At 30.4% G+C, this 57,671-nt stretch carries 35 protein-coding genes, 2 tRNA genes and 2 rRNA genes (2 of these 39 cut by a window edge); 23 read left to right on the top strand and 16 right to left on the bottom strand.

Features of this window, described 5'->3' with window-relative positions:
* Positions 1 to 2,206: the 3' portion of a T9SS type A sorting domain-containing protein gene (locus H0I27_RS11610; protein WP_218730863.1), read on the top strand. Its footprint begins 1,562 nt before the window's first position; the window shows 2,206 of its 3,768 coding nt (coding positions 1,563-3,768); its start codon lies beyond the left edge, outside the window; its stop codon occupies positions 2,204 to 2,206.
* A gap of 40 nt (positions 2,207 to 2,246) precedes the next feature.
* Entirely contained in the window at positions 2,247 to 2,558 is a 312-nt protein-coding gene (locus tag H0I27_RS11605) for a DUF6787 family protein (protein WP_218730862.1), read from the top strand.
* Here the strand turns inward: H0I27_RS11605 and H0I27_RS11600 are convergent.
* On the bottom strand, positions 2,555 to 2,824 hold the full coding sequence (locus H0I27_RS11600; protein WP_218730861.1) for a hypothetical protein: 270 nt from the start codon (positions 2,822 to 2,824) through the stop codon (positions 2,555 to 2,557). The two genes, H0I27_RS11605 and H0I27_RS11600, sit on opposite strands and share 4 nt — an antisense overlap.
* Before the next feature lie 93 nt (positions 2,825 to 2,917).
* Here H0I27_RS11600 and H0I27_RS11595 point away from each other — a divergent pair, with 93 nt between their 5' ends.
* The 4 genes from H0I27_RS11595 to H0I27_RS11580 all read left to right on the top strand — a co-directional run bounded on the left by H0I27_RS11595 (position 2,918) and on the right by H0I27_RS11580 (position 6,709).
* Positions 2,918 to 3,544: a CoA pyrophosphatase gene (locus H0I27_RS11595; RefSeq protein WP_218730860.1), complete on the top strand. Its 627-nt coding sequence runs from the start codon at positions 2,918 to 2,920 to the stop codon at positions 3,542 to 3,544.
* A 54-nt stretch (positions 3,545 to 3,598) separates the two neighbouring features.
* On the top strand, positions 3,599 to 4,414 hold the full coding sequence (locus H0I27_RS11590) for a 1-acyl-sn-glycerol-3-phosphate acyltransferase (protein WP_218730859.1): 816 nt from the start codon (positions 3,599 to 3,601) through the stop codon (positions 4,412 to 4,414).
* A gap of 165 nt (positions 4,415 to 4,579) precedes the next feature.
* Positions 4,580 to 5,932, top strand: a complete 1,353-nt coding sequence (gene rimO, locus H0I27_RS11585; RefSeq protein WP_218730858.1) for a 30S ribosomal protein S12 methylthiotransferase RimO — start codon at positions 4,580 to 4,582, stop codon at positions 5,930 to 5,932.
* 51 nt (positions 5,933 to 5,983) lie between these two features.
* Positions 5,984 to 6,709: a diphthine--ammonia ligase gene (locus H0I27_RS11580; protein WP_218730857.1), complete on the top strand. Its 726-nt coding sequence runs from the start codon at positions 5,984 to 5,986 to the stop codon at positions 6,707 to 6,709.
* 85 nt (positions 6,710 to 6,794) lie between these two features.
* On the opposite strand, the gene H0I27_RS11575 is transcribed toward H0I27_RS11580, so the two are convergent.
* Entirely contained in the window at positions 6,795 to 9,272 is a 2,478-nt protein-coding gene (locus tag H0I27_RS11575; protein WP_218730856.1) for a M14 family metallopeptidase, read from the bottom strand.
* Between the two features lie 199 nt (positions 9,273 to 9,471).
* Here H0I27_RS11575 and bshC point away from each other — a divergent pair, with 199 nt between their 5' ends.
* Both bshC and rlmF read left to right on the top strand, forming a co-directional pair.
* Positions 9,472 to 11,064 carry a bacillithiol biosynthesis cysteine-adding enzyme BshC gene (gene bshC / locus H0I27_RS11570; RefSeq protein ID WP_218730855.1) on the top strand — a complete coding sequence of 531 codons (1,593 nt, stop codon included), beginning with the start codon at positions 9,472 to 9,474 and terminating at the stop codon, positions 11,062 to 11,064.
* A 186-nt stretch (positions 11,065 to 11,250) separates the two neighbouring features.
* Positions 11,251 to 12,105 carry a 23S rRNA (adenine(1618)-N(6))-methyltransferase RlmF gene (gene rlmF / locus H0I27_RS11565; RefSeq protein WP_218730854.1) on the top strand — a complete coding sequence of 285 codons (855 nt, stop codon included), beginning with the start codon at positions 11,251 to 11,253 and terminating at the stop codon, positions 12,103 to 12,105.
* Between the two features lie 287 nt (positions 12,106 to 12,392).
* Here rlmF and H0I27_RS11560 read toward each other — a convergent pair whose 3' ends face one another.
* A complete protein-coding gene (locus H0I27_RS11560; RefSeq protein WP_218730853.1) occupies positions 12,393 to 12,995 on the bottom strand; it encodes a hypothetical protein in 603 nt (200 codons plus the stop codon).
* 149 nt (positions 12,996 to 13,144) lie between these two features.
* Here H0I27_RS11560 and H0I27_RS11555 point away from each other — a divergent pair, with 149 nt between their 5' ends.
* Positions 13,145 to 14,629, top strand: a complete 1,485-nt coding sequence (locus H0I27_RS11555) for a hypothetical protein (protein ID WP_218730852.1) — start codon at positions 13,145 to 13,147, stop codon at positions 14,627 to 14,629.
* Between the two features lie 10 nt (positions 14,630 to 14,639).
* Here H0I27_RS11555 and H0I27_RS11550 read toward each other — a convergent pair whose 3' ends face one another.
* The 4 genes from H0I27_RS11550 to argS form a co-directional block, all read right to left on the bottom strand.
* Positions 14,640 to 14,918, bottom strand: a complete 279-nt coding sequence (locus H0I27_RS11550; protein WP_218730851.1) for a hypothetical protein — start codon at positions 14,916 to 14,918, stop codon at positions 14,640 to 14,642.
* Positions 14,919 to 15,053: 135 nt separating this feature from the next.
* A complete protein-coding gene (locus H0I27_RS11545) occupies positions 15,054 to 15,428 on the bottom strand; it encodes a LysM peptidoglycan-binding domain-containing protein (protein WP_218730850.1) in 375 nt (124 codons plus the stop codon).
* Positions 15,429 to 15,601: 173 nt separating this feature from the next.
* Complete coding sequence (gene lpdA, locus H0I27_RS11540) at positions 15,602 to 16,990, bottom strand: dihydrolipoyl dehydrogenase (protein ID WP_218730849.1); 1,389 nt, start codon at positions 16,988 to 16,990, stop codon at positions 15,602 to 15,604.
* Between the two features lie 194 nt (positions 16,991 to 17,184).
* Positions 17,185 to 18,960, bottom strand: coding sequence for an arginine--tRNA ligase (gene argS / locus H0I27_RS11535; protein ID WP_218730848.1), 1,776 nt, complete (start codon positions 18,958 to 18,960; stop codon positions 17,185 to 17,187).
* Positions 18,961 to 19,149: 189 nt separating this feature from the next.
* On the opposite strand from argS, the gene H0I27_RS11530 reads away from it, so the two are divergent.
* Positions 19,150 to 19,674, top strand: coding sequence for a YkgJ family cysteine cluster protein (locus H0I27_RS11530; protein WP_068448536.1), 525 nt, complete (start codon positions 19,150 to 19,152; stop codon positions 19,672 to 19,674).
* A 174-nt stretch (positions 19,675 to 19,848) separates the two neighbouring features.
* On the opposite strand, the gene H0I27_RS11525 is transcribed toward H0I27_RS11530, so the two are convergent.
* The gene (locus H0I27_RS11525; RefSeq protein ID WP_218730847.1) at positions 19,849 to 21,915 is read right to left on the bottom strand and encodes a thioredoxin domain-containing protein; all 2,067 of its coding nucleotides are present in this window, start codon (positions 21,913 to 21,915) and stop codon (positions 19,849 to 19,851) included.
* A 303-nt stretch (positions 21,916 to 22,218) separates the two neighbouring features.
* Here H0I27_RS11525 and H0I27_RS11520 point away from each other — a divergent pair, with 303 nt between their 5' ends.
* Both H0I27_RS11520 and H0I27_RS11515 read left to right on the top strand, forming a co-directional pair.
* The gene (locus H0I27_RS11520; RefSeq protein WP_254713084.1) at positions 22,219 to 24,435 is read left to right on the top strand and encodes a glycoside hydrolase family 3 protein; all 2,217 of its coding nucleotides are present in this window, start codon (positions 22,219 to 22,221) and stop codon (positions 24,433 to 24,435) included.
* A gap of 205 nt (positions 24,436 to 24,640) precedes the next feature.
* Positions 24,641 to 26,896 (top strand): glycoside hydrolase family 3 N-terminal domain-containing protein, encoded by a 2,256-nt coding sequence (locus H0I27_RS11515; RefSeq protein WP_254713083.1) that lies wholly within the window; start codon positions 24,641 to 24,643, stop codon positions 26,894 to 26,896.
* 161 nt (positions 26,897 to 27,057) lie between these two features.
* Here the strand turns inward: H0I27_RS11515 and H0I27_RS11510 are convergent, their stop codons facing one another.
* From H0I27_RS11510 to H0I27_RS11500, 3 genes are all read right to left on the bottom strand, one after another.
* Positions 27,058 to 28,932, bottom strand: coding sequence for a cytochrome-c peroxidase (locus H0I27_RS11510; RefSeq protein ID WP_218730844.1), 1,875 nt, complete (start codon positions 28,930 to 28,932; stop codon positions 27,058 to 27,060).
* Positions 28,933 to 29,017: 85 nt separating this feature from the next.
* Complete coding sequence (locus H0I27_RS11505) at positions 29,018 to 30,619, bottom strand: metallophosphoesterase (RefSeq protein ID WP_218730843.1); 1,602 nt, start codon at positions 30,617 to 30,619, stop codon at positions 29,018 to 29,020.
* Positions 30,620 to 30,624: 5 nt separating this feature from the next.
* Positions 30,625 to 31,491, bottom strand: a complete 867-nt coding sequence (locus tag H0I27_RS11500; RefSeq protein WP_218730842.1) for a hypothetical protein — start codon at positions 31,489 to 31,491, stop codon at positions 30,625 to 30,627.
* A gap of 508 nt (positions 31,492 to 31,999) precedes the next feature.
* On the opposite strand from H0I27_RS11500, the gene H0I27_RS11495 reads away from it, so the two are divergent.
* From H0I27_RS11495 to H0I27_RS11480, 4 genes are all read left to right on the top strand, one after another.
* Positions 32,000 to 32,578: an RNA polymerase sigma factor gene (locus H0I27_RS11495; RefSeq protein WP_218730841.1), complete on the top strand. Its 579-nt coding sequence runs from the start codon at positions 32,000 to 32,002 to the stop codon at positions 32,576 to 32,578.
* Between the two features lie 112 nt (positions 32,579 to 32,690).
* Positions 32,691 to 33,632, top strand: a complete 942-nt coding sequence (locus H0I27_RS11490; RefSeq protein ID WP_218730840.1) for a FecR family protein — start codon at positions 32,691 to 32,693, stop codon at positions 33,630 to 33,632.
* Between the two features lie 153 nt (positions 33,633 to 33,785).
* A complete protein-coding gene (locus tag H0I27_RS11485; protein WP_218730839.1) occupies positions 33,786 to 36,956 on the top strand; it encodes a TonB-dependent receptor in 3,171 nt (1,056 codons plus the stop codon).
* 28 nt (positions 36,957 to 36,984) lie between these two features.
* On the top strand, positions 36,985 to 38,535 hold the full coding sequence (locus H0I27_RS11480; protein ID WP_218730838.1) for a RagB/SusD family nutrient uptake outer membrane protein: 1,551 nt from the start codon (positions 36,985 to 36,987) through the stop codon (positions 38,533 to 38,535).
* Positions 38,536 to 38,782: 247 nt separating this feature from the next.
* Here H0I27_RS11480 and H0I27_RS11475 read toward each other — a convergent pair whose 3' ends face one another.
* From H0I27_RS11475 to H0I27_RS11460, 4 genes are all read right to left on the bottom strand, one after another.
* Positions 38,783 to 40,321 carry a RagB/SusD family nutrient uptake outer membrane protein gene (locus tag H0I27_RS11475; RefSeq protein WP_218730837.1) on the bottom strand — a complete coding sequence of 513 codons (1,539 nt, stop codon included), beginning with the start codon at positions 40,319 to 40,321 and terminating at the stop codon, positions 38,783 to 38,785.
* An 18-nt stretch (positions 40,322 to 40,339) separates the two neighbouring features.
* Complete coding sequence (locus H0I27_RS11470; protein WP_254713082.1) at positions 40,340 to 43,324, bottom strand: SusC/RagA family TonB-linked outer membrane protein; 2,985 nt, start codon at positions 43,322 to 43,324, stop codon at positions 40,340 to 40,342.
* 421 nt (positions 43,325 to 43,745) lie between these two features.
* Positions 43,746 to 47,897 carry a hybrid sensor histidine kinase/response regulator transcription factor gene (locus H0I27_RS11465; protein ID WP_218730835.1) on the bottom strand — a complete coding sequence of 1,384 codons (4,152 nt, stop codon included), beginning with the start codon at positions 47,895 to 47,897 and terminating at the stop codon, positions 43,746 to 43,748.
* 458 nt (positions 47,898 to 48,355) lie between these two features.
* On the bottom strand, positions 48,356 to 49,591 hold the full coding sequence (locus H0I27_RS11460) for an ABC transporter permease (protein WP_218733867.1): 1,236 nt from the start codon (positions 49,589 to 49,591) through the stop codon (positions 48,356 to 48,358).
* Between the two features lie 4 nt (positions 49,592 to 49,595).
* Here H0I27_RS11460 and H0I27_RS11455 point away from each other — a divergent pair, with 4 nt between their 5' ends.
* Positions 49,596 to 50,864, top strand: a complete 1,269-nt coding sequence (locus tag H0I27_RS11455) for an exo-beta-N-acetylmuramidase NamZ domain-containing protein (protein ID WP_218730834.1) — start codon at positions 49,596 to 49,598, stop codon at positions 50,862 to 50,864.
* An 87-nt stretch (positions 50,865 to 50,951) separates the two neighbouring features.
* Here H0I27_RS11455 and H0I27_RS11450 read toward each other — a convergent pair whose 3' ends face one another.
* Positions 50,952 to 51,845, bottom strand: a complete 894-nt coding sequence (locus H0I27_RS11450) for a transporter (protein WP_218730833.1) — start codon at positions 51,843 to 51,845, stop codon at positions 50,952 to 50,954.
* A 266-nt stretch (positions 51,846 to 52,111) separates the two neighbouring features.
* On the opposite strand from H0I27_RS11450, the gene H0I27_RS11445 reads away from it, so the two are divergent.
* The 6 genes from H0I27_RS11445 to H0I27_RS11420 form a co-directional block, all read left to right on the top strand.
* Positions 52,112 to 53,146, top strand: a complete 1,035-nt coding sequence (locus H0I27_RS11445) for a quinone-dependent dihydroorotate dehydrogenase (protein ID WP_218730832.1) — start codon at positions 52,112 to 52,114, stop codon at positions 53,144 to 53,146.
* Positions 53,147 to 53,201: 55 nt separating this feature from the next.
* A complete protein-coding gene (locus H0I27_RS11440) occupies positions 53,202 to 53,816 on the top strand; it encodes a LysE family translocator (RefSeq protein WP_218730831.1) in 615 nt (204 codons plus the stop codon).
* A 1,454-nt stretch (positions 53,817 to 55,270) separates the two neighbouring features.
* Positions 55,271 to 56,788 (top strand): 16S ribosomal RNA (locus tag H0I27_RS11435).
* A gap of 84 nt (positions 56,789 to 56,872) precedes the next feature.
* A tRNA-Ile gene (locus H0I27_RS11430) sits at positions 56,873 to 56,946 on the top strand.
* An 82-nt stretch (positions 56,947 to 57,028) separates the two neighbouring features.
* Positions 57,029 to 57,102, top strand: a tRNA-Ala gene (locus H0I27_RS11425).
* 175 nt (positions 57,103 to 57,277) lie between these two features.
* Positions 57,278 to 57,671 (top strand): 23S ribosomal RNA (locus tag H0I27_RS11420) (it continues 2,491 nt past the right edge of the window).
* The 16S and 23S rRNA genes sit together here with 2 tRNA genes alongside, the layout of an rRNA operon.

The following is a 57,671-nucleotide window of genomic DNA, read 5'->3' as shown; positions in this document are numbered from 1 at the left end:
AAATACAAATACCTTTTCTATAGCAGCTGAAGAAGGAACAATTACAGATATTGTTTTTAATGGAGATGGTTCTCGATTTTATATTACAGGTACTGGAGATGATGAAATTAACCAATATTATACCAAAGGATTTTTACCAGAAACACCAAATGATGGTACTATAGATGATACAACAACGCCTTTTATTATTACTTTAACAGGCGATACTTTTTTTGCTAGTTCAGGTGTTTTTACAGCTTTAGAAGTTACAATAGGGAATGTACCTCCTGGGTTAACCGCAGTATTAACACATAACTCATCAACAGAAGCACAATTAAGTTTTACAGGGAAAGCAATTAGTCACATAAATAGTGATGAAGCTGCAGCTAATTTAATTTTTACATTTACAGACGCGGCTTTTACAAGTTCTAATGCAGCAGATGTAAGTTTTGCAGTTGCACAAACAAACGTTTTAGGATTTGATTTTATAGAATGTGCTGATAATGAAATTGTATATAATGGAACTTGGACAGGGGGTAACAATTCTGGAACACCAGATGATAGTGGAACAGATTTAACCAAAGGAATTAGAACACAAGGAGATGTTACAATTACGGTAAATACAAATTGCGATTGTTTACATGTTGAAAGTGGACAAACGCTAACTGTTGCTGATGGAGTAGAGCTTACTGTAGCAAATGCTTTAGAATTAAATGGTGATATCCGTTTATTAGGTAGTGCTCAATTAAAGCAAACACATACAGGTGTTAAAAATGCTTCAGGTTCAGGAAACCTTTATAAAGATGTAAAAGGGAATTTATCTAACATTTATCAAACAAGTTATTGGTCATCACCAGTAACAACAGACGGAGAAACATACAATATAAAAGGAGTTTTAAAGGACGGTACAACTCCATTAGCAGCAACTGGTACACCTTTACATATTACTTTTACAGATAATTATAATGGAGATAATAATACTTCTCCTATAACATTAAGTAGGAGATGGTTGGCTAAGTTTGTAAATAATAATGATTGGACAAGGCAGATAGATGAGTCTACAACGTTATTAAATCCTGTAGAAGGTTTTACTAAAAAAAGTACAGGAAATGCAACAGGTCAAAATTATACATTTGTAGGTAGACCAAATGATGGAGACTACAACAGTGAAATAGCTGCTTATGGTTCTGGTACATGGAGTGTTTTAGGAAACCCATATCCAACACCAATAAATGCAGATACTTTTATAACCGATAATTCTGGAGTTATTGTTGGAACTCTTTATTTTTATGAGTCTGGTGATGATACATCTCATGTAAGAGGAGAGTATTTAGGAGGTTATGCAACGAGAACCTCAGGTATAGGAGCCCCAGCATCTGGTATTGGAGGAATAGGGACGAAGACTCCAAATCAGAATATAGATATAGGTCAAGGTTTCTTTGTAGAGGCATCAGCATCTGGAGGTACTGTCAGTTTTAATAATGCACAAAGAGTTTTTGATGTTTCTGGGGCTGCAACAGAAGTATTTCATAAAAATAAAGATGTTGCTAAGAAAACATCTTTCCCTATTTTAAGAATAGGTTTTGAATTTTTGTTAACAGACCAAACGTATCACAGACAAGTAAGTATAGGGTTTAGAGGACTTACGGCTGAGTATGAAGATGGGTTTGAAGCAGAAATGTGGGATTATAAATCTACGGATATGGCTTTAGAAATAGAAGGAAAAGATTTACCGTATGCTATTACAGGTATAGAAGATTTTAATCAATCTTTAGTAATACCTTTAAAAGTGCAAACCAATTTAAATAGGGATGTTACATTTAAAATAGATAACATGACAGATATAGATTCTGATGTTTATTTATATGATAGTGTAACTCAAGATTATTTCGATATTACTTCGAAGAATGCAATAGTAAACCTTGATGCAGGTGTTTATGATAATCGTTTTTTTATAACTTTTAATAAAACAACCCTTGGTTTAGAAATTAATGCAACAAATAAATTTACTGTTAAAAAACAGGATAAAGACCTTATTATTTCATCAAAAGAAATTTTAGATGAAGTTCAAATATATAATTTATTAGGACAAAATGTTGTTTCTAAAAAGAACACTTTAAAACAGTCTGAAATAAAAATGAATACCACTAATTTTAAAAAAGGAATTTACATCATTAGAGTAAGAAATTCCAATGGTAGTTTTAGTAAAAAAATTAGTGTCTACTAAATTTCCTTAATTGGTTTCCTAGTTGTAATTTCGCAAAAATATGGAGAAATTAAAACAACGTTGGGGAGTAAAAAATAATTGGTCTATTGTTGCAATTATTTTAGTGTTTTCTATAAACGGTTCTTTTGCTACTTGGGTAGCTAAACCTATAACTAGTTACATTGGGCTGTCTCAAGAAACAACAAATCCTTGGGTATTTTGGCCTTTAAGAATTTTATTAATTTTTCCTATTTACCAAGCTACACTTCCAATTGTAGGTTGGTTTTTTGGGCAATTTAAATTCTTTTGGGCTTTTGAAAAAAAGTTTTTAACTAGATTAGGGCTCGGTTTTTTATTTAAAAAAGAAGATTAAAGCGTTATAATTTCTTCTACTTCTTCCTTTTTAATTACATGGCTGTAAAACCACATTATTGTAAATGTTGGTATAATATCTAAAAAAGGGAGAGCTTCTTCAATAAAACTAATTACAGCAGCAATTTTTCCTTGTTTCCCTTTGTACATTTTAGTCATTAAATAACTAGATAATGGTGCCCATAGAACATCTAGAAAAGGTATTGGAATGATACCAATAAGATCTAGTACAATGCTTAAAATTAGTTTTTTGTGTTTTTTAGTCATAGTTGTATTTTAATAAGGTCTTTCAAAATTCTTGCCAAATACAGTTTGTTTAAAATAGAAATGAATAATTTTGTTAAAATAAAATTTTTATAAGTGAATTTTAATGATTTCAAAAATAAAATATCTCAACTTAAAACAACTGAGTTAGGAGGTTTAAATGCACAATTTAAATTAGCTCCAAAAATTAGATTAAAGTACGATGCCGATAAAATTACTGCAAATAATCCAAGAAAAGCAGCAGTATTGGCTTTGTTTTATCCAAATTTAAAAAATGAAACTTGTTTTTTGCTAACACAGAGAGCAAGTTATAAGGGCATACATTCTGCTCAGATAAGTTTTCCGGGAGGTAAGAAGGATATTGAAGATGAAAATCTTGAAAAAACAGCTTTAAGAGAAACATTTGAAGAAGTTGGTGTAACTGAGGCATCTATTGAAATAATTAGAGAATTAACAGATGTTTATATTCCTCCAAGTAATTTTTTAGCAACACCTTTTTTAGGATATGCGAATCAACAACCAAATTTTAATCTAAATTATGAAGTTGAGCAAACAATTGAAGTTTTATTAAGAGATTTGTTAAGTGAAACGAATTTAACGGCTATAAAAATGAACACTTCTTATATGGAGGATGTAGAAGTACCTTGCTTTAAATTAGATAGTTATATTGTTTGGGGAGCAACAGCTATGATGCTTTCTGAAATTAAAGAACTCTTTAAATAGCATCTTTCTTAATTGTTTTGTAAGTTTGTTAAACTAACTAAAAACGAATATAGAATGCCTTTATTTAAAAGGAATCCATTTGGCCATATTTTAGTCCTAAAAAAATGGCTTATAAGAATTTTCGGAATTGTATCTCACGGTAGATATCGTAAATTCAATAGTCTAAACATAGAAGGTTCAGAAAATCTTAAAAACTTACCAGATTCTGGAGTTTTATTTATTTCAAACCATCAAACTTATTTTGCAGATGTAGCTGCTATGTATCATGTTTTTAATGCTTCTTTAAGCGGTAGAGACGATTCTATAAAGAATATAGGTTATATATGGAAACCGAAGTTAAATGTATATTTTGTTGCGGCAGGAGAAACAATGAGATCAGGTATATTGCCTAAAATTTTTGCTTATATGGGCTCTGTGTCTATAGAAAGAACATGGAGAAGTGATGGTAAAGATGTAAAAAGACAAGTTAAAAATTCTGATATTTCTAATATAGGAAAAGCAATAAAAGATGGTTGGGTAATTACATTTCCGCAAGGTACAACAACCCCTTTTAGACCAATTAGAAGAGGTACAGCTCATATTATTAAAACCTACAAACCAGTCGTAGTGCCTATTGTAATTGATGGATTTAGAAGGTCTTTTGATAAAAAAGGCTTGAGTATTAAAAAACGTAATGTATTGCAGTCTATGGTTATTAAAGAACCATTAGATATAGATTATGAAAATGAAAGTGTAGCAGATATAGTAACTAAAATTGAGTTTGCTATAGAACAACACAAATCTTTTTTAAAGGTTTTGTCTGTTAATGAGTTAGAGGCATTGACTGAAGAAGAAGAAGAATTGAATAAGAAAAGAGAATTTTGGAGTTAACAATTCTAATCAGAAAATAATAAGTATTAAACCTCGAATTTTTTGAGGTTTTTTTATGGGAAAAAACAAGATTTTTGGTATTAAAAAATCGTAATTAATAACCATATAAAAACTATATAGATAAACCCTAATTAAGCTGTATATTTGCAGTCAGAAAAAAATGATATGCGTACAAAAACCATCAAAAAAAATAAGATTAACGTTGTTACTTTAGGTTGTTCTAAGAATATTTACGATTCAGAAGTATTAATGGGGCAATTAAAAGCCAATGGAAAAGAGGTTGTTCATGAAGATGAAAATGATGATGGAAATATTGTCGTAATCAATACTTGTGGATTTATAGGTAAAGCAAAAGAGGAGTCTATTGATACTATTTTGCATTATGCCAAAAGAAAAGAAGCTGGTGAAATTGATAAAGTTTTTGTTTCTGGTTGTTTAAGTGAACGTTATAAGCCAGATTTAGAAGCAGAAATTAAAAATGTAGATCAATATTTTGGTACGCACGATTTACCGAATCTTTTACAAGCTTTAGAAGCAGATTATAAACACGAATTAATAGGAGAACGTTTAACAACAACTCCTAAACATTATGCATATTTAAAAATTGCAGAAGGTTGTGATAGACCTTGTTCGTTTTGTGCAATTCCTTTAATGAGAGGAAAACACGTTTCTACGCCTATTGAAGATATTGTTACAGAAGCAACAAAATTAGCAGCAAAAGGAATTAAAGAAGTAATGTTAATCGCGCAAGATTTAACATATTACGGATTAGATATTTATAAAAAACGATCTTTAGCTCAGTTGTTAGAAGCTTTGGCTAAAGTAGATGGAATTGAATGGATTAGAATGCATTATGCTTTTCCTACAGGTTTCCCAATGGATGTTTTAGAGGTAATGAAACGTGAGCCTAAAGTGTGTAACTACTTAGATATTCCTTTACAACATATTAATACAGAGTTGTTAAAGTCTATGAAACGTGGTACAACCCATGAAAAAACTACAGCTTTAATTCATAAATTTAGAGAAAAAGTGCCAGAAATGGCCATTAGAACTACGTTAATTGTTGGATATCCTGGAGAAACAGAAGAAATGTTTCAAGAGTTGAAAGATTGGATTGAAGAAATGCGTTTTGAACGTATGGGCGCTTTTGAATATTCTCATGAAGAAAATACTGGAGCGTATGTTTTAGAAGATGACGTACCTGCAGAAGTAAAGTTTCAAAGAGTAAATGAAATTATGGAAATTCAATCTCAAATTTCTTGGGAATTGAATCAAGAGAAAATAGGAAAAACATTTAGATGTTTGTTTGATAGAAAAGACGGAGAGTTTTTCTATGGAAGAACAGAGTCTGATTCGCCAGATGTAGATAATGATGTTATTGTAGATGCAAAAGAACATTATATTAAAATTGGTGAGTTTATAGATATTAAAATTCATGAAGCTGGAGATTACGATTTATACGGAACACCAGTAACTAAAATTGAAAAACCAATTTCTTTAAATCAAAAAAGAAAATAGATAATCAAAAATCCTACTTTATGTAGGATTTTTTTTATGCAAATTGTTCTTATGAAAAAAACGTATTTTAATTGGAGTTCAGGTAAAGATTCTGCGTTGGCACTTTATAAAATTCTACAAGACCCTACGTACAATTTAGATTTATTAGTTACCACAATTAATAAAGATTTTAATAGAGTTTCTATGCATGGTCTTAGAAATGATTTATTATTTAAACAAGCCGCATCTATAGGAATCGATTTAAAAACAATAGAATTTCCTGTGGATGTAACGATGGATTTGTATGCAGAAATAATGAAAGAAGCAATGGATTCTTTAGTCGAAAAAAAATATTCTCATACTATTTTTGGTGATATTTTTCTGGAAGATTTAAAAGCATACAGAGATACCAAACTAGCTGAGGTAAATATTACAGGTGTGTACCCGCTTTGGAAAAAAGACACCAAAGAAGTTTTACAAGAATTTTTAGATTTAGGCTTTAAAGCAATTACTGTTTGTGTAAATGCAAAATTACTAGGCAAGGAGTTTGTTGGTAGAGTTATCGATGAGCAATTTATAAAAGACTTACCAGAAAATGTAGATGTTTGCGGAGAAAATGGAGAGTTTCACACTTTTGTTTTCGATGGACCTATCTTTAAAAATCCGATTGAGTTCTCTATAGGAGAGAAAGTGTTACGTTCTTACACATTGCATGATAATGATGACGATAACTGTCATCAACCTAAAAAAGAAAACTCAAATCACGATACGAGTTTTTGGTATTGTGATTTGAGTTAGAATTTTACTATTATCTGTTCGAGCGAAGTAGAGAACTATATGATTATTTAAATAGGTTTCTACTGCGTTCAACCTAACAAGTAACTTATTTTAAATTATCAGAATTTAATAAGAAAACAGCATTAGCAACAAAAAGCTTTCCGTTGTCCCAGAAAGATCTAAATAAAGGATTGTCTACCATATAAATAATACTTCCGCTACCCATTTTTTCTTCACCAAATAATAAAGATTCTGGTACATTTTTAACAGCTTTACTTCCTGCATAACCAGAAATATTTTTGGTTCCTTTTTCAAAATAAGCAACATTTCCACCATTCTCTAAATAGTTAAAAGTTGATCCACTTAATTTTAAAGAAAAATATTCTTCAGTATAACCAAAAGCTAAAGGGTGTGTAGCATCAACTTTACTCTTAAAAATTGCACCTGTAATTAAATTCCCTATACTTTTTCTTTCTTGATTTGCATATGGTGTTAAATTAGTTTCTGTAGTTTCTTCTTTAGATTTTTTTCGTTTCAATGAAAATCCTTTTTTATCAGCAAAACTATTTAAAGCTCCACCAATTGTAATTAAAGTTCCTCCAGAACGTGTAAAAGTTGATAATTTATCTAAAGTGTTTTGATTTAATACACTTCCGTAACGACCGTCAGGAAGTATAATAACATCGTAATTAGAAAAATCTGTTCTGCTAAAATAATCTGAGTTTATTACAGTTAAAGGGTATTTTAATTCTTGTTCAAAAAAGTACCAAACTTCTCCGAAACTTAAAGAAGAAGTTCCATCACCAGAAAGTAAAGCAACTCTTTGTTTTTTAATTGGTTTTACACTAGCAGAACCAAAATCTAAACCAGTGTCTACAAAACCGGTAGAAACTGCTTGAATTTTTCTGTTGTTATTATTAGCTATTTCAAGTAATTTATCATCAAAATTAGCCATTCTATTATCGTTTCTTAGAATAACTAAAGTTCCTTTTTCGTAAGAATTTCCTTCTAAAGAAAATGACTTTTCAGCAAAACGAGGAGTCATATTTTCTTTTAATATAGCAGCTAAAAAAGTAGCGTCTTCAATACTATTCCACTTAGCAATGTAAGCGTAAGCACTTTTATCAATAGAATTTGTAATACTTTGTGCAGTTGTATTAGTAGTAGAACTAACTTTTGTTTTAGAAGCAACAGCATTAAAACCGTAAGCATATGGTAAAGACCAAGCAGTAATATCATACGTTAAAGAATCTACTAATTTTGCCTTAGGTTCAAATAAAACCTGAACCATTGTTCCTTTTGGTTGATCTGTATGAATTATTAAATCTCCTTTAGAAGTTGTAAATTTTTCTTCTTTTTGAGTACTGTAATTATAACCTTTTACAGGTCCGCTGTTTGCAAATTCGTATTTAATTTCGTGTTTATCTAATAAGCTTTTTAAACGATCTGTTTTATCATCATTATCATTCTTTAAAACAAAACTTTTGTAATCAGAATTATTGTTTTTAAAGAATTTTTTAAACTCGGTATTTAATTTTTCTGCATTTTTTGATGAAATTTCTACAGTAGATAAACCGGTTGTCATGTGGTGAGTTGCTCTAGCTTTTAAAGTTAAAACTTCACCTTCATTTGTGTCTATTCCTAAACCAGCACGTCCGTGACCCGCTTGTTCATACGTCATACCAATTGCTCCCATATAAATAGGATATGTGTCTCCGTAACTTGGGTATAACAAATCGAAACTTTCTTTTGTAAAATATAACCAACCTTCTTTATCAAAATAACTAGCGTGATTTTTACCTACTTGTGTTTGAAACTCAGTTTGCCATTCTGTAATAACTTCGTGAAAAGGAGCTGCTGCAGGAGCAAAATAATAAGGACTATTAATACCTTGTTCATGGAAATCTACATGAACATGTGGCATCCATTTGTTATACATTTTTATTCTTTGCTGAGATTCTACTTGAGTTGCCCAAGCCCAATCTCTATTTAAATCAAATAAATAATGATTTGGTCTTCCTCCTGGCCAAGGTTCATGATGTTCTTTGGCATCTTGATCAACATCAAAAGGTGTACTTTTTACTTGGTTGTACCAATTTACATAACGATCTCTTCCATCAGGGTTTACACAAGGGTCCATGATGATAACGGTGTTTTTTAACCAGTCTTTTTTATTGGTTACCAATTCGTAAATTGTTAACATAGAGGATTCTGTACTAGAAGCTTCATTACCATGTACATTGTAACTTAACCAAACAATGGCTTTTTTATTAACCGAATTGCCATCAATAATACCTGTTTGAGATAGATTTGATTTTCTAATATTTTCTAAATCATCTATATTTTCTTGAGAAGAAATATAGCTTAAATACAACGGTCTGTGCTCGTTGGTTTCTCCGTATTTTTCTAATTTTACATTAGTTAAAGTATTGCTAACGTATTTAAAATAGTCTACAACTTTATGATGTCTGGTAAAACGAGAACCAATTTCATAGCCTAAAAATTCGGAAGGAGATTGTACTGTTTGTGAAAAAAGGCTTCCTATAGTTAAGAAAGCAATACTAAAAAAGATTTTAAATTTCATAAATAAGAGTTTGGAAACCAAAAGTAAGAATATATTTTTTTGTTTTTCAGAAGATTGATTCTTTATCTTGTTAAAACTTTGTTAGATTGGATTGGCTCTTACGACAAAGGAAAAATTATTCGTATTTTTATCAAAAATTAATCAAACTAAATGAATTCTACTTCAGAATCTGATTGTTGCCAAAAAAGTGTTATTTAAGATGAAAGTAACACAGATACCATTTCAAAAAACAGGATTTTTTTCTAAGATAATGCTAGATTATTTAGAAAAGAAAGAGTCTATACAACCATTTTATAATAATTTTCCTGATATTTCTGGTTTTCATAGTCAGATAGAGGAGAAGCAAAAATCATTTAGATTGCAATCTAGATTGGTGTTGGTTGATGCTTTAAAAAATCAATATCAAGGATTTAATGTTTCAAAAAAAACGGAAGAAAATATAGAGAGCTTAAAGTTGCAAAATACATTTACTGTAACTACAGGTCATCAATTAAATTTGTTTACAGGACCTTTATATTTCTTATATAAAATTCTTTCAACAATTAATTTGTGTGAAGAGTTATCAGAAAAATTTCCTGAACAAAATTTTGTTCCCATTTATTGGATGGCGACAGAAGATCATGATTTTGAAGAGATTAATTATTTTAATTTTGATGGAAAAAAAGTGCTTTGGAACCGAAAAGATGGTGGAGCAGTTGGACGATTTTCTACTGAAGGATTAGCTGCTGTTTTTGACGTTTTTTCGGAACACTTAGGGCATTCTAAAAATGCTGAATTTCTAAAAGAGTTATTTTCTGATGGATATTTAAAACATAATAACTTAGCGGATGCAACTCGTTATATTGCAAACGAATTATTTAGCGATTATGGTTTGATAATTATAGATGGAGATGACACTAGTCTAAAACAATTGTTTACCCCAATTGTAAAAGACGAACTTGAAAATGAAACTTCATTTAAAGCCGTTTCTAAAACAATTACAGATTTAGAAAAGAATTATAAAATTCAAGTAAACCCAAGAGAAATTAATTTATTTTATTTGGGTGATGATTTTAGAGAACGTATTATTTTAGAAAGAGGAGTTTACAAAGTAAACAATACCGATATTACTTTTTCTAAGGCTGAAATCTTAAAGGAAGTAGATGAAAATCCAAAATCATTTTCGCCAAACGTAATTATGAGACCTTTATACCAAGAGGTAATTTTACCAAATCTTTGTTATTTAGGAGGAGGAGGAGAGATGGCGTATTGGTTAGAATTAAAAGATTATTTTGAAGCAGTAGCCATTCCATTTCCTATTTTATTATTGCGTAATTCGGTACAAGTAGTATCAGAAAAACAAGCAAAAAAATTAGAGAAATTAAATATTTCTTTAGAAGAACTGTTTTTAAATCAACATGATTTATTATCTGAAAAAGTGAAAGAAAACTCTGATATAAAAGTAAACTTCGATGAAAAGATTCAGTTTTTAGAAAAGCAATTTTTAGAACTTAAAGAAGTAGCTAAACAAACAGATGTTTCTTTTGTGAATGCTGTAAATGCGCAAGAAAGAAAGCAAATTAAAGGTTTAGAAAATTTACAAAAGCGTTTGTTAAAAGCAGAGAAAAAAAGACAAAAAGATTTAGTAGAAAGAATTACATTATTACAAAATGAAATTTTACCAAATCATAGTTTAGAAGAACGTCAACGTAATTTTTCTGAATATTATTTAGAGTATGGTTCGTCATTTACAAAAGCATTAAAAATGGCATTAAAACCATTGCAATTAGAGTTTACAATTTTAGAGTTGTAATACTAGTAAAATGAGAGAAGCTACTGAGCTTCACTGATTTTTTTTAGCAATTGAGAAATCTCATAAAATTTTTTTTAATTTTTAAAACTTACATTATAAATTCAGCTTATATAGCCTACTTTTGACACGCTGTTATAATCAGTGAAATTTGTGTAAATTATTTACACAATAATTACATCAAATAGAATGAAAGACAAAGGATTACACCCAAAAAATAAATTCAACAAAGGCTATAACTTTGATGAATTAATTACCATAAACCCAGCATTAAAGCAATATGTTGCTAAAAATCAATTTGACACTGTTACTATAGATTTTTCGAACCCTGATGCAGTAAAAGAATTGAATAAAGCTTTATTATTTTCTTTAGATAAAATTTCTACTTGGAATTTTGGCGATAAAAATTTATGTCCACCAATACCTGGTCGTTTAGATTACATTCATCACTTAGCAGATTTGTTATCAGAAGAAAAAGATATTAAAATTTTAGATATCGGTACAGGTGCTACAGGTATTTATCCATTATTAGGAATTGCAGAATATGATTGGAGTTTTGTTGCTACAGATATCGATTTAGATTCTTTAGATACTGCCCAAGATATTATGGATGATAATAATTTTACAAATAAAATAGAATTACGTCAGCAATTAAATGAGGAGCAAATTTTAAAAGGAGTTTTAAAAGATACCGATTCATTTTCTGCAACAATGTGTAATCCGCCTTTTTACAAATCGGCAGAAGAAGCACAAGGAGCTAATGGAAGAAAATCTAGAAACTTAGGTAATAACGCTGTTAGAAACTTTGCCGGAAATAACAATGAACTTTGGTACGTAGGTGGAGAAAAAGCTTTTTTACATAATTATTTATATGAAAGTTCTTTGTTTCCTAAAAGTAGTAAATGGTTTACTAGTTTAGTTTCTAAGAAAGAAAACGTAAAGAGTTTAGAAAAGTCTTCTGCAAAATTAGGGGCTGTTGAATTCAAAATTATTCCGATGCACCAAGGAAATAAAGTAACCAGAATTGTTGCTTGGAGGTTTTAATTAAAGGTTCTTTAATTTTTTCAGAGGAAAAATATATTTTTAAAAAAGGTTCAATCAATTTATAAATTGATTGAACCTTTTTTTATGAGGTTTCTCACTTGCTAAAAAATCTAATTTTTAAATGATATTCGGTTTGTTGTTATTGGGAACCGGAATGTAGTTAGTCATTCCGAATGAGGAACGAAGTGGAATCTCATGATGGACTGAAGTGTTTTTTGTAAGATTTAATAATATTGGTGTTGTAATTTTTTATGAGATTTAGCTCATTTAGAAATGACAAAAAAGATTTAGTTAAAAACCACATCATTAATTTTATACTTTTTACAAATAAAATGTAAAAGAGTATAAACCAACATGTGTACAAAAACTAAACAGATAAGGGCATATAAAGGCACTCCAAAAAGTTGATATGGCCAATAATAGGTCCAAACACCTAAATAAATAGTAATCACTTCTCCAAAAGCAGGAAGAATTAAAGCCAGTAAAATGGCCAGAAAAACCTTGTTTTTTTGAGTTTTCTCTTTTAATAAAGGAATTAAAGTGCGTTCTAGTTTATACAAATAATGAAAAGCTAGCATCCAAGCAAAAGGCAACCATAAAGGCAATTCTCTTGTAACTTCATGATATTCCCAATAACCATTTGCAACGCCCCAAGTTTCACCAACAATACCACCAAAACCAGTTAATAGCATACCTATTAATAATAACCAGTTCTTGTTTTTTTTTGGCAGAATAATTTCCTTGTAAACGTTATGTATAATTTTTAGAACTAAAATACCTGCTATTATAGCGTCATATTCTTTTAAAACACCAATAAGAATTCCTGCAATTATTAATTTTAATAATGCTTTTAGCGTTTCTTTTAAGAATAGTTTTTTATTAGTAATCAATGTATTATTTCTTTTGTGACAAAAATAAGATTCTAAACTGAGTCAACTCTTCTTTTTTTATAAAATTGAATGGTATGAGTTCATTCTTTTGTGCATTGGAGTAAGAAAAAATAGATTAGTATGTTAAATTTGTTTTAAAGCAAACTCACATGAATAAAAAAACGTTTAAAATATTTTTACTAGTCGTATCTATTTTATCTATTTATAAAATTGTGGAGTATCGGGTTACAAAAAAAGTAGATGCTTATTTAAAAACACAACAATTAAGTTATGATGCTGTATCAGTAAATTTATTACTTGGTAATATTACTTTAAAGAATGTAGCAAGTGTAAAAGATAGTCTTCAATTTACAACAGAAAAATTAGAAATTGAAGATGTTTCTTATTATCAATATGTAAAAAAAAAATCAATTTCTGTGGGGAATTTAAAAGTGCTGAATTCTAAAATTACAGGGAAGCTAATAAGTAAAGAAACTAAAAAAGAGGAGAGTACTAGTACATCGAAAAAAGCTCCTTTAGATTTAAAAATAGACAATATTCAGTTTGAGAATATAGAAATTGATATCATTAAGAATGATAACTATCCTTTAATTGTACAAAACATTTCTTTTGAAATGAATGGTTTTGAGTTGGATGATACTCAAAATAAAACGATTCCTTTTTTATATGATGATATACAGATCTCAATGAGTAATTTTGAAACTCAGTATTCTAAAGTTCAGAAAGTTAAATTTTCTAAATTAAATTTTGAAAAAGACAATTTAACCTTAGATAGTTTAGAAATTAGGCCGTTAAAGTCGAGAGAAGAATATATCTATCATGTTTCTCAAGAAAAAGAATTAATGACTTTATTTAGTGAAAAAGTTGTTATTTCTGATATAAAAATAGTGGAAAAAGAAAAATTTCACGTCATTGTAAACCATATTTTATTTGATGAAGTTTTTTTTAATTTATATTTAGACGGAACTGTTTTAGAGCATCCAAATATAAGGAAGGATTTGTATAGTAAAAGTCTTAGAAATTTACCATTTAATATTGATGTAAAAAATGTAGATATTAAAAATTCTAAAATTGTTTATGAAGAATATATAATTGAAAACAACAAACCAGGTATTCTAATTTTCGACAAGTTACAGGCGCAAATAAGTAATATAAATAATAGTAGTGATAAAGCTACTAAGTTAACAACTGCAAAGATTCAATCTAATTTTATGGAATATTGTCCGTTGGATATTGAGTGGACATTTGATATTAATAATAAAAATGATAATTTTAGAATAACAGGAAGTTTGTTTGATGTGAATTCAAAAAACATGAGTTCTTTTTTATTACCTACCATGAATGTGAAAATGGATGGTTATATAGATAAAATGTATTTCGATTTTGAAGGAAATGATTTTACCTCTAATGGGAAGTTAAATTTAGATTTTAAAAACTTTAACATTAAAGTTTTAGACAAAGACAAAACCAAAAATAAAGTGCTAAGTTGGTTGGCAAATCTATTTATAAAAGATTCTTCTAAAAACGGAATTGTAAAGGTAGAAACTGAAAATGTAGAAAGAGATACCACAAAATCTTTCTGGAATTTTTTTTGGATAAATGTTGAAAAAGGACTACAAAATTCTTTGATTTAACAGCTTAAATCTATGATTGTTTTTTTAACTTTTTATATTTTTTTTCATAAATAGTAAAAGAAACATAATAAGATAGAAGGAAATAAACGCAAAAAATAGTAAGTACTTTAGAAACGAATTGCAGGGTTAAAAAACCTTGTACACTTTCTAGTAATTGAAAAACAATACCAAAAGGAATTGCAAAATAAAGACTTTGTAGCAGTGCGTATTTAACTCTATTATTTCTCTTTGCTTCCCAATACTCTATAAAGTTGTCTTTCTTAGATTTTGCAGATTTTTTAGAACTCATTTTTTGTTTTTATAATCTCAAAGATATATATAACCAAAGAAATTTAGTTTGTTTTTTAATACTGTTTTTTTATCAATTAATAAAAACAAAAAAACCGAAGCAACTTGCTTCGGTTTAAATATGATTCGTTTATGTCTAGATATTAGGAATCACTAATTCTTGACCTATTTGAATGGCATCAGGATTCGTTAAAATATTTGTGTTAGCTTCAAAAATAACATTGTATTTTCCAGACTTTCCGTAATATTTTTTAGATATTTTACTTAAAGTATCTCCACTTTTTACAGTATGAGATGCAAAAATAGAAGTATCAGCAACTTCAATATTTGCTTGTATATCTGTAGGGTTATCACCACCTACTTCTTTTATTTTATCCCAAAGAAGGTTTTTTTCATATTGGTTTTTTGCAGTACCTGTTAAGTGTAAAACACCATTTTCTTCTTTTACATCACCGTTTTCAATTGCTAATTGTTCTCCTAAATCTAATACACTTTGATATTTTGTTTTCATTTTATTTTTTAGTTATCGTTAATACTTTAAAGATACAAAAAAACCGAAGCAAGAAGCTTCGGTTTTCGATAAAAGTACTGTTTTTATCGTTAGAATTAAACTATCGTAAATAATATTACTTTTTTCTGTCAGATTCGTATTTCTAATGTGCTACAAATCTAATAATCTATATTTTATAAATGAATCACTTCATCATAAGCGTCAGCAACAGCTTCCATAACTGCTTCACTCATGGTTGGGTGAGGGTGAATTGTTTTTAAAACTTCATGACCAGTAGTTTCTAATTTACGTCCTAAAACTGCTTCAGCAATCATATCTGTAACACCAGCACCAATCATATGGCATCCTAACCATTCTCCGTATTTTGCATCAAAAATTACTTTTACAAAACCTTCTGTAGCTCCAGATGCAGTTGCTTTACCAGATGCAGAAAATGGAAATTTACCAACTTTTAAATCGTAACCAGCTTCTTTAGCTTTTGCTTCAGTCATACCAACAGATGCAATTTCTGGAGTAGCATACGTACAACCCGGTACGTTTCCGTAATCGATTGGCTCTGTATGTAAACCAGCTAATTTCTCTACACAAGTAATTCCTTCTGCAGAAGCAACGTGTGCTAAAGCTTGTCCAGGAACCACATCACCAATAGCATAATAACCAGGTATGTTTGTTTGGTAAAAATCGTTTACTAAGATTTTATCTCTGTCAACAATAATTCCAACATCTTCTAAACCAATGTTTTCAATGTTAGATTTAATTCCAACTGCAGATAATAAGATATCAGCCGTTAAAGTTTCCTCTCCTTTTTTAGTTTTTACAGTAGCAACAACACCTTCACCAGAAGTATCAACAGATTCTACAGAAGAATTTGTCATTACTTTAATACCTGCTTTTTTAATTGATTTTTCAAATTGTTTAGAAACATCAATATCTTCAACTGGTACTACATTAGGCATAAATTCTACAATAGTAACATCAGTTCCCATAGAATTATAAAAGTGAGCAAACTCAACACCAATTGCTCCAGAACCTACAACAATCATAGATTTTGGTTGCGTAGGTAAACTCATTGCTTGTCTATAACCAATTACTTTTTTACCATCTTGAGGTAAATTAGGTAATTCTCTAGAACGTGCGCCTGTAGCAATAATAATATTGTCTGCACTATATTCAGTTACGGTTCCATCCTCGGCAGTAACATCTACTTTTTTACCAGTTTTAATTTTACCAAAACCGTTAATAATATCAATTTTGTTTTTCTTCATTAAAAAAGCAACACCTTTGCTCATTCCTTCAGCAACACCACGACTTCTTTTAATTACAGCATCAAAATCTTTATCAATAGCTTCTGCTTTTAAACCATATTGGTCAACATGCTTTAAATAATCATAAACCTGTGCAGATTTTAACAATGCTTTTGTAGGTATACATCCCCAGTTTAGGCAAATTCCACCTAAGCTTTCTTTCTCTACAATGGCAACTTTAAAGCCTAATTGAGAAGCTCTAATACCTGTAACATAACCTCCAGGTCCACTTCCAATAATAATGATGTCGTATTTCATAATTGTATATTTAACTTTTTATTTTTATCTATGTTACTTCTAGTGATTTTTTTAAATCGTATCCAGAAGTTGGGCGTTTTAACAGGCTTTCCGTTGTATCTTTTGCTAAAAAAGCAAAAGGATGCCACTTCAATCCCTAACGCTTGCTAATTTACTAACTTTTGGTCTTACAGCCAATGTAAGATTCAACTAATTTACATTCTCTCCGGAACTTTAATTCCTAATAATAAAAATGCAGATTTTATAGTATCAGCTACTTTTTTAGACAATTGAACTCTAAAAGCTTTTTTATCTAAATCTTGTTCTCCTAAAATGTGTACATTCTGATAGAAAGAATTAAACTCTTTTACCAAATCGTATGTATAATTTGCAATAATTGCTGGCGAATAATTGGCAGCAGCTTGTTGTACCGTTTCAGGATACAATTCTAATTGTTTTAGTAATTCTTTTTCCTTTTCGTGTAATTCTGTCTTTACAGGTTGTGAGTAATCAAAATCTGCTTTTCTAATTATAGACTGAATTCTAGCATAGGTATACTGAATAAAAGGGCCTGTATTTCCCTGAAAATCTACAGAAGATTTTGGGTCGAACAAAATTCTCTTTTTAGGATCTACTTTTAAAATAAAGTATTTTAAAGCACCTAAACCAATGGTTTCGTATAATTCGTTTTTCTCTTCATCAGAATAACCGTCTAGTTTTCCTAATTCTTCAGAAATTTCTTTGGCAGTTGCCGTCATTTCATCCATTAAATCATCTGCATCTACAACAGTTCCTTCTCTAGATTTCATTTTACCAGAAGGTAAATCTACCATTCCGTAACTTAAATGATGCAATTGTTTTGCCCAATCAAATCCTAATTTCTTTAAAATTAAGAACAATACTTGAAAATGATAATCTTGCTCGTTTCCAACCGTATACACCATTCCACCAACATCTGCATAATCTTTTACACGTTGTATAGCGGTACCAATATCTTGCGTCATATAAACAGCTGTTCCATCAGAACGCAAAACGATTTTCTCGTCTAATCCATCTTCGGTTAAATCACACCAAACAGAACCGTCTTCTTTTTTGTAGAAAACACCTTTTTCTAAACCTTGTGCAACTACATCCTTTCCTAATAAGTAGGTGTTACTTTCATAATATAAAGTGTCAAAATTTACCCCCATACTTTTATAAGTAACCTCAAAACCAGCATATACCCAAGAGTTCATTTCTTTCCAAAGAGCAACAACTTCTTCATCTCCAGCTTCCCATTTCAACAACATTTGTTGTGCTTCTACAAATAAAGGAGCTTCTTTTTTAGCTTCGTCTTCTGTTTTACCTTCCGCAATTAATTGCGCAATTTCTTTCTTATATTCTTGGTCGAATTTTACGTAGTAATTACCAACCAATTTATCACCTTTTAAACCTGAAGATTCAGGAGTTTCTCCGTGCCCAAACTTTTCCCAGGCCAACATAGATTTACATATATGAATACCTCTGTCGTTAATAATCTGTGTTTTATAGACTTTTTTACCGGCAGCTTTTATAATTTCTGCAACAGAATATCCTAATAAATTGTTACGAACGTGCCCTAAGTGTAAAGGTTTGTTGGTATTTGGAGAAGAGTATTCTACCATCACCGCTTTTTCATCCGCCTTTGGCGAAACCATACCGTAACTAGAATCAGGATAAATAGAATTGAAAAAGTTAGTATAAAAACTATCGTCAATTACTAGATTTAAGAAACCTTTTACTACGTTGTAATTGGTTATTTCGGCAACATTTTCTACTATATATTTACCTAAATCCTCACCAATTTGTACAGGATTTCCTTTTTTGTATCGCAATAAAGGGAATACTACTACTGTAATATCTCCTTCAAATTCTTTTCTTGTTGCCTGAAATTCTACTGTTGGAATCTCTATATTGTATAGTGCTAAAAACCCTTCTTTTACTTTGGTTTCTATAATGTTTTGAATGCTCATTTAGTATCGAAAATTGAAATGCAAAATTACGTTAAAAGATTAAAAGATTCAAGCCTTCACAATTAAAGATTTACAAGTTTAAATTAGATGAATTTTAAGTGATAAAATAGAAGTAATTGATGTGTAAGATAATTATGAAACCTTTTTTTAGAAATCTTGTTTTAAACTATTAAATTGTATTTTTGCACAATGGAAAAACGTCTAGAACAATTACCAAAATTAGCAGAAGAAGCTAAAAAGGAAAGTCTAAAGTACTTTGCGACGCTTAAGAAAAGAACGCCCAAAAATTTAGATTACGTTGTACAAGAATTGCATGATGCAGAATTTAAAAAAACAGATTGTTTAACCTGCGGAAATTGTTGTAAAACTACAAGTCCTATTTTTACGGATAAAGATGTAGAACGTATTTCTAAGCATTTAAAAATGAAAGTTGCCGGTTTTACAGAGCAATATTTAGAAAGAGATGAAGATGATTTTATGGTGTTAAAAACAGCACCTTGTTCTTTCTTTGATGAATCTGATAATACTTGTTTTATTTATGATGTTCGCCCAAAAGCTTGTTCAGAATATCCGCATACAAATAGAAAGAAGTTTATAAATATATCTGATTTAACGGTTGCAAATACAGCTATTTGTCCTGCTGCTTATTCTATTGTAGAAGCATTAAAAAAAGCAGTACCTATGGTTTCTAAAGTGAAAAAAAGAAGGAGTTAATTAGGGGAATTGTTAAATATATCTAAAAATAAAATTCAAATATTTTTTGGCACAGAAGTTGGTTATATTAAAATGAAGGCAACGTAGTAAACTGTTTTCATTGTGTAAATTATTTGAATTAGTTAGCATAACAAAAAACCATCTTAAACGAGATGGTTTTTTTAGTTTTGTATATTATTTCTGTATGAGCTCAATGGCCTTATTAGTTTCTTTTTGAGGTAATTTACAAGTACCTAAATTACAGACGTAAATGTAAGTTTCATCTTCTACAAATTTATCTTTTAATAGAGGAACACTTTCATTTTCATTTGCAGAACCTACAATTATAATATTTGGTATATAATGATCTAATAACTCATTTTTAATATTTTGTGCTTCATTTCCTACAATTGCAACTTCATAAAATGGTTTGGTATAATTGGTCATTAAATTTAACCAATTACTAAAACCCGTAGGACTTTCTAAAATGTGATTGTGCATATTATGAAGCATTTGTTTTGCCATTTTAGTGTAATTTGTATCGTAATAATAAAGGCTCAACTTAAACAAACAGTTAGCTAAAATAGAATTAGGAGAAGCAATTACATTATCATCAACTTTTACTTTTCTAGATATTAATTTTTTACTTTTATTAGAAGCAAAATAAAACATATTGTTTTCTGTATTTTTATAATTGGCTAAAGTAAAGTCCATTAATTTTTTAGATGTTGTTAACCATTTTTCATCAAGAGTTACTTCATATAAATTGATAAAGGCATCTATTAACGTAGCATAATCTTCGGAATATGCATTAATAGTATTTTTTCCATTTTTGTAATTTCGATGCAGATTTCCGTCTTTTTGCAATTGATTGTTTAAAATAAAATTTGCATTTTTAAGTGCGGCTTTTAAATAATCTTCGTTTTTTATAGCTTTATAAGCATCTAGGTACGCTTTTATCATTAAGGCATTCCAAGAGGTTAAAACTTTATCGTCTAAATTTGGTTTTACTTTTTGTTTTCTTGCTTTTTTAAGAATTGTTTTCCAGTTTTTAATTTTAATTGAAAGTGCGTCCGTTCTTATTTTATGTTTGTTTGCAAAAGCTACATTGGTAGAATTTCTGATTAAAACATATCTGTCTTTTTCCCATAGACCAAAATCATTTATATTATAATAATCTTCAAACAGAGCGTAATCATCAGTAATTAAATCTTGCAATTCTTGTTTTGTAAAATAATAATAAGCACCTTCTTCTAATTCATTCTCTATGTTTTTACTATCGGCATCTAAAGAAGAAAAGAACGTTCCATTTTTATCTGTTAATTCTTGATTTACAAAATCTAAAGTTTCTTCAATCGTCGTCTTGTATAACTCCTTTTTATCATTTTGATAAGCTTTGGCATACAAACTAACAAGTTGAGCATTGTCATAAAGCATTTTTTCAAAATGTGGAATGTGCCATTTCTTATCCGTAGAATATCTAGAGAAACCACCATTTATGTGGTCATAAATTCCACCAAAAGCCATTTTTGTTAAGGTAGTTTCTATATGTTTTTTTACACCTTCATCTTCAAATTGATAACCGTACCTTAATAAGAACTCATAAGAATTTGGCATTGGGAATTTAATATCACTTTTTTCACCACCATAAATAGTGTCAAAGTCTTGTTGCCATTTTAAAACTGCTTTTTTTAGTTCTGTATCTGTAAACTCGGCTTTGTCTTCTTTTAATGTAATTAATTCTGATTGTTGTAAACCTTCTGTAAGTTTTGCTGCAAATTCTATAGCTTTTTCTGGAGTTTCTTTATACAGTTTAGAGATGTTTAATAAAATTTCTTGCCATTGTTCTTTTGTAAAATAAGTTCCTCCAAAAATGGGTCTTCCATCTGGTAATGCTATACAGTTAAGTGGCCAGCCACCACTACCAGTCATTAATTGTACGGCATTTAAATACACATTATCTACATCTGGTCTTTCTTCTCTATCAACTTTAATATTAATAAAGTTTTCGTTCATTATTTGGGCAATAGAATCATTTTCAAAACTCTCTTCTTCCATAACATGACACCAATGGCAAGCAGAATAGCCAATAGAAATAATAATTAGCTTATTCTCGTCTTTGGCAAGTTGTAAAGTTTTATCATTCCAAGCTTTCCAATTTACAGGATTGTTTACGTGCTGTAACAAATAAGGACTCGTTTCATTGGCTAATTCATTTTGACTAGCTGTTTTTCTGTCTTTGTTACAACTTAAACAGAGCATTATACATAAATAGGATAAGGTTTTAGTAATGAGTCTCAAGCTTTTATTTTTATTAAAAATTAAATTAAAATATCAATAGAACTAAAGTATTATAAAACTCTAATTTAAAAAACTCTTTTGATGCAAAATCTAAAGCATCAAGTAACTCATATGTGTTATTGCCTTATAAAATGGGGTGTTAAGGTAGTAATTGCAACAAATGTTTTAATCTTAGTTCAAATAGTTTTATTCATATATTTAGTTAAATAGTAGTTTTATCAAAAATAGTAAACAATTAAATAAACTTTAAATATGAGACTAGCGTTGAAAAAAAATATTTCTGTATTCGTTTTTGTTTTGTGCTTACAGATTTCATATACGAAAGCACAAGATAAAATACCACAAATTCAATTAGAGAAAAATGAAGTTTCTACTGCGTTTATAGAAGCCAAAATAGATAGTATTATTGCTGTTTTAACTTTAGAAGAAAAAGTAGCAATGACACATGCGCAGTCTAAATTTAGTACTAAAGGAGTTGCAAGATTAGGAATTCCAGAAGTTTGGATGTCTGATGGACCACATGGAGTTAGAGAAGAAATTAGTTGGGATGCTTGGGAGAATGCAGGGTGGACCAATGATGCTATTACTGCTTTTCCGGCACTTACATGTTTGGCGGCAACTTTTAATCCAGAATTAGCAGAGAATTATGGTTTTAGTTTAGGTGAAGAAGCAAAATATAGAGAAAAAGAGGTTTTATTAGGTCCTGGTGTAAATATTTATAGAACGCCCATGAATGGTAGAAATTTTGAATATTTAGGTGAAGATCCTTTTTTAGCTTCTATGATGGTAGTTCCTTATATTAAAGGGGTTCAAGACAATGGTATTGCCGCTTGTGTAAAACATTTTGCTCTAAATAATCAAGAGTATTTAAGAGATAAAATTAATGTAGAAGTAGGTGATAGAGCATTGCATGAGATTTATTTACCAGCATTTAAAGCAGCGGTGCAAAAAGGAAATGTTTGGGCATTAATGGGCGCTTATAATAAATTTAGAGGTCAGTACACTACCCATAATAAAATTTTACATAAAATTTTAAAAACAGATTGGGGCTTTGATGGAGTTGTAATTAGCGATTGGAGTTCTGTACATTCTACCAAAGAAGCAGCTTTATATGGTGTAGATATGGAAATGGGGACAGGAACAGACGGTTTGGGAACTACAACCAATAATCATTATCAACATTATTATTTAGCAAATCCGTTTTTAAAAGCGATAAAAAATGGGGAGTTAAGTGAAGATTTGGTAGACAATAAAGTACGTAGAATATTAAGGTTGATGTATCGTACAAACTTAAACCCGAATAGAACTTTAGGGAAATTGAATACAGATAAGCATCTAGAAGTTGCTAGAAAGGTAGCAACAGAAGGAATTGTTTTGTTAAAAAATGAAGATAATTTCTTTCCTATTCAGGATAAAAAAGGAATTACAATTGCTGTTATTGGAGAAAATGCAACAAGAGATATGACACAAGGTGGAGGATCTTCTCAATTAAAACCGCTTTTTGAAATTTCTCCTTTGCAAGGGATAAAAGAACGATACAAAAATGCAACGATTATTCATACAATGGGCTATGAGTCTGGTGCCTCTGTTTATGATAAAATTTTACCAGCTAATTTAGACCAAGATTCTTTGTATGTAAAAGCAATTGAAGTTGCAAAAAAAGCTGACATCGTTCTTTTTGTGGGCGGTTTAAATAAAAGTCATCACCAAGATAGTGAGGGAGATGATAGAAAAGTTTTTGATTTGCCTTACGGACAAGAAAAATTAATAAATGGAATTCAAAAAGTTAATGAAAACTTAGGTTTGTTATTGGTTACAGGAAATGCGGTAAAAATGCCTTGGATTTCTAAAACAAAAGGAATTTTACAAACTTGGTATTTGGGTAGTATGGCTGGTCATGCAATAGCAGATGTTGTTAGTGGAGATATAAACCCTTCCGGGAAACTTCCTTTTTCTTTTCCAAAAGAATTAAATGACAATGCAGCACATGCTTTCGGACAAATATCCTACCCAGGAGATGGCGTTAATCAAAATTATAGCGAAGGTATTTTAGTCGGATATAGATGGTTTGATACCCGAAAAATAAAACCTCAATATGCTTTCGGATTTGGTTTATCTTATACTGATCTTAAAATTTCTGATGTAAAAATCGATCAAATAAAATATGCTAAGAATGATCAAATAAAAATAACTTTTGATGTTGCAAACACCGGAGATAGAGCAGGAGCAGAAGTTGTACAAGTATATGTTGGTAAACATAAATCTAAAGTAGAAAGAGCTTTAAAAGAATTAAAAGGATTTTCGAAAATTTATTTAGATAAAGGAACTAAAAAAACGAGTACAATTACTATTGATGCATCCACATTAGCCTATTATAATCCAGAAATTTCAGATTGGACTGTAGAGGAAGGAACTTATTATTTATACGTAGGTAACGCATCCAATAATATTGTGAAAAAGATAAAATTTGATTTGTTTTAATTTGAGTTGATTAAAGTGGAAAAGCAGTATGAATTTAATTTTGTACTGCTTTTTTTTAGTAAAAAATGAGTCACTCTTTATATAATTACTAAAAATGTAGACATAACTAAAGAGAAAGTAAGAAGTAGCCTTTGTAATTTTTATGAATTAAAGACGCAAAAAATACTTTTTTCATAGAAAATAAACCAACAAAATGAATAATATTATGAAAAAAACATTCCTTTTATTACTGTTATTGGTAACAACTATAAGTTGTAAAGAAAACAAGAAGTTGTCTTCTGCAGAAGACACAACGCATGAAGCAAAGATTGAAGTATTACTCTCTAAAATGTCTTTAGAAGAAAAAATAGGGCAAACCAATTTAAGAGGTATGCACAGTACAGAAAATGAACTTCCAGAAAAATTAATAACAGCTGTTAAAAAAGGAGAAGTTGGTGCTTTTTTAAACATTATGAATTTAGACTATGTAGATGAATTACAGAGAATCGCGGTTGAAGAGAGTCCAAACGGAATTCCATTAATTTTTGGTAGAGACGTAATTCATGGTTTTAAAACTATTTTTCCAATTCCATTGGGATTAGCTGCTACTTGGAATACACAAATAGTAGAAAAATCTTCTGAAATAGCTGCTTTTGAGGCTACGTCATCAGGTATACGATGGACGTTTGCCCCAATGTTAGACATTGCAAGAGATAGCCGATGGGGAAGAATTGCAGAGTCTCCAGGAGAAGATCCTTATTTAGCAACCGTTTTAGGTGCTGCTTATATTAAAGGTTTTCAAGGAAATAATTTAAGCAACCCCTACAGAATTGCGGCTTCTGCAAAACATTATATTGCCTATGGAGCTGCCATTGGAGGTAGAGATTATAACACGGTTAATTTAAGTGAACCTCTTTTAAGAAACATTTATTTACCACCATTTAAAGCAGCTATAAATGCTGGTGCTGCAACTGTAATGAGTTCTTTTAATGAAATAAACGGAATTCCAGCAACAGGACATGAGTTTCTATTAAAGGATGTTTTAAGAGGAGAATTACAATTTGATGGCTTTGTAGTAAGTGATTGGGATTCGGTTACAGAAATGATTGCTCATGGTTTTGCAAGTGATGAAAAACATGCTGCAGAATTAGCTGCGAAAGCAGGGTTGGACATGGAAATGAATAGTGAAGCTTACGAAAACCATTTAAAAGAATTGATTGAAGAAGAAAAGGTAACTATAGAAGAATTAGATGAATTTGTACGTAATATTCTACGAATTAAATTTAGACTTGGTCTTTTTGAAAATCCGCATAGAAACAAAGAACATACGGGTAACTTGTATGCAGAAAGTCATCTAGAAGAGGCTAAAAAAGCAGCGATTGAAAGTGCGGTGTTGTTAAAAAACAAGAATTCTATTTTACCTCTTTCGGAGAAAACAAATATTGCAATTATTGGACCTTTGGCAAATGCACCACACGAACAATTAGGAACTTGGGCTTTTGATGGTAAAAAAGAACACACCAATACACCTTTAGATACATACAAAGAAGCGAATACAAATTTTACGTTCGCAAAAGGATTAGGGCATAGTAGAGATGTCTCTACAGAAGGGTTTAAAGAAGCTATAAATAACGCAGAAAAATCTGATGTTATTTTATTTTTTGGAGGAGAAGAAGCAATTTTATCTGGTGAAGCACATAGTAGAGCAAACATTAATTTACCAGGAGCTCAAGAAGAATTAATTAACGAATTGGCTAAAACAGGAAAACCTATTGTTTTAGTAATTATGGCAGGTAGACCCATTACCATTACAAATATTATAGATAAAATAGATGCTGTTTTAATGGCATGGCACCCCGGAACAATGGGAGGTGAGGCTTTGTATGAAATTGTACATGGAATAAAATCTCCTGAAGGAAGATTGCCTGTTTCTTGGCCAAAAACAGCTGGTCAACTCCCGTATTTTTACAATCATAAAAATACAGGAAGACCTGCGGATAGCATTAATTTTATTCCGATGGATAAAATCCCTATTGCTGCATGGCAAAGTTCACTGGGTAATGATTCTCATTATTTAGATGTCGGTTTTACACCTCATTTTCCTTTTGGTTATGGCTTAACCTACACAACTTTTAAATATGCGGATATTTCTATATCTAAAGAGATCATTAACTTTAATGAAGATTTAGAGATTAAGGTATCCATTACAAATACAGGTGAAAATGACGGTAAAGAAATAGCACAACTCTATATACAAGATGTTGTTGGCAGCATTACTAGACCTGTTAAAGAGTTAAAAAGATTTGAGCATGTATTCTTAAAAAGTGGAGAAACAAAAGAAGTTACTTTTAAAATTTCGGCTAAAGATTTAGAGTTTGTCAATCATAAAATGATAAAAGCAGCAGAAGAAGGAGTGTTTAATATTTGGGTTGGACCAAATGCATCAGAAGGTTTAAAAACATCATTTTCTCTTAAAAAGTAAATATTAAAAGTTAGGTTCAATGGTTCTTTGTGGTAGCAAAAGAGATATTTAATATATTATTTCCCTAGCTTCTGTTTAGGGAAATATTTATACCAGATTAAGAGTCGTAAAATTATAATGTATTAAAATAAAAGACACATAATTATTTTAAAATGGAGTCTTTAACTCTTATTGGTTGTAAAGTCAGATGTATCTGAAAGCGTTTTTATGAAAGCGATAATATCATTAATTTCTTGTTTCGATAAATTTAAATGTGCGTTAGAAAGTGTTTGATTTTTTACTTTTATTCCCATTCCTTCTCCACCGCCTAAGTTATAAAACTCTAAAACATCTTCTAAAGTATAAAATAAACCATTGTGCATGTAGGGGGCTGTTAAATCTGCATTTCTAATAGAAACCGTTTTAAAAGAATTTTTAAAATAAGGTTGTTTATCGCCTATAAGGCCATTATTATAACGCCCTAAGTCTGTGTCTAATTTAGGGTTTATAGAATCAAAACCCTGTGTAATACCTAAAACTTCAGACTCTGATTCTAAATAAAAGGGAGGTGTAGTTCCGTTAAAAATTGGAGCAAAATGGCACGTAGCACAAGTTCCTTTTCCCATGAATAAATTAAAACCTCGTTTTGCATTTTCAGGATATTTTGTTGTTTCATTTCTTACATACCTATCAAATGGACTCTTAAAGGATTTTAAAGAATTTACATAAGCTGCAATAGCGTTACTTATAGAACGTTGGTTGATATTTTGTTTGGTAATTCCTTTGTAAGCATCTTTAAACAACGCTAGATATTTGGGATCTTTATTTAGTTTTTTAATTATAGCGTTAAAAGTAGTGTTAAACTCTAAGGGGTTATCAATAACATGAGCCACTTGAGTTTCTAAATTAGAAGCGCGCATGTCTAAAAAGTAACCCGTGGAATAACCTGCGTTTAATATGGTTGGAGCATTTCTAGCTCCAAAGCCCCCTTTTTTATTAGATATACTTTTAGGTAGACCATCTGCAAACCCTTTATTTGGATCATGGCAAGTTAAACAAGACATTTTACCACTATTAGAAAGTTGTGGATCATTAAACAATAACTTACCTAATTTAATTGTTTTTTTATTATCTAAAGGTAAGTAAACTAATTCAGAGTAAAAATCACTGTTTATAAAATTAGCATCAAATATATTTTTTACTTTATAATTTTGAGCATGCTTTTTATAAGGTTCAAGCGTGATGTTATTCAGGTTTTGAAACTCTAATAAGTTACCGTATAATGGATTTACGACTTCTTTTAAAAAGAGCATTCTATCAAATTCATTAAAATTATTTTCTAATTTTAATGAATTTTCTCCTTTTTCAAAAAGTCTTTTAATATGGTGAAATTTAATAATTGCATTAGGATTTATTCCTTCCTTGTAGTGCAAAAAAGCGGTTTTCATACTTTGCAAACTCACTAAACTTTCCTCTAGACCATTTACAGAACCAGGCGTGTCGTAGCCTGTAATTCCTAGAGTGAAAATTCTAACCATTCCAGAGCGAATAGACTCTATAATTTGACTAGATTTTAACTGAATTGGTAAGTGGCTTTTTAGAAGGAAATCTACACGTTCTTTTAATTTATTAGCTAATTTTTTAATATGTTGTTTGTTTTCTAAAGAATTTTCTTCAAAAATAGCCTCATCTAATGCTTGTAAACCATTTGGTTTTATAACTTTAGTAGCTTCAAAATATTCACTTATTTTTGGTAACGGAGCTCCGTTTATATAAGTAGTATTGTAAAATGTTTGGTAATAATCAAAAATAAATTCAATTTTCTTATAAGCTAATCTTGTATTTCTTACTTGGCTTTTTATATCTTTAAAGGGAGCATTTTTATTTGTAAGATCATCTAATAAGTTTACTTCCTTTTGAAACTTGTAAAAATTTTTTGTATGATCAAAAACTATATTTTTTAAAATGGAATCTGTTTTATAAACGGTTGTTTTTTTACCCGACAAGATAAAAAAGCAACTAAAAAGCAATATACATAAAATGCTTATTTTTTTCATTTAGTACAAGTTTTATCAACTATTAAGGCTTTTTTATCAGAATAAAAAAGCCTTAATAGTAATTTATTAAAATGAGAATTTAAAATTATTTTAAAATAACAGATTTATAAAACGTTCCCTTATCCGTTGTTATTTCTACAACATATGTACCTAATTCCATTTTTTTAACGTCGATAACTTTGTCATTACTTTCTTTAACCAACTGACCAATATTATTATAAAATTGAACTTTTTTTAGTTTTTCTTTAGGCTTTAAGTTGATGGTAAGTACACCGTTAATGGGTGATATAAACGATTCATTATCTTTTATAATTTCTTTTTTGATAGAAGAAGATTTAATAGTGATGTTAGGTTTATTGATGGTGAAATAATCATCAATTTCATTAGTATCTCGTATAAATTTAACAGTTAAATTTTGTCCACCTTTACCATCATCATCAACCTCCATAACACAAGAACCCAGTTTATTTAAAGAAATATACATTGCTTTATGGTTTAATTCTCCGCCAGATATTTGTCCTGCAGACCCTGTTGTTATATAAACAGCTCCTTTAGTATCTTCTTTTGTTTTTATGTAAGCACCATTACCATCTATTTTTCCATCTCCAGTTCCATTTTTGCCAACAATGTTACCTCCTTTAGTTGTTTGTTTAGGATTAAAACTATTAGAAAAACCTTGATGCCCGTTTAAAAAATAAGAACGTTCATAAGAATGACTATGACCGTTTAAAACAAGGTCTATACCATTGGCTTCTAACATAGGCATAAAGTTTTCTCGCATTTCAATAAGTCTATCTTCTACATCAGAATCATGAGAACCTTTAGAGTATGCAGGGTGATGGAATAAAGTTACAATCCAATCTTGTTTTGTATTTTGAATATCTGTTAAAGCCCAATTGTACATTGCATCACCAACAGCTCTACTAGAGTGGTGAGAATCTAATATTATAAAATGAATATTAGCATAATTAAAAGAATAATAAGCTTCAGTACCAGAAGCTATTCCGCCTGCTTCTGCTTCTTTAGGAAAAGAAAAAATATCATAATAAGGACCAGATTGCGTGTCTGAATCAGCAGTGTAACCATCGTGATTCCCTAAACAAGACCAAGCAACAGATTTTTTTAGCATCTCGTTATAAACATCAAAAAAAGCAAGTTTGTACTCTATATCCGTCCCGCTACTATAGGCATTATCGCCTAAAAATAACATCATATCTGTTTTACCTGTGTTTATAGAATCTGTATCAACATACTTATAATAGGCATCTCTTACATTTCTTTGACTTTTATTATCTGTACCAGGATCACCTAAAATCCAAGCACGAACAAATTGATCTGTACCAACTTTTGGAGCAGTTATTACATACATATCACCAGAAATACTTTCGGCTAAAACTTCCTCTTGATTACCAATATTAAAATAGTATTTTGTGTTTGGTTGTAAATTAGATAAAGCAACTTGGTGTTCTGTTGTTTTATTTTTATTGATTTTATTGTTAGATAAAGAATCTAATCTAGTTCCGTAATTAACAACAGATGCTGTTGCTATATCTGTTCGCCATTTTACAATAACGCTTGTAGGTGTACCGCTTTGTAAATAAGGACCTCTTTTTACAATGACAGAAGTTTGAGAAAATAAAGACACAGAAATTAATGTCAATAGTAAAAATATGCTTTTTTTAATCATAATATTTAGTTGTTAATAGCGTTTTCTAAAGTTTTAATTTGTTGTTTTAACTTAATTGTAGAGTTCATTTTTTTTAATTTAGCATCTAATTTTTCTATATTAATAGAAGCTAATTGTATGGCTATATTTGCTTGTTGATGTTGGTGTAAACTTGCTAAATACTTAGCTTTTTTATAATACCAAAACTCTTTTCTGTTGTATTCTATAATAAAATAATTGTATTGTGTAATTACTTTTTCTGTTTGATTAGATTCTTTTAAATAATCTAACTTTTTAAGTTGAAGAGATAATGTATTTGTACCCAATTTTTCTAAACCTACTTCTATTACTTGTAAAGCATCTTTATAATTTTTATTATTTTCTGCAAGTATTATTTTTGCATATTCTAAAATATTTTCTGGGCGAATATCTTGTAGATTATCAATAACATATTTATATGCTGTTACCGATTTTTTATAGGCTTTTAAATGGAATAATATTTGGGCTTCTAGCTTTTTAGCTTTGGTATTTAATTTCTCTTTTTTTAAATAAGAAGTTATCGCTTTTAAAGCTTCATTATATTCTTCTGATAAATAATTTACCTCAGCAATTCTATATTCTAAAGCATTATTTTTATTTCCTAAAGTTTTAGATTTTTTATAATCGATTAATGATTTATTATATTCTGTATGTTGTTGGTATAGTAAACCTCTTTGAAAATAAAGGTTAAAATTATTTGGGTCTTTTTTAATTTCTAGAGTCTTTTTTTCTATTTGAATAGATAAATCTCCGTGTGCAAATACTTGTACAGATAAGAATAAAAAGGAAACAATAAAAAGTATTCTTATAAAAAGAGGATTCCCAAAGTTTAGGGGATATGATTTTTTAACCATGGAATAGGAAGGTTTTTTAAAGGGCAAATGTATATAATCTGTTTGCAAATGATTTTTCGAAAAATTAAAAACAAGAACTACTAAACATGTTGACAATAGAGGGCGTAACGAATATTTAATTTAAATCTAATTAATTTAACTTATTGGTAGTTAGTGCTTTATTTTTTTTTGTTATGTTTAGATTAACAATTAGTTAAGTAAATGTTTATTCTGAAGTTGTTTATTAAAACTATAATTATAGATGCTTCGGATATTCATTTATAACTAAAATAGGAACAAAACCTATTTTAAGTACTCTTATTTAGAACTTTAAAAGAGTCTGATTTTTTTATTAGAGAGGAATTTTAAGATATTACTTTTTGTTGTATTAGTGTTCTTGTAAGTGTTTAAAAAGCTTAATAACAAGTGTTTTTTATTGTCTAAAATTTTTAATTTATGATTTAACGGAATGATAATATATACTTGTTAGTAGTTGCGGTTAAATGCTTTTTTTTTGTAAAATATAAAGATGATAACAATTAAACTTATGGGTAAGAAGCAAGACTACAATAAGGCCTACAATGAGTATTGGTATCAATTATTTGGGTATGCGAATAATATTTTACGTTCTAGTGAAGATGCAGAAGATGTTACGCAAGAAGTTTTTTTAGATTTATGGAATCGCTTAGACAATTTATCAATAGAACATTATAAAGCCTATTTATTTAAAGCTGTAAAATTTCAATGTGCAAAAAGACTTCGTAATAAACCTTTTACAGAAGTTTTGTTAGAAAAAATGGAAGCTATTTTAAATTTTGATGATACAGCAGAAAGTGAAAAAATAGAAGAAAATAAAGTATTACTGATAAAAAAAATAGATGTTTTAGCCGACGACTTGTTGCCCGAAAGATGTCTTCAGATTTTTAAACTTCGGTTTAAAGAGAGTTTAAGTTACAAAGAAATTGCTTCTGTATTAAATATTTCTACAAGTACAGTTGATAACCAAATAAGCAAAGCCTTAAAAATTTTACGAGAGTCAGGAGTTTATAATTCAGAAATGATGTTACTTCAATTTGTGTTAATAGGCATTGTATCTGCACAATGTTAATTAAGTGTTATCTAGGTTAACAAAACTTTAATTTCAAATAAAAACATAGGGGACATTTAAAATCTCGGTACTTAACAGTAGAGGAATCTATTTTCCCATATATAAGTACACTATGACAGAACAGAGTTTTAAAATTATTTTAAAAAAATACGAAGAAGGAACCGCTACTCAAAAAGAAATTGAAAGTGTAGAATCTTTTTTCGATGAAATGCAAAAAGGCGGAAAAAATCCTGCGGATTTTAAATACAATCTTTCCCTTAAAAACAAAATTTACAAAAGAATAGAGAAAAATAAAAAGCCAAAAATAATTTGGCGTTGGGCAATTGCAGCTTCTATTGTTTTTCTATTAGGTTTTAACTTTTATTCTCTAAGTAATAATAAAGGAATTTTATTTTTCGGAAATCAGAATAAAACAGCACAAGTTTTAAAAGTAACTCATTTAAACGAGCAGGTAAAAGTTTATTTACCAGATGGTTCTTTAGTTGTTTTAAATGGAGGTAGTTCTATAGAATATCCTAAAAATTTTAATGATACAATTAGGTTAGTAAAGCTAAAAGGGGAAGCTTTTTTTGATGTAACTAAAAATCCGAAGAAACCATTTGTTATTGAATCTGGTAAAATTACAACCAAAGTTTTAGGTACTTCTTTTAATATAAGAGAAACCAAAAATACTACAGCAGTAGTAGTTAATACAGGTTTGGTAAAGGTAACATCTAAACAAGAATCTGTATTTATAAAACCTAACCAAAAAGTGACTTATAATAATAAAACAAGCAAGCTTTATAAGAAAGAGGTAAATGCAGAAGTAACAAATCTTTGGAGGAAAGAAGAAGTGGTTTTAGAAAAAATAAAAATTGAAGAGTTAGTAGTAGAGCTTCAAAAGTTATATAAAATTCCATTTGTTTTTAAAACAGATAACCTTAAAGAGGAGTATTTCTATTCATTAAAATTATCTAAAAATGAAACATTAGATAATTTATTAGAGCGTATCAATTTTATCAACGAAGTAAAACTAATCAAAAATAATAATATGGTTGAAATAGTGAAAAAATAGAGATAATAATTAAATAAAAATCATAAGAATTACATTAAAACAAAGTAAAAACTAAGACTTAATTAAATGAGGGAAAATCACAGTAAAACAGTACAAGTATTACTATTTGTATGTTTTTTTAGTACGATTCAGATGTTTGGAGCATCTAAAAATATGAATACAATAAATTTAACTCTAAATGAAAAAGGAGCTACGCTTGTAAAAATTTTAAACAAAATAGCTAATGTAACTCATTATAATATTACTTATGGCGATTTTATTGCCAAGAATAACAATCAATACAGTGCTGTTTATAAAAATAAATCATTGACTTTAATTTTAGAAGACTTAGGTAAACGTGCTCAGTTTGATTTTAAAGTAAATGGAGATGAAATTTTAATTGGTAAAATAAAAGAACCTAAACAACCACTACAAAAAGTGGTAATTACGGGAAATATTGTAGATGAAATGGGAGAACCTTTACCTGGAGCTACTATTCTCGAAAAAGGAACAAATAATGGAGTTACAACAGATTTTAATGGGTTATTTTCATTAAAAGTTTCTACTAATAATGCTGTAATTGTAGTTTCATATTTAGGTTTTGTAACACAAGAAGTTCCGTTAAACGGAAAAAAAGAAATTTCTGTTCGTTTAATAATGGATTCATCTAGTTTAGATGAGGTTGTAATTGTAGGATATGGAAGTGTTAAAAAAAGTGATTTAACAGGTTCTGTTTCTTCTATCGACTCAGAAGATTTGGTTGCTTTTCCAGTAATGGATGCAACACAAGCATTACAAGGAAGAGCTGCAGGTGTAACGGTACAATCTACAAACGGTGCGCCAGGTTCTGATTATAGCATTCAAATTAGAGGAAATACTTCTATAAATGCGGGTAATGATCCTTTAATTGTTGTGGATGGTTTTATTGGTGGGGTTATGCCTCCTGCGGAAGATATAGAAGCGATGGAAATTCTTAAAGATGCTTCTTCTACAGCAATTTATGGTGCAAGAGGTGCAAACGGAGTGGTAATAATAAGTACAAGAAGAGGAGCAAAGGGAAAAACACATTTTAGTTTTTCTTCTTCTTACTCAACGCATGAAGAGATCAATCGCTTAGATTTATTAAACGCAGATCAGTTTACAACTTTTATTAAAGAATTAGACCCTAGCTTTGTGGCCGAATTTACAGGAGAAGGAGTAGATTGGCAAGACAAAATCTATAGAACCGGCGGAGTTCAAAATTATCAACTATCTGCTTCTGGAGGAACTGAAAAAGTAAACTATTATTTATCGGGTTCTATTTTTGATCAAAAAGGAATTGTAGAAAATTCAGATTTTAATAGATACTCTATAACCTCTAATTTAGACTTAAAGGTATCAGAATCTGTAAAATTAGGTTCAAGTATTTTTGTTCGTAGAACTAATAAAAACGGAGTTAAAAGTCAAGAAGGAGGAGATGCAGCACAAACAGGTGTAATTTCTGGAGCTTATAAATTTTCGCCAACACAAGGAGTTACAGATGAAAATGGAGACAATTCTTTAAGTATCATTGGTTACCCTATTGATAATCCGTATGCTCTAGCAAAAGAGTATGAAAATGAGGTAATTACAGATTTGTTTCAGGGGAATGTATATGCAGAAGTTGGACTTTTTAAAGATTTAAAATTTAAATCGACTTTAGGTGTTAGTATCAATCAATCTAGAACCGGACGTTATTACCCAACAACTTTAGATAGGGGGAATAGTGTAGGTGGTGAAGCTACTTTTAGCACAAGAAAGAGTACAAGTTTTATCAACGAAAATTATTTAACGTACAATAAAACTATCGGTAAAAAGCATGATTTTTCTATTATGGCTGGTTATTCTTTACAAAAAGATAGATCAGAATCATCTAATATAATTGCTTCTGGTTTTATTTCTGATTCTTTTTCTTTTTGGAATTTAGGAGGAGGAACAAACCCTGCTTCTGTAGATTCAGAATTATCAGAAACTGCTTTTGAAGCTTTCTTTGGTAGAATTAATTATACTTTAGACAATAAATATTTATTTACGTTTACTGGGCGTCAAGAAGGAGCTTCTGTATTTGCAGCAAATAATAAGTATGGTTTTTTTCCATCAGCAGCTTTTGGTTGGAAAATTTCTGAAGAACAATTTTTATCAGAATCAAACGTCATCAACTTATTAAAACTACGTATGAGTTATGGTCAAGTTGGTAACCAGGCAATTAGTCCTTATCAATCTTTAGCATCATTTACAGATGTTTTTTCTACAGTACAAGGTAGTGCAGTTACAGCTATAAGACCGTCTACAATTTCTAATAACGATTTAACTTGGGAAACCACTACACAAACTAATATTGGGTTAGATCTTCAGGTTTTAAGAAATCGATTTGGTGTTACTTTAGATTATTATAATATGAGGACCAATGATCTTTTATTTGATGTACCAACACCAAATTATACAGGTTTTTTAACGCAGTTACAAAACATTGGTACCGTAGAAAATAAAGGATTTGAATTTGCTGTAAATGCAACTATTCTACAAGGAGATTTAAAATGGAAAACGTACGCTAACATTTCATTCAATAAAAACAAAATAATAAAACTAGTTGATAATGATACTGATGGGAATGATATATTTTATTCATCATCACCGTTGTCTGGAGCAGGAACTACACAGTTATTAAGAGAAGGTTTATCTGTTGGTCAATTTTGGGGATATCTTTATGATGGTGTTGTACAAACTACAGATGATGTACTTGTTGGTGGAGAAGAAATTGGAGGTGAAAAGTTTAAAGACCTTAACGGAGATGGCGCTTTAACAGATGATGATAGAGCAGTTATTGGAGATCCGCATCAAGATTTTAGTTGGGGTTGGAATAATGATTTTAGTTATAAAAACTTCAGTCTTAATGTATTTGTCCAAGGTTCTAAAGGTGGAGAAATATTAAATTATACTTTAATGGAATTAGGTGCTTTAAACGGTAGAACAAATGTTACTACAGAAGCACTTAATCGTTGGTCGCCTACAAATACAGATACAGATATTCCAGAAGCAAGAGTTAGTAGAAGCTTTGTTACTTCAGACAGATGGGTAGATGATGCAAGTTATATTAGATTAAAAAATATTTCTTTAGGATATAATTTCTCAGAAGCATTGTTATCTAAAATTAATCTGTCTTCTGCTAGATTATATTTAAGTGGACAAAATTTATTTACAATTACAGATTATAAAGGGATAGATCCAGAAGTATCTTATAGTAATTCTAGTAGTAATATAGGATTAGATTATGGTAGTTACCCAAGCGTTAAATCTTACACTTTAGGGTTAAACATAGAATTTTAGTATTTAATAAAAATTTGAAATTATAATTATGAATAATATAATAAAATTATCTGCCTTAGCTGTTTTAACTTTTATGGTTAGTTGTGTAGATTTAGATGAAACACCAGAAGGCTCTTTAACTCCTGAAGGATTTTTTAATACAGTAGAAGATGTATACCCAATGATAGATGGTACATATGGCTTAATGGCTTCTTCTAGTTATTACGGAGCCGGACTTACAGTTCCGTTACAATTAATGAGTGACATGGTAGATAACGGATATGAATTTGGTGATTATGCCGAGTTTAGTCCATTTTTAGTAACGCCAACAAACTCTTATGTAAACGATGTTTGGGCATCTTCATATCAAACAATTGCAACAGCCAATACAGCAATAAAAGGAATTGGTCTTTTAAATGATACAAATGAAGAAGAGAAAATTCTAGCAGAAGGAGAAGCAAGGTTTGTTCGTGCATTTTTGTATTATCATTTGGTAAGACTTTATGGTAACATTCCTTATATCGATAATCCAGATATTGCAGATCCTTTAAGTATAAAACAAGCTACTAAAGAAGAAGTGTATGCTAAAATTATAGAAGATATGACGTTTGCTTTTAATCATTTAGAGATAACTTCAAGAGGAAGTGTAAAATCTAGACCGTCTAAAGGTACAGCTGCTACTTATTTATCGTCTATATATTTGACGCTAGGTAATTGGGAGAAATCTTATGAAAATGCGAAATGGGTAATTGATAATGCTGGTCAATTAAACTATGCTTTACAAGATGATTATCAAAATATATTTAGAAATAGTGAACAGTGGGTTTCTACAGAAGATATTTTTACAATAGATTTTACGAATAATCAAACTGGGCAAAATCCTAATCCGGTTACTTATGAAAACGATAATAAAGTTGGACCATTTAATGGAGTAGAAGGTGGAGTGAAACCTATAAGAGGATGGAGTATGTTAGTACCTCACATTAATGTTTATAATAATTGGGATGTTAGAGATTACAGATTAAAAGTAAGTTTAGCAGATTCTCTAATCTTAGATGATGGTACTGATGTTGTAAGACCTTATACCGATTTTGAAATAGCAAGACCACATATAGCAAAGTTTAATAGATTTCCAGGAGAAGGGAGAACTACTGCAGGATGGAGATCTGATTTAGATTTTGTTGCTTTTAGATATGCAGAAGTTTTATTGATTGCTGCAGAATCTGCTAACGAATTAGGTTTAACTACCGAAGCTGTTGGATATTTAAATCAAATTAGAAAACGTGCAAGAAATGCAGGTGCTATTAATTTTGAAGGAAGTGGCTATGGTGTTTATATGGCTTCAAGCTATCCAGAAGATGTTGATGCTAGTATCAATAAAGAAAATTTAAGAACAACCATTATAGAAGAAAGACGTGTAGAGCTTGCTTTTGAATTTAAAAGATGGTACGATATTGTTCGTTTAGATTTAGGAAACGAAGTTTTTAATATTGATGGATTAGAACCTCAATCTAATTTTAATGAGTTTAGATACTTGTTACCAATTCCTCAAGATGAAATGAATAAAAATGAAAATTTTGTACAAAATTCAGGGTATTAAAAACCATAAAAAGATTTATTATAATATTACCTCTCTTTAAAGTTATTTTAGGTAGAGGTATATTATATTTCTAAAATAAGGTTTGTTCTCTATTATTTTTGATTGAATAATATGAAGTTGATACGATAATTCAGAAGAAAAAGGATCTTGAAGTTTTGTTTTTTTAATAAATAAAGCAGCATAAAATGAGTTTTTATGCTGCCTTATTCTTCTTAGAATAAAATTGGGGGACTAAAATTGTTAATTGTTAATATCCTGGGTTCTGATCTGCAATTGTTAATTCTGAGTTTTTATCTATTTCTGTAATAGGAATAGGGAATAGGTCGTTTTTAGAAGTGTAGCCTGTGCCAGACAATTCTGTTGCTGCTTTTCCCCATCTCACTAAATCCCAAAAACGCTGACCTTCATGTGCTAATTCTAAAAATTTTTCATTGACAATAGCATCAAATAAATCGGTACCACTAGTGTTGCTATTAATATTACTTAAACCAGCTCTATTTCTAACTTTATCTAATTCTGTTCTTGCTTTAGAGTCTTGCCCGTCTTTATTATATGCTTCAGCAGCTAATAATAAAACTTCTGCATATCTAAATAACCTAAAATTAGTGCTGTAATTTAATTCTTTAATACCGTCTTCACTTGTGTCTTCAGATTTTGTTGCGTATTTTATTCTTATAGCTCCTTCATAATCCCAAATTACTCCTCCTGTAGCTAGTGAAGCATTTACACTTCCGCCTGCATCAATTAATTCAGCTTCTGTCATAATAGTTGCTGCTTTTCTGTCTGTGTCTCCTGCATCTTCAAAAGCATTTATTAATTTTTCTGACGGTAAGTTAAATCCCCATCCATTAATAAGGTCTGTACCTGTAAGGTCAAAGATTCCGTCTCCTCTTGGTCCCATTAATTGAATGTGTAGATTACTTTCATTTCTACCTCCCCAAGCAAAGTTACCCCAATCTCTTGCAGTTGTAGAAATATATCCTATTTCGAATAATGATTCTTTTCCAAATTCATGATTAATGCTCCAAACATCTGCGGGGTTTGCTTCTAAATCGATAGCAGGATTATTAATTACAGATTCAAAATATGGAATTGATTCGCTATACTTTTCTTGAAAAACGAGCGCTTTACCCATTAATGCTTCTGCAGTTTCTTTAGTTGCTCTAAAACTATCTGACGCTCCTTTTCCGGGTAAATCAGCAATAGCAGCTGTTAAATCTAGTTCAATTTGGGTATATATGTCTGCTCTTGATGATTTTACGATTCCAAAATCTTCAGCTTTTTCTGGTACTGTTAATCTTAAAGGAACTTCACCAAACATGGTTGTCAATTCAAAATAACACCAAGCTCTCATAAACTTAGCTTCAGCTAAAGCTCTGTCTTTGTTACTTAAATCACTATCTGCAATGTTGTTTATGACTAGGTTTGATAATGAGATAGTTCTGTAAAAAAGATCCCAAATACTAGTTATCGAAGCATTAGAAGAAGATACATCTACATAATCATCTATAGCTTGCAGTTGAGATTGATCGTCTGCATTACCTCCAGCAGCATTTGCATCGTCTCCAGGAAGTAGTTTTACTAAAAAGACACTACTCCAGTCTACAGCATAATTAAATTGCATTAAATCATAGATGCCTATAACAGCAGATTCTACATTTTCCTCTTCAAGAAAAAAGGTGTCTAAATCATCAACATTTATTCTTGGGTTTTCTGTAAATTCTTCGCTACAAGATATAATCCCTAGAAAAAGAACTCCAATAATTGTTAAAATTGTTTTTTTCATAATATGTATGTGTTTTTATTAAAAGTCTAGAGAGAGTCCGAATACTACTTTTGCTGCCGTAGGGTAAAAACCTCTATCTACACCAATAGAATTATAGTTGAAATTTCCAATTTCTGGATCTAAGCCTTTGTAACCTGTAAAGGTGAAAAAGTCATCTAAAGAAACGTAAAACCTTAAGTTGTTAATATGCATTCTTTCAATAGTATTTTCTGGCAAAGAATAACCAAATTGAATTTGTTTAATTCTCATAAAAGAGCCATCTTCTACCATTAAATCTGTGTCATATGAAGCAATTACATTTGCGGCTCCTGGGTAGGAAGCTACGTCACCTGGTTGTGTCCATCTTTCATTAAAGAAATGTACTGGTTTGTTGGTAATTGGTCTAGACGGTTGATGATACGTTGAAATAATATCATTACCCAATGTTCCTTGAAATTGTAGGTTAAAATCAAACGCTTTATACGCTAAACTGATGTTTCCTCCAAATAGAACATCTGGATGCGGTGATCCTATATTTGTTTTATCAGCATTTGTAATACTTCCATCTTTATTGGTGTCTACTTTTATAACTTCACCAGTTGCAGTATCAATTCCATTCGTTTCGTATCCATAGAAATACCATGAAGGCTGCCCTTCTGTAAACCTTGTAATTCCGTCTGGGTTTTGAGGAGCACCTGCACCTGCAAGAGAAGTCCCTTCTGGTACAAATAGAATCTCTGTTACTTTGTTTTGTAGAGTAGATAAATTTGCATTAATATTGTAGCTAAGTCCACTTTGTGTAGTATCTCCATAGCCTAACTCAAATTCGAAACCTTTATTTTCTATGGTACCAGAATTAAATTCATTAGAAAGAAACCCTGCCGAACCAGGTGTAATTAAAGAACCGTCGTTAATAATAGCATCTCTAGTTGTTTTCTTGTAATAATCTGCGGCGAAAGTTAGCTTGTTATCTAGCGCTCTTAAATCTACTCCCAAATCTAACTGTTCTGAAGTTTCCCACACTAAGTTAAGGTTTGAGTATCCTGTAATTTGAGCACCTATATTTCCTAAATAATCAATATTTTGTCCGTTAATTATTGAGGTAATATATGTTTTATCTGAGTTACCATTTAAGTTACTTCTACTTCCATTTTGCCCCCAACTTGCTCTTAACTTTAAATAATCTATTTTAGATTCTCTATTCCAGAAATCTTCATTTGAAGCTACCCAACCTGCGGAAAATGCAGGAAAAGTACCCGCTTTATTTGCTATTGGAAATTTATCTGATTTATCTCTTCTAATAGAAGCTTCAAATAAATACTTTCCTAAATAATCATAAGAAAGTCTACCGAATATAGATACCATATTATCTGGAGATGGATCTATTTGATTTACTTGAGTGTTAAATTCTGGTAAGTCAAAATTAAAGCCAATAAAATCTACAATAGAAGCAGATCCACTTCTAGAAGTTGGTGTTGTTACTCTTGTTTCTTCTGCAGAATACCCTGCTAATAAAACAAAATTATGATTTCCCAAGGCTTTCTCATAAGAAGCAAAATTTTCCCATAACCATCTTTTAGATTCAACAACGTTTTGAGAACCAGAATACGTTGTGTTAGATGCTTCTGAAGAAACATAATATGGATTGATCATATTCCTTGTGTCCCATTGATTTTTGTCATATCCTAATCTTGTTGTAAAAGAAAAGCCTTCAAAAGGTTTAAATTTTAAATAAGCAGAGGTTAAAAATTGATAAGCATCTACAGTAGTTTTGTTAATGTTATTTGCATAGGCAACAGGATTTACAACCTCTCCAGTAGAGTAACTTGGGTATCCATAAACGTTACCATTTGCATCTTTTAATACCGGAACACCATTTGTGTTAGAACGGTCTATAACAGATTGTGGTACGGAACCGTTAGCATAAGTGACAGGTGTTAATGGGTCTAAAATAAGCATATTTTGAATTACACCTCTAGTATCACTATTTTCTTGAATCCCACTCTTATCTGAAGATGAATAGGTAGAGTTAACACCTACTTCTAACCATTTAGCAACATCACCTTTTAAGTTTACTCTAAAAGTAGATCTTTTAAAAGAAGAGTTTCCATTGCCAACAATACCATCTTGATCTAAATGAGAGGCAGAAGTAAAATAAGAAAATTTTTCTGTGGCTCCAGATAGGTTAATGTCATTTCTGTGCATAAGGGCAGGAGAGAAGGTTTCTTCAATCCAATCTGTATCATATCCATTGTCTGTTACACTTGTTAATCCAGCTTCATTCATGTACTGAACAAATTGTGAAGCATTCATTAACTCCATATCTGTTTTTAAAAATTGAACACCTATTTGAGAATTAAAAGACACTTGTAACCCTCCTTTTCGTCCTCTTTTAGTTGTTATAATAACCACACCGTTAGCACCCTCTGTACCATATATAGCAGCAGAAGCAGCATCTTTTAGTATTTCGATATTTGCAATATCTGATGGAGCAATATCTGCAATAGATGATGCTTTCATACCATCTACTATAAATAAAGGCTCTGAATTACCACTAGAACCCGCACCACGAATTCTTATTTTTGCTCCAGAACCTGGTGAACCAGAAGAAGACGATACCGTAACACCAGATGTTCTACCTTGTAATACAGACTCTACTCTTTGATTAGAAGAACTTTTAATTTGTTTAGAATCGATACTAGAAATTGCTCCAGTAACTAAACTTTTTTTCTTACTACCATACCCAACAACTACAATTTCGTCTAAAGACTCTAGGTTGTCTTGTAAAATTACATCTATTTTTGTACTGGTTCCAACAAGAATTGTTTGAGAATTCATCCCTAAATAAGAAAAAACTAACTCATTGTCTGGAGAAACATCGGCTATTGAGTAATTTCCCTCAAAATCTGCATTTGTACCTTTAATAGTTCCCTTAATTACAACTGATACTCCTGGTAAAGTGTTTCCTGCGGAATCCGTTACCTGACCAGTAATTGTCTTGCTTTGCGAAAAAACATTCTGCATACATAACATTAGGCATGCAATAATCGTGACTTTAAATTTTATCATCATTCATATTAATTGGTTAATTAAAATACTTGTTTTGATAAACAATGTAGCAACTAAAAAATAGTGTTATAAATTAAGTAATACTACCAATAGTAATAACATAATAATTATTAATAGTACCTCGTAAAATATTTTATTTTTAAACTTTTTCTGTTCCATAAACATTGTCGTACTCTTCAAATTTATAAGAACAAATCAATATTTTGTACCACAAAAAAAACAGCTTTTAAAACAATTGTAGCTATTTAACCTTTATTTAACACGTATGCTACATTTAATTCATTTGACGCAACAATTGTTTTATAGCACTATTTTATTGAGAAATAAAGTACACTTAAAAATGATCTTTTTAAAGATGTAAAGTGTTTTAATAGTGTTAATTAGTTTCTTTTTTAATTTCTATTTCAGAAGGTAAGATACCAAAATGAGCCTTAAAGCATTTAGAAAAATAAGAGGGAGAAGAAAAGCCAACACTAAAACAAGCTTCACTAATATTACCTCTACCAGAGTCTAAAATTTGTTTGGCTCTTTCTAATCTTATTTTTCTAATAAACTCATTTACAGTCTGACCTGTTATAGCTTTTATTTTTCGGTATAATTGACTCCTGCTTAGTTTTAATTGTGATGCCAACTCCTCTACACTTAAGTTAGAATCTGAAATATTGTTATTTATATATTCTAATAGTTTTTGTATAAATTCTTTATCAATTGAGTTAGAGTTTATTTTTTCATCAGCACCACTTATTGCTCCAAAAAATTTATCGAAAATTAATTGTCTACTTGTTATTAATTGTGATAAACGAAGTTTTAATAATTTTAAATCGAATGGTTTTATCATGTAAGCATCAGCACCATTTTCTATACCTTCAATTCTATTCTCTATGGTTGTTCTTGCAGTTAACATCATTACAGGAATATGGCTTGTAGAGGCATCTGTTTTTATTGTTTTACAAAATTCAAACCCATCCATTTCTGGCATTACAACATCTGTAATAATTGCGTCTGGTAAGGTTTCTTTTGCCATTTTAACGCCTTCTTTACCATTACCAGCAACAAAAACCTTGTATTCTTTACTTAATTCTACTTTTAAATAATCTAGTAATTCTATATTATCTTCAACAATTAAAATGGTCTTAGTTTTAGTTAGTTTAGATGCTTCTGTAGTTGGAATTTCTGTGTCTTCTGGGGTAATTAATAAGAATTGTTCTTTTATATTTACTTTCTTCTCATTTTCATATATAATTTGATCTTCTGTATAATGAGCATTACCTGTTGGTAATAGTATTTTGAATGTGGTGCCAGAACCTACTTTACTTTCTACATTGATATCTCCTTTATGAAGGTACACAAAACTCTTTACTACTTCTAAACCAATTCCGGTTCCACCGATATAGGTTTTGTTTTGATCTTCTACTTGATAAAAGCGTTCAAATATTTTTTCAACTTCTTGTTCGTTTAACCCTGTTCCAGTATCAGAAATTACTATTTCAATTACTTCCACCGGTTGCTTTTTATCAATTAAAGGTAAAAGATATCGTTTGTGATTAGAAAATAAATCAATATTTATAGCACCTCCTTTGGGAGTTGCCTTTATGGCATTAGATAAGAGGTTGAATATGATTTTTTCTAACATCTTTTCATCAGCCCAAACACTTAAATCTGGTACATCAGAATCTACACTCAATAAAATGTTTTTATTGGTTGTTTCTTCTTGAAAATAGTTCGCAATGTTATTAGAAAACTCGATTAAATTAATTTTAGAGGCTCTAATTTTCATCTTATTATGCTCTAATTTTCTAATATCCATTAACTCATTTATCAATCTGTAAAGTCTGTTTGTGTTTTTGTAGATGATTGCATGTTTATTTTTAACACTTTGTGGTAGGTCTAATTCTTTGTTGCTAATAATGTCTTTAATAGGGTTTATAATTAGTGTTAACGGTGTTCTAAATTCATGAGAAATATTTGTAAAAAATTGAAGTTTCTTTTGATTCAATTCGTCATTTTGAGTTTGTGCTAAACGTTCATTTTTTAATATTTCTTTTTCTTTTATTCTTTGTTGAGTTAAGCTGTTTAGTAAATAAATGCATAATAAAAACAGTATAATATAACCTAATATTGCCCAATTGGTTTTCCACCAAGGTGGAAGAATGGTAATATTTAATTCTAATGGAATGTTACTCCAAATACCGTCATTATTAGAGGCTTTGAGTTTAAAAATATAATCTCCATGATCTAAATTTGTATAGGTCGCATTTCGTTTATGTCCAACGTAATTCCAAGTATTTTCATAACCTTCTAAATAATAAGCATAATTATTTTTTTCTGGTCTTGTATAGTTCAAGCCAGTATATTCAATGGTAAATACAGATTGGGTGTGTGAAAGTTGAATGTTTTTTGTCTCTGAAATAACTTTTTCTAATGGAGAGTTTTCAGTAAGAGGAATTACTTTTTCATTAAACAATTTAAAATCTGTAAAATGTAGAGAAGGCAAGCTAGCATTTGTGGCTATTTCTTTTGGATTAAAATAATCTAACCCCTTAAAATTACCAAAATACAAAATACCTTTTTCATCTTTTAAAACTGCTCCAAAATTAAAATCATTAGAAAGTAAACCGTCATTTGATGTATAATTAGTGAAATTTTCTTCTTCTATGTCAATTTTTGTAAGACCAGAATTACCGCTAACCCAAATATTTTTATCATTATCTTCTATGATTGCAGCGATATTTTCTTCCTCAAAACCTTTAGATTTATTATACCATGTATAGGTGTCTTCTTTTTTATTGTACCTACAAAGTCCTGCTCCTCTTGTTCCAATCCAAATTTCTTTTTTAGAAGATTCATAAATACTTAAAATATGACTGACGTCAGATAAGTGCCCATACTCTTTTTGCATTCTAGTTTTTAGAGAAACAACATTAAAGGTGTTATTTTCTAATCTTGTTATTCTAAACAAACCATCGGGAGTTCCTACCCAAATAACATCTTCTGAATCTACAAAAACTACCATAAGTTTATTGCATAAAGATTTATGAGCTACAAATTCTTCAGAATTAAATTTTGTAAAGGTGTTTGTAGTAGGGGTGTAGGAGTGTAGTCCTTCAAAAAAAGTAGCAATCCAAATGGTACCTTTAGAATCCTCCGAAAAACTTCTTACCGTATTTGCTTTAAAGTTTTTTACAGCATTATGTTTACTAAAATTTATGAATTTTTTAGATCCATTTTTTAAAAGATAAATACCACTATCCCAACTTCCTGCCCATAAATTATTTTTAGAATCTAAAAACAAACTCACAATGTAATTAGAATTAAGTCCCGAATAAACAGTGTTATTTTCTTTATTGATATGAGTTATTTTAGCGTTTATAGGGTTGTAAATATCAATACCACCGCCATCTGTGGAGATCCATAAATTACCAGTTTTGTCTTTTACAACACTTGAAACAGAGGGTATTGTTAACGAATTATTTTTATTAGGTAAGCTTTTTATATCTTTAAATTTATCATAGAGTTTATCGCTAACGGCAACACCACTGTTAAAGTAACCCATCCAAATTCTATCATTCTTATCTATAAAAAGTTCCCAAATAGAGTTATGTAAAATACTGTTTTCTTCTGTTTTATTTGATACATAATTTTTAATAATATCGCCATTCTCTTCTAAGTGAAAAAGACCATCATTCTCTGTTCCAATCATCAATGTATTATCTGATAATTGAATTATTTTCATGATTTTTTTCGATGTAATATCAAATTTATTTAAACGTATTATATTGTTATTTCTATCATTAGTAAGGTCACATTTGTAGATACCATTTTCTCTTTCAAAGCCAATCCATAAATTATCTTTTGCATCTATATACAGGTTAGAAATTGAGTGATTTATAGATTTTTCATCACCTGCAAAAACTCTAGTATTAATTAGTTTATTATGTATAAAATCAATTTCTTTTAAACCAAGGTTTGTACCTACAAAAGTTTTGCCTTGCTTTGTGTGTTTTATACTAGTAATTGATAAATCTGGAGATTTTTTATTTAAAATTCTTTCTGTTAAAAGTGTATTAATATCTAATTTGTAAAGACCTTTTCTGTCCGTTCCTACTAACAAATTACCTGCAGCATCTTCTTCTAAAGCTAATACATTTTCTTTATAGTTAAGATTAGTATTTAATTGTACTTTTTTAAAATGATCTAAATCTCTATCATATAAATTTAATCCATTTTCTGTTCCGCACCAAAGTCTATTTTTACTGTCTAGAAAAAGACATTGTACTAAATTATTGCTTAAAGAATGAGTGTTTTCAAAATCAAATTTATAAGGAGTATAATCTATACCATCAAATTTATATAAACCAGTTCCAGTAGTACCAATCCAAATAAACCCTTGGTTGTCTTGTACAATAGATGAGACGCCCACTTTAGGTATGCCTTCCTTAATATTTACAAACTGAAATTCTTTATAAGATTTTTGTGCATAGTTAATTATGGAAGACAAAAATAGTATTAAAACCAAGAGTTTTTTCATAAACTAATAATTTAATAGTTACTGTAATATTACATTTTTAAACCTAATTATTTCAAGTTGATTTTTTATTTATTTGGAGGATGTTCTAATAAAAATCCGTTTTTTTTATCTAAATAATAGGTAGTTAGATAATCTATTTTTGGAATGTTATTATTTAATTATAAATGTAATCAACTTTAACTTGAAACTAGGGGAAGCTTTACAAATTAGATCTAAAGATAGCTTTAGTTAATAAATTTAAGTGCAACAAATTAAACATCTAATGAAAGAGATGTTGCTTCCTAGTTTAGAATTAAATATAATGGAGTGATTTACAGGGATTAAAAGTACTACTCTTATTGTTTTTCTCTTTGCCTTATTTAAATTTTAAATAAGTATACCGTAATTATCATTTAATTAAAGCGTTGTGAAATTTTAAAAAACAAATTAAATAAAGAATATTGTTTTAAAAAAGAGATTTAAGCAAACTTTATAGATTTAGAAGGCTGAATTTTAGTAATTATATATGATGGAATAATCAGCATTAAAAAAGACATAATTAACGTGCCAATATTTAGTAATAAAATAGCTTTTAGAGAGATGTAAACAGGCATTGTAGTTACATAATAGGTCTCCGGATTTAATGTAATTAGCTCAAAGTAATATTGTATAAAGAGAATAGATAAACCAATAATGTTTCCCCAGAAAAGCCCTTTTAAAATAAGGTAAGAGGCGTTGTATAAAAATATTTTACGGATGCTTGTATTCGTGCTTCCTAAGGCTTTTAAAATACCAATCATTTGTACGCGTTCTAAAATTAAAACGAGTAGGGCAGTAATCATATTTATGCCTGCAACTAAGATCATAATGGCAATAATAAACCACACATTATTATCAAAAAGTTCTATCCATTCAAATACAGCTGGGTAACTGTCTAAAATAGTTTTACTGTTTAAAGTTGCACCAATATTACTGTAAATTTCTTCTCCTTTTTCTTCAATTTTATCAAAACTATCTAAAATAATTTCAAAGCCTCCAACCTCATTTTCTGTCCATTTATTTAGATTTTGGACTTCTCTGATGTCACCAATCATCATGCTTTTATCAAATTCAGCAAAACCAGAATTATAGATTCCTACTATGGTGTATTTTCTGTTTGATGGTAGCTTACTAGTAGAGGTTTTTATAAAAGTAGCTAAAACAGTATCGTTTAATTTTAGTTGTAAACGATTCATTATTGTTTGAGACAATAAAACTTCTTTGGTTCTATCTTGATTAAAGTTTGGGGTTCTACCTTCAACTAAATACTCTGTAAAAAAAGTCCAATCGTAATCTGTAGAAACTCCTTTAAAAATAATGCCTTCAAATTCTGTTTCTGTTCTTAAAATTCCAGCTTTATTAGCAAAAACTTGAATGTTTTTAATTCCATCTACATCTTTAAACTTCGGATAAAAATCTTGGTTTTTATCAATAGGAACTGTTGAAACATCAGAATTATTAGCATCGTAATTAATAATTTGAACATGGCCTTTAAAACCAGCCATTTTATCACGAATTTTATATTGCAAGCCAGCACCAGTTGCAACAGAAATGAGCATAATAATAATCCCCAATGCAATTGCTGTGATTGCAATTTTTATTATTGGAGATGATATGCTATTTTTATACTTTTTACTGGCAATAATGCGTTTTGCAATAAATAACTCGTAATTCAAATTGATGATAGATTTTAAACCTTTCAAAAGTACATATTTATTCTTATTTCTAATGCTGAATTTTCAGCTGATTTGTTATGCTCAAATTACATCAATTAAAAGTACAGGTTTAAAAGTAGGGAGTAACAGAGAACAGGAAACTGTTAAAGTAGGTGCAGAAAGTACCCATTTGTATCTCAGTTTATTAAAAGGTAAAAATGTAGCAATTGTTGCAAACCAAACTTCTGTATTGTCTGTTATTCAGAGAGCGGAAGTAGCGCCTAATGCTATGGGGTCTAAAAAAGTTACGCATCATTTGGTAGATTATTTACATAACTATAATGGAATAAATGTAAAAAAAGTTTTTGCACCAGAACACGGTTTTAGAGGGAAAGCAGATGCTGGCGAGGTTGTAAAAGATGGATTTGACACCAAAACAGGTTTACCAATTATATCGCTTTACGGTAAAAATAAAAAACCGTCAGCAGCACAATTAAAAGGAATTGACGTTGTAGTTTTTGATATTCAAGATGTAGGTGCTCGTTTTTACACCTATATTTCTTCTTTACATTATGTAATGGAAGCTTGCGCAGAACAAAGAATCCAAGTGATTTTGTTAGACAGACCAAACCCGAATGCATATTATATAGATGGTCCTGTTTTAGAACTAGAGCATACATCTTTTGTGGGAATGCATAAAGTTCCTGTAGTTTATGGAATGACTATTGGCGAATATGGAAAAATGATAAATGGTGAAAAATGGCTTAAAAACGGAATTAAGTGTGATTTAACAGTAATCCCTGTAGATAATTACAATCATCAAATGGAGTATAGTTTACCGATAAAACCGTCACCAAATTTACCAAATGATAAAAGTATAAATCTCTATGCTAGTTTGTGCTTTTTCGAAGGAACGAATGTTTCTGCAGGAAGAGGAACAGAAATGCAGTTCCAAATTTATGGTTCTCCGTATTTAGCAAAAAGCGAATTTACTTTTACTCCACAAGCAAATGAGGGCGCTAAATATCCAAAATATAAAAACACATTATGTTATGGAGAGAATTTACAAGAAGCAGAAAAGCTTAATAAATTAGATTTGTCTTTTTTAATAGAAGCTTACAAACAGAATACTTCTAATGAGTTTTTTAATAATTTCTTTACAAATCTAGCAGGTACAAAAAAGCTGCAACAACAAATAGAAAAAGGGATCTCTGAAACTGAAATCAGAAAAACTTGGGAGAAAGATTTGGATGCATTTAAAAAAGTTCGAAGTAAGTACTTGATTTATCAGTAAAAAAAAGAACTTTAAAAGTTATAAAATAGTTTAAAATAAAAAAGCTCGTAAGAAATTACGAGCTTTTTTAATAGTATTAAAAGAAACCTATATGTTAAGGTTGTAAGTTAATCCAACAGAAAAGTTAGTCGATTTACCGATATTACGACCGTCAATTACGCTACTAAAACCTACGCTAGCTCCTAATTCTGGAATAATGTTTTTATAAATAGTTGCACCTAATCTTGTGTATTCTACTTTAGTTTCAGGAAAATTTCCTCCAAAAGTAGCATCACTAATATCTACACCATCAGTTGAAGCTAAATAATCTAACCAACCTTCTACATAAATAAAAGAACTTGCATATCCTATTTTAGTTGTTGCATAATAAGCATTTGGTACATCAAAATCAGCTCCACCAGAAGTATTATCTGCATCTCCTTTAAATTGGTAAGAATTTAAAAAAGTAGCAAAAAGACCATCATTATTTTGTAAATGTAAACCAGCAGTTAGGTTCGTAGAAAATGTATTATTACCAAGAGATAAAATTCCGTTTGCTTCGTAACCTGTAGGAATATCAACACTTAAACCCGTTATAACATCTAAATTTAATTTATCAAAATCAAAAGTATACGCATTATATTTTAATCCAACAGAAATATCCTGAAAACCATCTTGTTTACTAGTTCCGTTAAAAGGATCTGCAATACCATTTCCTTCTGCAGAAATGTAAGGTGCATTTAAAACAACAGATAATTTGTTTGTAATACCGTATTTTGCGTATAAACTGTATATGTTTTGATCAATTTCATTATGTGCAGGCACTGCATCCATTTTAGTTTTTCCTGCATAAAATTTTTCATAATTACTAGAGGTATAAGAAGCTGTTACAGATAAATCACCTTTTTTTGGAGTAAAACCATCTAACAATCCTTGTGCATTAGTTTGTGCTGTTAAAGCTAGTCCAAAAACCAATCCTAATACTATTTTACTTGTTTTCATTTTATGTTTTTTAATAGTTAGGTTTCTTTGTCGAATGCTAATTATTTACATTACAAGATGATTTTTTTCTTTTCTGAAATAGAAAAATAGAAAAGAAAATATTTTTTATTTCTACCTCTTTTTGAGTGTGTTATCATTTTTTTTTTTTAATAATTTTTTTAATTTTTTTTGATTTTTTATTTGAAATAGGTTTTAGAGTTTTATCATTATAAAATTTGTAATTTTGAAAACTAGAAATAAGCTACTTAAAATAATTCTAGTAAAGCATGTACAAATCTATTGTAAGACCGATTTTCTTTTTATTCGATCCAGAAAAAATTCATTACTTCACTTTTTCTTTAGTCAAAAACCTTTGTAAAATTCCTTTTGTTTCTTCTGTATTCAGAAGTTTATATGTGGTTGATGACAAACGATTAGAAAAAAACTTATTCGGATTAACCTTTAAGAACCCAGTAGGTTTGGCAGCAGGTTTCGATAAAAATGCAGTTTTGTATAATGAATTGGCAAATTTTGGTTTCGGATTTATAGAAATAGGAACCGTGACACCAAAAGGACAAGTTGGTAATCCTAAAAAAAGGTTATTTAGATTAAAAGACGATCAAGGAATTATAAATAGAATGGGGTTTAATAATGACGGAATGGAAGCTGCCATTAAAAACCTAAAAAAGAATAAAGGACAAGTTATTATTGGTGGAAACATTGGTAAAAATACAGCAACAACTCCAGAAAATTATACGCAAGATTATTGCGAGGTTTTTACAGAATTGCATCCATATGTAGATTATTTTGTATTAAATGTAAGCTGTCCAAATGTAGGTAGCCATGCAAAATTAAATGATAAAGACTATTTATTAGAATTAATTTCTGCTTGTCAGAATCTTAATAATAAAGAAAAAGTACAAAAACCAATTTTATTAAAAATTGCTCCCGATCTAAATAATATCCAGTTAGATGAAATTATTGAATTGGTGCATGAAACAAAAATTGATGGTGTAATTGCTTCAAATACTTCTACAAATAGAGAAAATCTAAAAGCTTCAAAAGAACGTTTGTCAGAAATAGGAAATGGTGGGGTTAGTGGTCAACCCGTTAAAAACCAAAGTACAGCTGTAATTAAATACTTAGCAGATACCTCAAAAAAAGCTTTTCCTATAATCGGAGTAGGAGGTATTCACTCAGAAAAAGATGCGTTAGAAAAACTAAATGCTGGTGCAGATTTAGTACAAGTATACACAGGTTTTATTTACGAAGGACCAAGTTTGGTAAAACGAATTAATAAAGCAATTCTAAAACAATCTTAAAGTCTAACAAAAAGTTTAATAAAGCAATTTACTTACCTAAAAGAACTTAATTTTTATGGTAGAAACTTTGATCTCTTTTGCCTTTGCAACAGTTATTTTAGCAATTTCTCCAGGTCCAGACAATATTTTTGTACTAACACAGAGTATTGTAAACGGAACAAAATATGGTATCGCGACAGTTTTAGGCTTAATGTCTGGTTGTTTGGTGCACACTACATTAGTCGCTTTCGGAGTATCGGCAATCATCAAAGAAAATGAAAGTCTCTTCTTTATCATTAAATTATTAGGAGCAAGTTATCTGCTCTTTTTAGCGTACAAAGTCTATAAAAGTGATGCTGAAATAGTCTTGTCCAATAACAATATTCAAAAAGAGTCTACATTTAAACTATTCAAAAAGGGGTTTATAATGAATGTATTAAACCCTAAAGTTGCTTTATTCTTTTTAGCATTTTTTCCTCAGTTTTTGTTTTCTAGAACGATGTCAAGCGTTGTTCAGTTTTATACTTTAGGAGCTCTTTTTATTGTGGTGTCTTTTTTAGTATTTACAATCATTACAATTTTAGCAGGCAGTATTTCTAGCTATTTAAAAGAACACGCTAAAGTAGGAGTGTATCTAAAATGGGGACAAATAATTGTATTTACTTTCATTGCATTTATGATTTTGTTATAAAGCTAATTAAATACATATATTCAAAAGGACAAATATTCTCTTTTGTGTGTTCCCTTTTTTAGTTAATACTATATAAATTCGTTTTTATTTAATGACCAACATCAATTTAAAGAAGATTTAGAAAAAAAAGGTCAGGCTTTCCACTATATCTTTTTATATGCTTATTTCTGCTATCACATCAATAATCATATAAAAAGGATGCCGTTTCAATCCCTAACACGAGTATGTACCAGCTTAAGTTTTATTTCGAAAAGACTACTTTATATATAGAAATTTATCGATAAGTAAATAAAACCAATTTTTAAGGATCTTAACATACTGTCAGTTCGAGCGCAGTCGAGAGCTATTAGATTCTTAAAATAAGTTCAGACTTCGTTTAACCGAAGATTTTACGTGTTTTTAAACGATGATTTATTCGAATTATTCAAAAACTATTTATAAGTGAGAGAACAAAACTATGTTTTCTATGTTGCTATGTGCTTAAAAAGAATATTTCTAGACTCATTTTAAGAATTACAATCTTATATAATAGACTAATATTTCTATTTTAGAAGAAGTATTAAGAATAAAAAGTTATAAATAGATTAGATGAATAGTGTCTATAGAGGTTAAATACAGGATTATTATAATAATGGAGCTTTTTTTTAGAATAAAAACCCGTAACTAAGAAGAAGAATTAAAAGAATGTAATAATAAATACACGATATTTTCAAAATTCAACCCAGAACTCTTTGGTGTTTTAGATGAAGTTTAGATTAAAATATGGGATTTTCTAAGAAAAACTCTCAATGTTCATATCGGTCAAAAAATACCCTCAAAAAAACTTTCTTCATAAACAGTTAAAAACAAGTGTCTTAAAACGCATTGTGAAATTAAATTAAAATAAAGGTAAAAAAATAGTTGTTAGATTAAAAATGAGTTGTAAGTTTGCACCCGCTAACAGTAATATCACACAGTTAGCAACGTTCATTGAGGAGTTGTAAGTAAGTTGAGGATTAGTAGTTTATCTAAATAAAATGTCAAAATTTTATTAAAAATAAAATAACAATTTCCTTAGGTTTATAATTAAAAAGAGTTGTATGTTTGCAGTCCGAAATTTTCGGCAAAAACGTTCAAGGTTTTTTTAGTTTTAGAGCAAGCAAAAAGAAATTAAAAAAAAAAGTTTAATTTTTTATTGTCAGATTAGAAATAGTTTGTATGTTTGCAGCCGCTAAGAAAGACAGCGAAAACGATCAAAGAAAATTTGGAATGACTATTAAAAGAGTCAGTTAGTTCGAGTCTAACATTTCTACAAAGTTTTATTTAGGGAGTAGCTTTTAAGTTGCTTTTTAAGATTAGAACAAAGTTCATTGAAAATATTGAAATTGACAGCGTAATTAAAGAGTAGAATAACCATGTTTAGATTTATTTAAACAAATTCTTTTGAAACTTATTCATTAAAATATTTAAAATATACAATGAAGAGTTTGATCCTGGCTCAGGATGAACGCTAGCGGCAGGCTTAACACATGCAAGTCGAGGGGTAACATTGTGCTTGCACAGATGACGACCGGCGCACGGGTGCGTAACGCGTATAGAACCTACCTTTTACTGAGGGATAGCCTTTAGAAATGAAGATTAATACCTCATAGTATTGAGACTCGGCATCGAGTTTTAATTAAAGATTTATTGGTAAAAGATGGCTATGCGTCCTATTAGTTAGATGGTAAGGTAACGGCTTACCATGACTTTGATAGGTAGGGGTCCTGAGAGGGAGATCCCCCACACTGGTACTGAGACACGGACCAGACTCCTACGGGAGGCAGCAGTGAGGAATATTGGGCAATGGAGGCAACTCTGACCCAGCCATGCCGCGTGAAGGATGACTGCCCTATGGGTTGTAAACTTCTTTTGTACAGGAAGAAACACTGGTATGTATACCAGCTTGACGGTACTGTAAGAATAAGGACCGGCTAACTCCGTGCCAGCAGCCGCGGTAATACGGAGGGTCCGAGCGTTATCCGGAATCATTGGGTTTAAAGGGTCCGCAGGCGGTCGATTAAGTCAGAGGTGAAATCCCATAGCTCAACTATGGAACTGCCTTTGATACTGGTTGACTTGAGTCATATGGAAGTAGATAGAATGTGTAGTGTAGCGGTGAAATGCATAGATATTACACAGAATACCGATTGCGAAGGCAGTCTACTACGTATGTACTGACGCTGAGGGACGAAAGCGTGGGGAGCGAACAGGATTAGATACCCTGGTAGTCCACGCCGTAAACGATGGATACTAGTTGTTGGGCATTAGCTCAGTGACTAAGCGAAAGTGATAAGTATCCCACCTGGGGAGTACGGTCGCAAGACTGAAACTCAAAGGAATTGACGGGGGCCCGCACAAGCGGTGGAGCATGTGGTTTAATTCGATGATACGCGAGGAACCTTACCAGGGCTTAAATGTAGTCTGACAGCTTTAGAGATAGAGTTTTCTTCGGACAGATTACAAGGTGCTGCATGGTTGTCGTCAGCTCGTGCCGTGAGGTGTCAGGTTAAGTCCTATAACGAGCGCAACCCCTGTCGTTAGTTGCCATCAAGTAAAGTTGGGGACTCTAACGAGACTGCCTACGCAAGTAGTGAGGAAGGTGGGGATGACGTCAAATCATCACGGCCCTTACGTCCTGGGCCACACACGTGCTACAATGGTATGGACAATGAGCAGCCATCTGGCAACAGAGAGCGAATCTATAAACCATATCACAGTTCGGATCGGAGTCTGCAACTCGACTCCGTGAAGCTGGAATCGCTAGTAATCGGATATCAGCCATGATCCGGTGAATACGTTCCCGGGCCTTGTACACACCGCCCGTCAAGCCATGGAAGCTGGGAGTGCCTGAAGTCGGTCACCGCAAGGAGCCGCCTAGGGTAAAACTGGTAACTAGGGCTAAGTCGTAACAAGGTAGCCGTACCGGAAGGTGCGGCTGGAACACCTCCTTTCTAGAGAAAGATGGTGAGTTACAAAAAAAGGTCATTTTTACTCTTTGCTGTTAATTTTATAATATAAGTATTTTAAGCTATTATAGTCTCGTAGCTCAGCTGGTTAGAGCGCTACACTGATAATGTAGAGGTCGGCAGTTCGAGTCTGCCCGGGACTACAAAAAGCTAAAGTACTAAGGAAATTCTGGAAGTAAGAGGATTCTACATTCATAATTTAGGATTTATTCTGAATTTCATAATGGGGGATTAGCTCAGCTGGCTAGAGCGCTTGCCTTGCACGCAAGAGGTCATCGGTTCGACTCCGATATTCTCCACAACGGTCAATTTCAAGTAAATAGACCACAAGTTCATTGACATATTGGTAAAATGATATCGTAAGAATCAAATAGATAGAGAACAATTAGAATATTTATATTCTAATTAAATAATTTTTTTATAAAAATATAAAAGAGTTCATTATAGTATGGAAACATACTGTAGCAAAAAGTACAATAAGTTAAGTAAGGGCGTATGGCGGATGCCTAGGCTCTCAGAGACGACGAAGGACGTGATAAGCTGCGAAAAGCTACGGGGAGGGGCACATACCTTTTGATCCGTAGATATCCGAATGGGGCAACCCGGCATGTTGAAGACATGTCACCTAGCAATAGGGGTAAACCCGGTGAACTGAAACATCTAAGTAACCGGAGGAAGAGAAAACAATAGTGATTCCGTTAGTAGTGGCGAGCGAACGCGGATTAGCCCAAACCTATTTTGTTACGGCAAAATAGGGGTTGTAGGGCCACGATATTCGAAGATAAGTGAATTAGAACAGTTTGGAAAGACTGACCATAGAGGGTGATAGTCCCGTAAAAGTAAGCGAATTTAAGATAGTGGTACCCTG

The organism is Polaribacter sp. HaHaR_3_91 (assembly GCF_019278525.1).
GTDB lineage: Bacteria > Bacteroidota > Bacteroidia > Flavobacteriales > Flavobacteriaceae > Polaribacter.
The sequence above is the reverse complement of the archived record's forward strand: the minus strand, read 5'-3'. Positions and strand labels throughout refer to the sequence as shown.

Coding starts and splice junctions, on each gene's coding strand:
- H0I27_RS11590 (WP_218730859.1), top strand. CDS start 3,599: ATGCCTTTATTTAAAAGGAATCCATTTGGCCATATTTTAGTCCTAAAA.
- H0I27_RS11545 (WP_218730850.1), bottom strand. CDS start 15,428: ATGAAAACAAAATATCAAAGTGTATTAGATTTAGGAGAACAATTAGCA.
- H0I27_RS11465 (WP_218730835.1), bottom strand. CDS start 47,897: ATGAAAAAACTCTTGGTTTTAATACTATTTTTGTCTTCCATAATTAAC.
- H0I27_RS11555 (WP_218730852.1), top strand. CDS start 13,145: ATGAATAAAAAAACGTTTAAAATATTTTTACTAGTCGTATCTATTTTA.
- rimO (WP_218730858.1), top strand. CDS start 4,580: ATGCGTACAAAAACCATCAAAAAAAATAAGATTAACGTTGTTACTTTA.
- H0I27_RS11470 (WP_254713082.1), bottom strand. CDS start 43,324: ATGCAGAATGTTTTTTCGCAAAGCAAGACAATTACTGGTCAGGTAACG.
- H0I27_RS11445 (WP_218730832.1), top strand. CDS start 52,112: ATGTACAAATCTATTGTAAGACCGATTTTCTTTTTATTCGATCCAGAA.
- H0I27_RS11495 (WP_218730841.1), top strand. CDS start 32,000: ATGATAACAATTAAACTTATGGGTAAGAAGCAAGACTACAATAAGGCC.
- H0I27_RS11440 (WP_218730831.1), top strand. CDS start 53,202: ATGGTAGAAACTTTGATCTCTTTTGCCTTTGCAACAGTTATTTTAGCA.
- H0I27_RS11480 (WP_218730838.1), top strand. CDS start 36,985: ATGAATAATATAATAAAATTATCTGCCTTAGCTGTTTTAACTTTTATG.
- H0I27_RS11455 (WP_218730834.1), top strand. CDS start 49,596: ATGATAGATTTTAAACCTTTCAAAAGTACATATTTATTCTTATTTCTA.
- H0I27_RS11525 (WP_218730847.1), bottom strand. CDS start 21,915: ATGCTCTGTTTAAGTTGTAACAAAGACAGAAAAACAGCTAGTCAAAAT.
- lpdA (WP_218730849.1), bottom strand. CDS start 16,990: ATGAAATACGACATCATTATTATTGGAAGTGGACCTGGAGGTTATGTT.
- H0I27_RS11600 (WP_218730861.1), bottom strand. CDS start 2,824: ATGACTAAAAAACACAAAAAACTAATTTTAAGCATTGTACTAGATCTT.
- H0I27_RS11505 (WP_218730843.1), bottom strand. CDS start 30,619: ATGATTAAAAAAAGCATATTTTTACTATTGACATTAATTTCTGTGTCT.
- argS (WP_218730848.1), bottom strand. CDS start 18,960: ATGAGCATTCAAAACATTATAGAAACCAAAGTAAAAGAAGGGTTTTTA.
- H0I27_RS11530 (WP_068448536.1), top strand. CDS start 19,150: ATGGAAAAACGTCTAGAACAATTACCAAAATTAGCAGAAGAAGCTAAA.
- H0I27_RS11475 (WP_218730837.1), bottom strand. CDS start 40,321: ATGAAAAAAACAATTTTAACAATTATTGGAGTTCTTTTTCTAGGGATT.
- H0I27_RS11575 (WP_218730856.1), bottom strand. CDS start 9,272: ATGAAATTTAAAATCTTTTTTAGTATTGCTTTCTTAACTATAGGAAGC.
- H0I27_RS11510 (WP_218730844.1), bottom strand. CDS start 28,932: ATGAAAAAAATAAGCATTTTATGTATATTGCTTTTTAGTTGCTTTTTT.
- H0I27_RS11485 (WP_218730839.1), top strand. CDS start 33,786: ATGAATACAATAAATTTAACTCTAAATGAAAAAGGAGCTACGCTTGTA.
- H0I27_RS11605 (WP_218730862.1), top strand. CDS start 2,247: ATGGAGAAATTAAAACAACGTTGGGGAGTAAAAAATAATTGGTCTATT.
- H0I27_RS11550 (WP_218730851.1), bottom strand. CDS start 14,918: ATGAGTTCTAAAAAATCTGCAAAATCTAAGAAAGACAACTTTATAGAG.
- bshC (WP_218730855.1), top strand. CDS start 9,472: ATGAAAGTAACACAGATACCATTTCAAAAAACAGGATTTTTTTCTAAG.
- H0I27_RS11490 (WP_218730840.1), top strand. CDS start 32,691: ATGACAGAACAGAGTTTTAAAATTATTTTAAAAAAATACGAAGAAGGA.
- rlmF (WP_218730854.1), top strand. CDS start 11,251: ATGAAAGACAAAGGATTACACCCAAAAAATAAATTCAACAAAGGCTAT.
- H0I27_RS11500 (WP_218730842.1), bottom strand. CDS start 31,491: ATGGTTAAAAAATCATATCCCCTAAACTTTGGGAATCCTCTTTTTATA.
- H0I27_RS11450 (WP_218730833.1), bottom strand. CDS start 51,845: ATGAAAACAAGTAAAATAGTATTAGGATTGGTTTTTGGACTAGCTTTA.
- H0I27_RS11515 (WP_254713083.1), top strand. CDS start 24,641: ATGAAAAAAACATTCCTTTTATTACTGTTATTGGTAACAACTATAAGT.
- H0I27_RS11580 (WP_218730857.1), top strand. CDS start 5,984: ATGAAAAAAACGTATTTTAATTGGAGTTCAGGTAAAGATTCTGCGTTG.